Below are 57,671 nucleotides of genomic sequence, written 5' to 3' on the forward strand. Positions count from 1 at the left end.
GAGAACTGCTATTCCCGCAGAACCGATCTGGAAAGAAAGATCTGCGAGGAAGAATACAGACAATTAAGTATTCGTAAATTACGAGAAATTTATAATAGAAATCCTGAATTGAGAGGAAGGAAATTCGTCCATGTGGACTTTACCGTCCGCGAGAATAACCTGGCTCAGATCGAGAATGTGATCATCAAGGGAAATAAAAAGACCCAGGACAAGGTGATCCGAAGAGAACTTCTCTTTAAACCGGGAGATCTATTTGACTCCACTCTGGTTAACCGCTCAAGGGAAAGGATCTTTAACTTAGGTTACTTCAAGGAAGTAAACTTCAATATGAGGCCGGGCTCGGACGATACCAAGATGAACCTGGTGATTGAAGTACTGGAGCAGCCGACTGGAACTGTTTCCATGGGTGGTGGTTATGGAACTATCACAGGATTTACCATCTTTACGGAGATCGGAGAGAATAACTTGAACGGAACCGGACAAAAGGTTTCCGGTCGTTTGGAGTTCGGTCCATATCGTAGGTCATTTACTCTGTCTTGGACGGAACCTTGGATGAATGATACTCCTTGGTCTCTTTCCCTTTCCATGTTCTACTTCTCGCGGACCATATTCTTAGGTTCTACTTCTACGATCTCTATTTCGGACAGTACGACTGCGCCAACTGTAGAGAATGCGACATACGATAACAACGGTTTGGGATTGACTTTCGGTCTTGCTCACCGTCTGGGAACGAACTGGACTCACTTCCACCGTTATACTCCCGCGTTCTATTCTTATTCGAATCCGACGGCTCTCGTTTCGGATACCGTTCTTGCAAACGTAAGACGCGGTTGGCAGTTCCGTTCTCAGCTCACGAACGGTATCTCTTATGATATTCGGGATAACGTGTTTGCTCCTACTCGGGGATACGATCTTCTACTTCAGGTAGATAACGTCGGTCAGCTCTTGGGAGGAAGGTCTCACTTCGATCAGTACAGGATCCTGGGTGAATATTATCATACTTGGTTCGACTTTACCTTTGGCGGTTTGATCCGAAATAACGCGCTTAGAAGATGGAGAGTAGTGCAAGAGTTCCGATCTTCAAATACTTTCATCTTCCAAAGGGCGCCTTTTCATGGTTCTCATAGCCAGGATCCAGTGCAGAATCCATATATCTATCCTCAGGATTTACTCATCATAGGTGGTTATGAATCCTTGCGGGGTTGGTATTATAACGACGCCAAATTCCCGACAGAGTGGAGGGACGGTGCTCAGAACCGTATTCTTTTCGATACGGAGTTGCGATTCCCGATCGAGCCTAGCTTGCTTTGGCTTGTCGTCTTCTTGGACGGGGGAGCTTTGTACGAACAGGTCAACCGTTTCGTAGGAACTAAAAAAGATTACTTCGATAATTATGATAAGAATAAGGAAGCTGCCATCCAAGCAAATCCTCTGGGTTGGTACATCCAAAACAACTTCAATCCATTGAACGGACGAAAGGCTGACGTTACCTACGACGACCTGAATAACCCGGCAAGACTTGTGCTATCCGCGGATAACGTCGCATTCGATAGGATGAGATATTCTTGGGGAGTGGGTTTAAGGATCCAGATCCCCGTTCTTCCTCTACGTATTTACTTTGCGCAAAAGCTAAGACCGACCGGAAACTTCTGGGCTCCCTTTGCTCAATACGAATCGGATCATGCATTCCAGTTCGTATTCGGTATCGGGGACTACCGGTTCTAAGAAGTCTTTATGCAAGACCTTCTTCAGGGCTTGAATGGTCCGCAGGCGGCGGCGGTCTCTCGTTTAGAAGGACCGGTGCTCATTCTCGCCGGAGCGGGTTCCGGAAAAACCAGGGTGATCACTCATAGGATCGCAAATCTGATCCTGAACAAAAGAACGGATTCCATCTGCGCCTTAACATTCACAAATAAGGCCGCTGCGGAAATGCAGGAGAGGGTGAGCCATTTGGTGCCTTCTCTTCCTTTTAATGTACAGATCAAGACGTTTCACTCTCTCTGCCTTTATATTTTACGAAGAGAAACAGCTCATCTAGGTATGAGCTCGGGATTTACTGTTTACGATTCCGTATTACAAGAATCCTTAATTAAGCAGGTTATTAAGGATCTTCATGAGGATCCGAAGCAGTACAAGCCTTCTTCCTTGGTCGGGATCTTTTCTTCTTGGAAGGATTCCATGATGGATCCGGACGGGTATGTCAGAAAGGAAAACTTCTCTCACCGTTCTCAGATGATCTCCTCTATTTACGAGGAATATGAGAAGAGAAAGAAGAAGAACCAGGCCATGGATTTTGGGGACCTGATCTTACGCACGGTACAACTCTTTCAGGAATTTCCGGATGTATTAAAGAAATACCAAGATCGTTGGAATTATATCATGGTGGACGAATACCAAGATACGAATAAGACCCAATACACATTGGTCCGACTTCTTTCCGGAGAAAGAGGGAATCTATGCGTGGTTGGGGACGACGATCAGTCCATTTACTCCTGGAGAGGTGCGGATATTTCGAATATCCTGAATTTTGAAAAGGATTTCCCGAATGCATACGTAGTGAAGTTGGAAGAAAATTACAGATCCACTTCCAGGATCATCCGAGCCGCTTCCAAAGTGATCTCTAACAATAGCGATCGGAAAGAAAAGGAATTATTCACGAATAATGAAGAAGGAGAGATCATCTCACTTTCCGAATTCGAGAATGAAAGCGAAGAAGCAACTTTTGCAACCAATAAGATCGAACTAGGATATAGAAGGGGAAAAGAATATAAGGATTTTGCAATATTCTATAGGACCAACGCACAGTCCAGGTATTTTGAGGAAAAATTAAGATCGGCGGGGATCCCATATAAGATCTTCGGAGGATTTAGGTTCTTCGATAGAGCGGAGATCAAGGATATGATCGCTTATCTGAATGTGGTTGCGAACCCATTGGATTCCACATCTTTATTAAGGATTGTGAATACTCCTCCTCGTGGTATCGGCGAGGCCAGTCTGGAAAAGATCCGGGAATTCTCTCTCCAAGAGGGGATCTCTTTCTTGGAAGCGATCGGACATGCCAAACTTCCCTTGAAGAAGGCCGGCCTCGGAAAGGCAAAGGAACTCTATAATCTATTCCAGGACCTGATCGAAAAGAAAGAGAAGGGAGAACTTCCCTCCAAGATCGCCTTAGAGATCATAGAAAGAAGCGGCTGGGTAGAATACATGGAAAGAAATTCCCATGACGAGGAAGCGGTTTCCAGAGTGGAGAACGTGAGGGAATTCGTGAACTCCATCGAGGAATATGAGACAAGAGAGGATTCTCCCAGTCTCGAAGAATATTTGAATCAGATCAGCCTTCTCACTTCGGAAGAAGACACCGCCCAGCTTACGGACTATGTGCATTTGATGACTGTGCATAATGCGAAAGGATTGGAGTTTCCTACGGTATTCATTACAGGTTTGGAAGAGGGGACCTTCCCGCATTTGATGACCCTGGAAGAACCGAACGGGGAAGAAGAAGAGAGAAGACTTTTTTATGTGGCTCTGACCAGGGCTAGAGAAAAGCTATATATCAGCTATTGCAGGACTTCCCGAAAATTCGGAAAAGTAGAACCTCGGATCCCTTCTCGCTTTTTGCCGGAGATCCCGGTAGAATGTTTCGGAGAAGAAGGGCCGCTTTCCCGCAAAGGGGTCAGACGACCGGAAGGTCCTCCTACTGCCTCTGCCGGAGCCTACCAAAGCTATCAGCCGAAACCTAGAGAAACTTCCTATTCTGAGCCGGAACAATCCGGCGCACCATTAGGAGAGGAAGCCGAGATCCGGGAGGGGGACAGGGTCAAGCATGCTCAGTTTGGGGCTGGGATCGTGATTTCCGTGCAAGGAACAGGCAAGAATCGAAAGGTAAAAATCAGGTTCGGGGCCCTGGAGAAAAACTTTTTCCTTGCATATACTCCCTTAGAGAAATTATAACTGGGGGAAAAGTTCCTCCCCTTAAATACCGATACTATATTAGGAACATAGGAGAAACAATGAAACGGATCGTAATACTAGCCCTGTCTATCTGCTTGGCGAGTCCTTTGTTTGCTGGTAAGGTCAGCGGTTTAGTAGAGGAATTCAATAAGGTCGAAGAGTTCAATAAGAACAGAAAGATCTCCGACGCTTCCAAGAAAGCGACCCTTGAAAAGAACCTTCTCTCCGCAATGAAATACAGCCTTCATCGCAAATACTTGGATTATAAAGAATATACCAAGGACCTAAAAGCGGATTCCATCCAATATGAGCCGCAAAAAGGGACTTACGGTGTCTACGTAAAATACAAGACTTATATTGTATTTTATAATTACTTAATGGATCCGGAGATCTATCTCCAGACTCCGATCAATGAAGTGTTCTATTTACGTCCGGAAAATTTGGACGAGGAGCCTCATAGCGACGAGAAAGCCGGCCAACAGCCTGCCGGAAAATAGATCCATACATCGAATGCGATTTCCGGAAGAAGCGGAGACCGTTTCTAAACTTGTTCTGGAAGCAGCCGACGAGATCCTTTCCATCTATGGAACGGATTTCGACGTGATGGAGAAATCCAAAGGAGATCCCTTGACTCAGGCGGATCTCCGAGCAAACGAGATCATTGCGAACGGGATCCGAGAACTTCTCCAGGATCCTGTTTACTCCGAAGAAGAGTCCACATTCTCCCCTAAAACCAAAGCCTCTCGCGTATGGATCCTCGATCCGATAGACGGGACAAGAGAGTTCGTAGCAAAGAACCCTGAGTTCGCGATCAGTCTAGGGCTTGTTGAGAACGGAAAACTTGATTTTGGGATCGTGATGAACCCGGTCACCGGTGAGTTCTTCTGGGGAAGGGCCGGCATAGGTTCCGGATATGTAATATTAGAAACTCCTTATAAAGATCGGAAGATCAATTGGGACGACAGATCCAAGTTTTTAGAAGATGCAAAGCCGGAAGATCCGAACCAAATACTTGTATCGGTATCCGAAACGAGAGACAAGCTCTTTCAGAATATTCACTACGGAGAAAGATTCGTTTTGAAGGCTAAAGGCTCCATTGCTTATAAACTAGCCTTAGTGGCAGTGGGAAAATTCCCGATGACATTGTCCTTGCGTCCCAAGAACGATTGGGACGTGGCAGGAGGGATTGCGATCTTAAGAGCCTCCGGAGGATTGGATCTTGAGATTAAATCAGGAAAGGAATATCCTTTCTTAAGTTCCAAACTTGGGATCGGATTGATCGCCGGAAAAAAAGAGATCGTGCAGGAGTTTTGGAAGGAATTTCAAAACTCTATGCAGTCATCCGTAAGAGAACGTTGGTAAAAGGATCTTTCTTTGAAGGAAAAGAAAAATAAGGATCGAAAAATCTTTCGGATCGCAGTGGATGCTAGGCCATTATCCACTCCTGTTTCCGGAGTAGGAAAGCTTATCACATCCGTACTTAGGGGATTCGATTCGGATACCGACTTCGAATTCCTTTTGTTTTCCCATAGACCCATTCATGAAGGATATTCAGAACTATTAAAGAATTCGAATATAAGAGTCGTAATAGGAGATGGGCCTTTCGCGAAGAAGGGTGGTTTGTATTTCGCGTTTTATCTTCCCTTCCAGCTTCGAAAACATAAGATCGATCTTTTTTGGGGGACCCAGCAGGTATTTCCGTTGTTCTTGCCAAAGCAGGTCCCGGGAGTTCTGACCTATCATGATTTCGTAGCCTATCGTTTTCCGGAAACAATGAGGCCGATCGCAAGGCTACAGCAATTATTCTATCTCAGAAGAAGTATCCGAAGAGCGGACTTTGTGCTCGCGAACTCGGAATTCACCGCAAAAGAACTGCAAACGTATTATTCTTTTCCCAAGGAAAAGATAGAGATCGTATATCCGGGCTATTCCCCCAAAGAGATTGTTCATCGAAAGACTGCTCCCACAGAGAGGACAAAGAAACTTTCCAAGAGATTCTTTCTCACCGTTTCTACTCTGGAACCGAGGAAGAATTATCAAATATTATGGAAAGCATACCAGGCCTTGCAAAAAGAAAATCCAAAATTCCCAGGAATTTGGGTGCATGCAGGGAAGGCAGGTTGGGAATCCCCTGAATTTCTAGAAGAATTCAAAGAGGCCTCCCAGAAAGGGAGTTTGCATTGGATCGATTCCGCAACCGAGGAAGAGCTACAGTATCTGTATTCGAACGCAGACTTGTTCTTATTCCCATCCATCTATGAAGGATTTGGTATCCCCTTGTTGGAGGCATTGGCTTATTCGATTCCTTGTATCGTTTCCGATCTGGAAGTCTTTCGGGAGATCGGAGGGGAGTCTTGTTTCTATATTTCGCCCGATTCGAAAATGAATTGGAAGAATTCAATTTTAGAATATTATAAAAAACCTAAAAAGCTCAAAAAACCGGATCTGAAGAAATTTGAAAGGACAGTTTCTGTGAAAAAAACCAAAAAGATCTTTTTAGATCTGTTGTCCCACGAATAGAGAATTGTGTAGGAACTCCATTAAGAGTTTTTGAAGAGAGGGCCCCCGCCCTAGTTCGGGTGGGGGGAGTGGCTCGTGGGTTTACGAGATCCCGTATATCATAAAATCGTCTTCTACGCGAGCGAAAAAATTACGAGTTCCCGCGTTGTAGGAACTCTTCTTTTACGTTGTAGGAAGATTTATCCGAAGAGCCTTGCCAAAAACCCTTTTTTCTTTGCATGTAAGATCCCGGAAAAGGGGATGTCGAGGTCGGACTTCCAATGCATATGGAGCCTATTCCGATCTAATGCTTGGAAATAGACTTGGTCTTTCTCATTCGGTTTCCATTCGAATAGATCTTCCTTTCTGTTCCAGGTATCGTCGGACCACGTATTGCAAGAAAGGAGTTTCGGTTCCTTCTCCCCTAGATCTTTTAAGAGCAGGCCTTTTTTAAGATCGTAGCGAAGAGAGATCTTTGGTGCATTTGTAGGAGTAAAATTCGGATCCGGGTGAGAAGAAATGCCGAGGCCTACAAATTGTTTTCCTTCCAAATAGACTTGGAATTCCTCGAAGGTATAAAAGTAATTATAGATCCGATTCTCTTCCACTAGATAAGCTCAAATACAAATTTATTTCCGACTGACTTACAGGCAAGGTGGAAAGCAAGAAATCTAGATGCTTCGGAAATGACTTGTAGCCTCTCTTTCCTTTTGTATCCTGGGATCATGTCTTTTAGGAGAGTTTCTCTCATTCTTCTTCCGATCTGTTTTTTTTTATCAGTCTTAGGCTGCCGTACTCCGGAAGAACCATTTCTCTACCAGATCAGTTTGGAAGATTGGGAGGGTAAGACTCACTCTTTCTCAGAGGACAGGGGCAAACTCGTGATCTTGGATTTCTGGGCGAGCTGGTGCGAACCCTGCAAGAAGGCAGTCCCGGTGGTAGAGGAGTTACGACAAAGGCTCAAAGACACAAATACAGTGGTTTTCGGGGTGAATACCGAGGACGATCTGAGCATTCCCGAGATAAAAAAGGCCGCAGATGAGTTTGGGATGAAATATCCCAGCCTTTTGGACCCAAAATGGAAGCTGGTCAATGGTTTACGGATAGAAGGTCAGCCTGCCTTATTCGTTTTTAGTAAATCTGGAAAGAAACTGCATTTCCAATATGGGATTTCAGAGAGGGATCTGCCCATTTTAACCGGAAGGCTCAAAAACTGGCTCGAATCGCCTTAAAGTCTCATTTTATACATAACGACTGTTTGATAAACTCTATTCGCATCGTTCGAAAAAAAAGGATTTATCTCCCAGCATTTAGTTTTAAGTTGGAAAAGGTTCCGGTTTGCTATCTCCGGAGCTCAATTCATCTACCTCTTTTCATTCAGGAGAATTTCCATTCATGGCTGAGAATCTCGCCCAGTTGTTTCGTGAGGCAGCGGATACATTTAAGGACCGTCCGGCTTTTTATTATAAGAATGCGCAAAAGAACTATTTGCCACTCACCTATGCAGAGTTATACGAAAACGGTTTAAATCTTGCAGAAGGGTTGATCGATCTAGGCATCCAATCCAGAGACCACGTGGCTCTGATCGCAGACAATAGAATTGAATGGATTATCGCGGACTGCGGTATCATTCTTACCGGTGCAGCTGACGTTCCTCGAGGAACTGATATCACAGACTCCGAGATCGTGTACATCGTAAGCCATTCCGAAGCCGAAGTGGTCTTTATCGAGAACGATAAGATGCTGGAGAAATTCAATCGAAACAAATCTCAGCTCGGAAAAGTAAAAACCATTATTTTAATGGACAAGGACTCCAGTGCTCCTGGCGTTCTTAAGATGTACGATCTCATCGAAAAAGGAAAACAACTGAGAGCTTCCGGTTCTCGTAAAACGGAAGATAGAGTTGCGAATATCCATCCTGATGATCTATTTACTCTGATCTATACTTCCGGGACCACAGGTCTTCCAAAAGGAGTGCAGTTGAAGCATTCCAATATGATGCATCAGGTTTTGAATGTAACTCCGATGCTCAAGATCAATTCGGAAGCGAGACTTCTTTCCATTCTTCCGATCTGGCACGTATTCGAAAGGGTTGTTGAGTATGTTTGTATTAGCATTGGTGCTTCTACATATTACACAAACGTAAGGGATCTTCGCCAAGATCTGGCTACTGTGAAGCCAACCTTTATGGGTTCTGCTCCTCGTCTTTGGGAGAATATCTATAATGGGATCTACACTCGTATTAACGATCCGAGCCAAACTCCGGCGCTTCGCAGAGGGCTATTCAAACTGGCTTACTTCTTCTCCGACAAGAAGAATGCGGCGGTCCGTTTTATCACCGGCAAAGAAGTGGATTATCACGGAAGAAATCCGATCTTTTCCTTGTTTTATGGAATTCTAATGTTCTTCCAATGGATCCTGACCGGACCATTCACTCTGACTGTCCTTTCTTCCATTGCAGCTTATTATTTAGCTTCTACAGAGTTGTCTTTCCTGAGCCTGCCTCTGTATATTTTGGCGGGACTCGGAGTATTCTTCAATAGCGCGACCCTGGATAAGATCGTTCTTTCTAAGATCAGGACCGCTACCGGCGGAAAACTCAGAGCCTCCATCTCCGGAGGGGGAGCGCTTCCTCGTCACGTAGACGAATTCTTCAACAATATCGGTATCAATGTATTGGAAGGATATGGAATGACGGAAACTTCTCCCGTTCTTTCCGTAAGGACTTTCCAGAAATTGATCATCGGTTCCGTGGGTTCCATTGTACCTAAAACCCATCTTCAGATCAGAAACGATAATAATGAGGTCTTAACCGAGATCGACGCGAACGGTAAGATCGTGAAAGGAAAACTCGGACGTAAGGGAGTCGTATTCGTGAACGGTCCTCAGGTCATGAAGGGTTATTTCAAGAATGAAGAAGCGACTGCCAAGGCTCTCGTAGACGGCTGGATGAATACAGGCGACATGGGAATGATCAACTTCAAGCATACCCTGACCCTGACCGGAAGAGCAAAGGATACTGTAGTTCTGCTCGGTGGAGAGAACGTGGAGCCGGTTCCTATCGAGAATAAACTCCAAGAATCGGTTTATATTAGCCAGTGTATGATTATCGGCCAAGACCAGAAAAACCTGGGAGCGATCATCGTTCCTGATTTTGAGAAACTGGACGAGTGGGCCAAGGAGAATGGAGTCGATGCTTCCAACAAGGAGGCATTGATCGAAAATCCTAAGGTTCAGGATCTGTACAGAAAAGAGATCAAGGCTCTAAACAATTCCAAGAACGGATTTAAATCCTTCGAGCAAGTGAATCCATTCTTCTTGGTTTCCAAACCGTTCGAAGTAGGGGAAGAGCTGAACAATATGTTGAAAATGAAACGACATGTGATCGCTGAGAAATACGCGGATAAGATCAAAAAGGTCTACACTGCGGATAAATAAGATTTCTTTAATAGAGAGATTGGCCTTTGGAAGGCGATCTTTCCTGAAAAAGCCTCGGGTTTTGCGATCCGGGGCTTTTTTTTGCCCAGTGGATTTTTAGTCGGGAGCCGATATTGGAGGTATATGGCGAAAACCCTTCTTAGCAAACCTAGTATTTTCGAGCCTTACGGACATTCGGATCTGTATGCCTTGGACAATCTCTATTTTTCTCCCTTGAAAGAGAAGGAGATCTGGGACTTTTCCAGGATCCGAGAGTTTTCGCCTTTGAATCTAGGATTTATTTTTGCAAGAGCCGAGCTTGGTTCCCAAAGCGGAAGTAGCGAAATAGAGTTAAACAACCTGGGTCCGAATTTTAAAAAAGGGATCTGTTTGACGAAAGGCTGGGAGAAGGCGCCCGGGATCCGATTCGATGCATTCTTACCTCAAATACTGGGTTCCGAATTCAATTTTCATTATAAGCGATTGGAAGAAGGGACCGACCAGTTAGCGTTTTCCGAATTCTTCTTTGAGAAAGGATTCGCTCTCCAAGGAAAGTGGAAGGATCGGAACTTCCAAATTCTATTCTCCGCATCTCATTCGGAGAATAGAAATCTACCTTCGATCTTAAAAAAGGTTTCGGAGTTCAATGCAGAGCATCAGATCCGCGGGAACTTTTTCCTGCGCACCGAAAAACAGTCCTATTTGAATTTCCTGAAGCCGAAAGAATCCTTTGGACCTCTTTTCTTACAGGAGAAGAAGCTGGAGCAAGATCCGTTCCTGTTCCTGAGCCTGGATTATTCTAAAGCGGAAGAAAAAGAAGAAACGAACTCTTAAGATCTTAGATTTTGATCGGGATTGGATCGAAGAAATCTTAGACAGAGTTAACGTTTATTGGAGAGATAAGAGATCTCGTGTGGAATTAGTCCTGATTTGGAGTGGTCGTTCATTTTCTTTGAAATGCATTCGCTTATTCTAGATGTTTACTGAACAAGAATGCTTCTATCGCTTCGTAGTCCTCTTCTTCCGAAAGTTCCATAATTTTCTTTAATAAGAAATTTGCCTGCTTAAGACCGACTGATCCTAGGATCTTTCGGATGGAACCAACGAAAGGAAGTGCGACAGAGAGTTCTCTAAATCCTAACCCCAATAATAGGATCGTAAAATTCGTATCGGAGGCTAACTCTCCGCAAATACTCAAAGGCTTTTCGTACTTCCAGGCAGTCTCTACGATCTGAGAGAGTGCTCTTAGGAAAGAAATATGGAATGGATTGTACAGATTCGAAACGTTTGCGTTATTTCGATCCACTGCCATCAGATATTGGAGTAGATCGTTTGTTCCTACGGAAAAGAAATCCACTTCCTTGGCAAGCACATCCATAGAGGAAACCGCCGACGGGGTCTCTATCATCACTCCTAGTTTGATCTTCTTATTGAATTTTTCCTTCGCGGTGGAAAGTTCCCTTTTACATTCTTCTAATATTGCCTTGGTCTTTCGGATCTCTGCAACGCTTGTCACCATCGGAAGTAGGATACTCAGATTCCCATAGGCGGAGGCTTTTAAGATGGAGTTTAATTGCTCCTTGAACCAGTCCACATTTTGTAAACTATATCTGATCCCGCGATTTCCTAGGAAAGGGTTGTCCTCTTCTTCTCCGGTGGAGAATTTATCCGCACCTATATCGAAGGTCCGAATATACACTGGGTTTGGATCCATTCCTTCTGCGATCCTTTTGTAGGCCTGGAATTGCTCTTCGCCGGAGACGTTCTTATCCTGGTATTTCAAGAATAGGGATTCGGATCGAAAGAGTCCCACTCCGTCCACGTCCGCCTTCTTTGCAAGATCGCAGTCCGTATCCGATTCTAGATTACATTTTAAGCGAATGCGGATCCCGTCCTTAGTGATCGCCTTCTTCGGTTTGGAGGATTTTTCCTCGTTGATCAGAGGAGAGGAGGCTCCGTAGTACTTCACCTCTTCGATGGTTGGATTTCTGACCATCTGGCCGGTGTCGGCGTCTAGGAAAACATACTCCAAGTCGTTTACGTTTCTGTAAAATTCCTTGAGACCGACTACAGTAGGGATCCCGTAGTTCCTGGCAAGGATGGCCATATGACCTGTCTTTCCTCCCAGATCGGTTGCGATCCCTCGGATCCTGCTCTTATCCATTAGGATCATCTGAGAAGGAGTAATCTGTCTTGCGACTAGGATCACGTCTTCGGATTGGTCTGCGAGAAAGGATACCTCTTCCTTCTTATCTAAGAGATTTTCCAGGATGCGGTTGGAGATATCTTGAAAATGATCCGATCTTTCCCGGAAGAAGGGGTTGTCCAGCCTAGTAAATTTATCAGTGAGTTCATTGATCGTGTTTTGGACCGCAAGAAAAGCGTTCTCATTATACTCTTTGATCCGTACTCGGAACGAGTCTTGTAACCCAGGATCTTCTGTGATCGTGACTTGGGTCTCTAGGATCTCTTTCAGTTCCTTGTCTTCTTCTCTTGCTTTTAATTTTGTGATGATGGATTTCAGCTCAACCTTAGAGGATTCTAAGGCCTTGGAGAGTTTAGAGAGCTCATCCTGTTTTTGGGATTCATGGATATAGGCACCGTGGGCGAGATGTCTTCTCTTGGTACCGATCTTTACGCAACGACCGTAAAATCTTCCGGGAAAGGCGACTATCCCTTGGTACGTGATCCTTTTCGTGCCGTTCATCGATTTTACTGCCCGAAAGCTGTATAAACCGGGTTTTCTGAATCGACAAGTCTTTTATAAAAGGGAATAGCAGGGATCCGACGACTTTCCTTGCCCGGATCCCGAAAGGACTATACGACGGCTGCTTTTCTTTTGAAGAGAGGGATCCGGCGGCTCTTGTATTTTCCGAGTTCATTTCCTGTTTCAGAACTCATGACTAACTTAGCCATAGATACGTCCAGAGCGTGACCCGCTTTAGAAGCCAGATAATGTCCGATAATCGGTCTTCCCGCGATGGAAAGATCTCCCACTAGATCTAGGATCTTGTGTCGTACGCATTCGTTTTCGTATCTCAGGGATTCGTTCAGGTAACCGTCTTGGGTAAGAACGATTGCATTGTCCAAGGAACCTCCCATTGCCAGTCCCCGGGCTTGCAATGCTTCTACGTCTTTGAGGAAACCGAAGGTTCTTGCCGGAAGGATCTCTTTTTTGAGGATATCTCTGTCTAAATTGACTGTGATGTTCTGGCCTTTGAGGAGGGGATGAGGGAAGTCGATCGTATAGGTCACCTTCCATTCCTTGCTAGGTAGAATGACCAGATACTTATCTCCGTCCACCACCCACATTGGGTTTTTAACATAAATCGGTTCTATATTCTCTTCGAATTCGGTATAACCGGTCTCTTCGAAGGCTTCCAAAAAGGGAAGGGAGGAACCATCCATGATGGGAACCTCTACGGAGTCGATCTCTAGGATCATGTCTGTGATCCCAACGGAGAAAACGGCTGCCATCAAATGCTCTACCGTTTGGACTCTATGGAGCCCGTCCCCTAATGTGGTGGCGTTACTCGTATCTACCACATTGCTTAACTCTACTGGGATGGAAGCCTTATCTTCTCCCTTGCGATATTCGAATACAATGCCTGTCCCGACTGGTGCGGGATGTCCGATCAGATTCACTTCCTTACCGGAATGGAGCCCGATCCCCTTAATTCTAACTGTTTCTTTTAATGTTTTTCTGTGTTCCGTGAAATTCATCGGTTTCCTATCCCGGTTCTATAAAGAACCAGGGTCAGTATCTCGCTTTGCACCGAGCTTCTAATTCTCTGACTGTTTTTTCGGTCAGAAAAAATAACCCTTTAGGACTATTAAAGCAATATCCATGCCAGGTGCAGTGCAAAAAAGCGATTTTGAAAGGGAAGTACAGCCGGATTCAGGGTCGAATAGACATAATCCGAAAGAAATTTCTGTACTTCTGTCTCCTTTTTACAACAGTGTTGTTTTAGGGAGACAGAATCCTTTTTACCATGGTAACTCTTCCCCGTTCTGGTGAAAGAATCTTCCGGACCTTTCCAGGGTAAGAGAAGCTATCTGATGATACAGTCCTTCGGCAGCAGATCTAGGGGAAATTCCCTGTCTACCGGTCATTTCCGTGGCCACCATTCCCGGGTGATAGATGCCCACTCCTATCTTTTGGGGGAGAAGGTCCCGAGCCAGGCTCACTGCCCCTGCGTTCAGAGCTGCCTTGGACATTCTGTATCCGTAATATGCTCCGGAAGAATTGTCTCCCATGGATCCCATTCTACTCGTAATGAATACGATCTTTCCGTGATTCGCAATTTTGGGGAGAAGAAGCCGGGTCAGTCGGATCGGTGCGATCGCGTTCACGAGGATCTGGGTTTCCAATTCTTGGAAGTCCAAACTCTCTAGATTGTCCGGGATGAGTATTCCCGCATTATTGATGAGAATATCGATCTTGGTCCCCGAAAGGAAACTGGAAAGGGATTCGAAGCTCTGGCTTTGGGTCAGGTCCAGGCCTTCGTAGATCTTGACCTCCAATCTTCTCAAAGGTTCGGAAGCCTTTCTGCAAGCCGCAACGACTTGGTATCCTTTTTCGGCGAAGAGTGTAGAGAGTTCCAAACCGATCCCTCGATTCGCTCCTGTTATCAGAACTTGTTTCATAGGTGCAAGGAAGAAGGGTGAGATCTGTCATCGAATTCGAGTATTTCTAACCGGGAATCGGATTGACGGTTTGGAAAATATTTTCCAAAGTCTCTCGGGTATGCAATATCAGATCACTCACAAACCTTCGTTCTCCTTATTGAAACTTAGATTGGGACCGGGTCAATCGATTAAATCGGAAGCGGGAGCCATGGTGTACATGAGCTCTAAAATGCAGGTGGAAACCAAGATGGGTAGCGGTTTCTTCTCCGCACTCGCTAGAAAATTCTTAGGAGGAGAATCCTTCTTCTTCAATACGTACATCGCACCCTCGGAAGGAGGAGAGATCGGTCTTGCTCCGGATCTTCCGGGAGACATCATCGAATTGGATCTGAACGGTAGAAGTGTAATGGTCCAATCCGGATCTTACTTGGCATCCGATTCCGGGATCCAAGTAGTTTCTAAGTTCGGTGGAATTCGTTCTTTGTTCGGAGGAGAAGGATTATTCCTACTCGAAGTCTCCGGAAGCGGAAAGGCCTTCTTGAGTTCGTACGGCGCGATCGTTCCCATCCAAGTACAAGGAAATTATACCGTGGATACAGGTCATATCGTGGCCTTCGAAAATTCTCTTCAGTTCAGTGTGGGAAGAGCGGGCGGGAATTGGAAATCCACTCTGCTCGGAGGAGAAGGTCTTGTGGCAAACTTCTCCGGAAACGGAACTCTTTGGATCCAAAGTAGGGTACCTTCCAGCTTCATCAGTTGGCTTACTAGGCTTCTTCCAGTTTAATCTCCATTCATCAGGATAAAAAATGAATATTCAATTATTATACAAACCTTCTTATTCCATCGCGAAGGTCAGTCTTTCTTCCGGCGAGTCTATCAGGGCGGAAGCGGGAGCCCTTATGAGTATGAGCGCTCATGTTCAGATCCAAACCACAAAGGCGCAAAAAGGGATCTTTAAATCCTTAAAGGCTGCCTTTCTTGGTGGAGAATCCTTTTGGATGAACACGTTTACCGCACCACAGCCGGGAGAAGTGCTTCTTGCTCCCACTCTTCCGGGTGACGTGGAAAAATTGGATCTAAACGGAACGATATTTGTGCAATCCAGTTCCTTCTTGGCGGCGGATCCTACGATCGATATCGATACCAAGTTCCAAGGACTAAAAGGGTTCTTCAGTGGGGAATCCCTCTTCTTCTTAAAGCTTTCCGGAAAGGGACCTCTCGTTATTTCCAGTTACGGAGGAATCGAGGTCTTGGAGGTCGAAGGAGAATTCATCGTAGACACAGGACATATCGTAGCCTTCGAAGAAGGCTTGCAATACGAGATCACTAAGTTCGGAGGCTGGAAATCCTTCTTTCTAGGAGGAGAAGGATTCGTAGCGAAATTCAAGGGTAAGGGTAGACTTTGGATCCAATCCAGGAACGTTCCTTCTTTAGGCTCTTGGTTCCGAAACGAATTGCCTCCCAAAAAACAATAAGGTCATTTTATGAAACACGAAATATTAGCAAAACCTGATTTTCCTATTATCAAACTTACTCTAAGCGCAGGCGAATCCATCCGAGCGGAATCCGGCGCTATGGTCGCCATGTCCTCTAAAGTGAAGATGGAGACGAAGGCGCAAGGCGGGATCTTTGCCTCCGCAAAGAGAGCTCTCTTTAGTGGCGAAAGCTTCTTCCAAAATACGTTCACTGCAGAAGGTGGAGAAGGGGAATTGTTCCTGACTTCCGCCACCCAAGGAGACTTGGAACATCGCAGTCTCAAGAACGAAGAATTGATCCTCAGCAGAGGAGCATACGTCGCAGGTAGCACGGATCTCACCATAGATAGTAAATGGGGAGGCTTCAAAGGATTCTTTGCCGGAGAAGGTCTATTCTTTCTGAAAGTAAGCGGGAGCGGAGAGCTTTTCTTCTCTAGCTTTGGTGCGATCCATACTGTGGATGTGGATGGGACTTACATCGTAGACACAGGGCATATCGTAGGATTTGAACCGAGCCTGGACTATAGCATAGATAAGGTAGGAGGACTGAAGTCCCTCTTTCTATCCGGAGAAGGACTCGTCGCCAGATTTTCAGGTAAAGGAAGACTCTATGTCCAGACCAGGAACCAAAACTCATTCGCTTCCTGGGCGGATACTTGGAGAAGAGTCACCCGGTCTAGCAGCGGAGGGGGAGATTAATTTCTCCCTTGATATCCGATCACGTCCATAAAGGCGGAAACTGAAAAGACCGCCTTTCCTGGGCCCGGTTCACCATATCCCGGAGGAACTGGAAGATTATATTTTTCGAATGTAGCCTTCCAGACTGTGAGTAGTTCGCAGAAATATTCCAACGGAGGTCCCGCTTGGGTTCCGAGAGTCGTATAAGGTTCGGGGCACCAAGCTGTGAAACGAGGCATGATCCCCTTGGACATGAAGAAGTCCAAACCTTCTCCTGTGGATCGGATCGCTTCAGAGACTGTGGAGAATCCCCAAGGTTGTGAGAGTTCCACTCCCCCTACAAAATTCGGGATCACATAAGATGGTCCGAACACTTCGGCGGAATCCACAATCCTTCTGATCCAAGTATCTCTTCCGATATAGGATTCCTTTCCTGGACAGATCTTACGGAATAGTTCCGGTTCCCATACCTCGTAGTTGGGATGATAGACTTGGATGCCTACGTCCTTGAACTTCTGGCAGTCTTCCTTCTCCCAGGCTTGGGAAACGATCTTTCCCATCCATCGGCCTGGAAATCTTTCCTCAATGGCCTGTGCATATTCCAAATAGAAGTCTATTTCATTCTTCTTCTTGAGAGAAGTGATTACGGAACCACCTGTGATCGTATACACTTTTGCGATCTCATCTTCCGCATCGATCCAAGAGAGTACTTCTAAAAGATCTTCGATGTCCTTTACTCCTGTATAAGGCCTTCCTGCATTCTTCTGTTGTCTGTAATTATGATTGATATCGCAGTACGCGCATTCTTCGTCTTTTCCGAAATACTGGCAGTTGCGAAAGACCGTAAGGTAGATCAAATATCCCCATTCGATGACCGGCGCGATCTCACCCGGGATCTTTCCGGACTTGGTTTTGTGTCTGTACCAAGCTGGCTTAGGAGGATATTCCAATTTTCCTAAGAAGGTCTCCCCTAGATAAAGCCCTGGTCTTCCTTCGTCGGTTTGTCCGGCAGGGATGCGTTTTACTTTGTATGGAGAATTCGGATTATTGCGAGTAGATACTACAGTAGGAAGAAGATTGAAATATCCGCCGGTGATCTTGATCTCTTCCGGGGCCTTGGAGTCCGTTCCTTCTTTCATGTCCGCCAAAGGAATATGATCAAAGGAGAAGATGAAGTAATCCTTGGTCTTATACTCTTCTCCCACTTGGAAGGATTCCGGAAGAAAATGAATTCCTTGTCTCAGGATATCCTGTTTCAAGATGGCTTCGAAAGGAATCTGCTTATATTTCCGTTCCATTTCCTCAAGTAAGGCGATGGAAGATTCTGGGCGAAGGGTGCTAGTACTCATCTTAACGACAGACTGTTTCTGCGGGAAGTTTTGGCATCTAGTTTTTGGCTTTTTCTATCTTGACTATGGGCTGGAAACGGCTAGTTTTTAGGAGGAATGAGACGATTTGCCAGTAAATTCTTTATTTTCCCTTTCGTTTTGCTTTTCGGGACCGTTTCTTTTTCTCTTCTTTTTGCGAAGTCGAAGAAGCCTGTCGAAGTGCCTACAAAAAAGTCCGGCTCCTTCTCCGACTTGGACTTTGAGAAGGTAGGTTCCGGATACAGGGAACCTACCGATATACAATTCCGCCCGGATGAGCCGGACACGATGGTGATCCTGGAAAAGAGAGGAAAGATCTATACATTCAACCTGAGTAAACAGGAAGGAAAGATTATCGCAGATTTTACGGGCCACGTAGAGACTCGATCGGAAGAAGGCTTACTCGGTCTCGCCTTCCATCCTAGATTCCAAGAAAATCATCTATTCTATGTGAACGCAGTCTCTAAGGAAGCGGGGAAGGACCAAACCCTGATCCTGGAATTCAGATGGGACGAGAGTAAAACGATCCAATGGAAGGATCGCAAGAGAGTCTTACTTCGGGTCGATCAGCCTTACTCCAATCATAATGCCGGCCAGCTTTCCTTTGGTCCGGATGGAAAATTATATATAGGCTTTGGAGATGGAGGGGCGGGAGGAGATCCTCTCAAGAACGGGCAAAATACTTCTACCTATCTAGGGAGCATGATCCGTATCGAACCGAATCTAGAGGCAGAAGCTCCCGCTTATAAGATCCCGGAGGACAATCCGTACAAGAACAGGCCTGGTTACCTACCGGAGATTTGGGCGTATGGGCTTCGGAATCCTTGGAGATTTTCTTTTGACTCCCAAACGGGAGATCTATACGCAGCTGACGTGGGCCAAAATCTTTGGGAAGAAGTAGATCTCATTCTAAAAGGTGGGAACTACGGATGGAATATAACGGAAGGATTCCATTGTTTCTCTCCGCCGAACAACTGTTCCAAGCAGGGATTGCAAGATCCTCTCCTCGAATATGATCACGGAATTGGCCAGTCTATTACTGGCGGTTATGTGTATCGTGGGAAAAATCTTTCCTTTTTGCAAGGTTGGTACATTTTCGCGGATTTTGTTTCCGGAAAATTCTTTGCATTCGAAGTAGGGAAGGGAAAAAGACCCAAACTTAGGATCCTAAAAGAAACTCATCACCAAATTAGTACATTTGGCAGAGATCCCTCAGGTGAGCTATATTTTGCTGATTTTGGCACAGGAAATATCTTCCGTTTAGTAAAAAAAAATTGAAATATATTGAAAATCCAGGATTCATGAGTGTTAACCCAATATAGATCGGACACTGCCTCCACCGCGGTTCCAATCAATCTCGATCAAAAAGGATAGGGGTATGAATAAGATCATTTCCGTTGCATCGGCCGTCCTAATGGTCGGTCTGTTGAATGCCGGAGCTTGTAAAAAGCCTGCGGAGAACGCGGATTCCGCGAACGCAAAACAGAACCAACCATCGGCCATCGTAGTTTTTAGCGTAGGGGAAGCAAGAATCCAACACGCAGACTTAACCGAAGACAAAGCAAGTTTAGGAACCGCTTTGAAAGAAGGGGATAAGATTCAAACCAAGGCAAATGCTAAGGTGGATATCCAATTCGGCGACGGTTCCGCAGTGCGTATCGCAGAGAACTCTAGCCTAGAATTCGCTACCCTGGCTTTGAATACCCAAGGCAATACCGACACAAGATTGTCTTTAGTATCCGGTAAGGTCTTCGCTAAAGTAAATAAGGCGACCAAAGACGACCAATTTTCCGTTATTACTCCAACCGCAATCGCTGGTGTTCGCGGAACTTCCTTCGTAGTAGATCGCACTAAGAGCGACAGATCCGTCGTAAAAGTGCTCGAAGGTTCCGTAGCGGTTTCTCCAAGAGTTCGTGCTCTGGAAGGATTGTCTGCAGAACAAATTTCGTCTAACGCTGAAGTAAGAAAGATTAAGGAATCCCTTGATAAGTCGGAGATCGTTCTTGAGAAAGACGAATCTTCTATCGTAAAAGCTTCCGATAAGACTTTCGGCGAGAAAGAAGTTGCTAAACTCAATGCTTCTCTTGAGAAAGATATTCCTAAAGCGGTTACCAAAATTACCGGTTCTGGAGTTTCTAAAACAGAAGAGCAAGAGATCAGAACCATCGTCACTCTGGACAAAACGACTACCGACAAGTTAGCTAAACTGAACGTAGATCCTAAAACCGGAAAGATCGACGAGAAGACTGCCGCAGAAAACGAATCTGAGAAAAAGAAAATCGAAGAAGAGTTAGCTAAGCGTCAGGCTGACGAGCTGAAACGTTTCAAAAACGTTCTGGTTTCCGCTCCTAAAAATCTTAAGACCAAACAAGATCTCGTAAACTACTACGAAAAACTTGAAAAGATCGTACTCGTGAACAAAACTACCATGATCGGCGCGATTGTTGATCAACAAGGTAGCACGATGATCGTTCACACCGAAGACGGTATTAAGAAAATTAACCAAGACGAAGTACAAGAAGTCATCTACGACTTCCAAACTAAGTCAGATAACTAAACCGTAGGCTAATAAGCAAGATCGGTGGAAAAATCCCGAGTTCGGCGAAAGCTGGCTCGGGTTTTTCTATTTTCAGAGGTCCGATTCTTTTGAAAATGAATCAAGACTCGAGACTTGGATTGAATTGAAAAAAACGGACCGAGGGCTCGTACGGACAGTTAAGAATAACTCCCTTCCTGCCTTTCTTGTTGGATTTAGGTTTTTTTCCCTTTTGGAGAAGGATGAGAATCCGAATAGCGATTCCAGATCCTGAGGATAGAATCGGAGACTTCTTCCACGTCCAAGATCAGCACCTTGTCCTTATAATTCACCAGAAGTTTGCCTCTGCCGAATTTTTGGATCTCCGCCCATTCTACCCGAAAGCCTTGGATTAAACTCAACGTATCAAATAGAAGATCCTTGATCTCCATTTTGGAGACACTGCCTTCTTTCTTGGAAAGATAGGAGAGAATGGAGTGAAAAATGATCTTCTTCATCTCCGTGCCATCCGGTTCTTCCGGAAGGCTGTCTTTAAATCTATTTAATTTCCGTACCACGGAGTTTGCTCATCCGCGTGATAAGAACTTCTGACCAAGGGACCCGAGAATACTGTCCTGAATCCAATTGCCTTTCCGTATTCTTTCAGTTCTTTGAAAATATCCGGATGAATGTACTCGTGGACTGGAAGATGAGTCGGAGTCGGTTGTAGGTATTGACCGAGAGTTACCATCTGCACTCCGCAGCTTCGGAGATCTTTCAGGGTTTGTCTGACTTCTTCCAGAGTCTCTCCGAGTCCTAAGATCAAACCGCTTTTCGTTAAGAAACCTCGTTTTGATGCATGTTCCAAAACATTCAAGGAACGATCATACTTCTTGGCAGGAGCCACTGTAGGGAACAATCTCTCTACGGTCTCCAGGTTATGATTGAAGATGTCCGGTTTAGCGGAATAAATGATCTCTAGACTTTCCTCCTTCTCCTTAAAGTCGGGAACCAGGATCTCAATTTTACAGTCCGGGAGTCGTTCACGGATCAGCTCTATGGTTTGTTTATAATGAAACGCGGCACCATCCGTAAGATCGTCCCTGTTTACGGAAGTAATGACTATATGCTGCAAATCCAAGGACTTCGCAGACTCCGCCACTCGCAGAGGTTCCTCGGGATCTAAGGCAAAAGGTTTTCCAAAAGCGACATCGCAATAGGAACAACGTCTGGTGCAAATATCCCCCGCTAGCATATAGGTTGCGGTCCTTCGAGACCAACAATGATTTAAGTTGGGACAAGAAGCACTTTCACAGACCGTGTTCAGTTTTCCCTGTTCTACCGAGCTTCGGACTGTGGAGACAGAGTTGTCTTTCTCCCGGAAAGGAAGACGGACCTTGAGCCAATCCGGTTTTTCAGGAGCAGGTTGGTAACCGGTTGATCTGGGCTTTTTCTTGAGTGGATTCACCCTTATAGCTAAGTTGCAAGCACGGCAAGAGTCAAGTGTTTTGGGTAGCCGGAATTCCCCGGGTCCTCGAATCTGGAGATCCGGCCTTCGGGCCATTGCCGAGAGTCATTTTGAAAGGGAAATTTCCAGGAAACGTGGAACGGAAGAATGGTGAGAACGGATCCGGAATCCGGATCAATCGCTATCTGGCAGACTGTGGTTTCGGTTCCCGTAGAAAGACAGAGGAACTGATCCTCTCAGGAAAGGTCAAGGTGAACGGGGTGGTGGAGACTAGCTTAAGTGTCCGGATCTCCTCTCAAGATCGTGTCATGGTAGGGAATAAGCAGGCAATCCCGCCCGAAAAGAATGTATTTCTAGCACTGAATAAGCCAAAGGGATATCTCTGTTCTCACGGGGACAAATTCCATTCTAATACGATCTTCGAACTTCTTCCTAGTAAATTCAAACAGCTTGCGATCGCAGGCCGATTGGACTTGGACTCGAGGGGACTCCTCCTTCTTTCCGATGATGGGAGCCTGATCCAGGAGATCACTCATCCGTCGGAGGGTTCCGAAAAGGAATACAGTGTTTCTCTCGACTCGGAGATCCCCTTTGAAAAAGTAAGGGAACGTTTTCTGAAAGGATTTATGGATGAGGGAGAATTCCTAAAAGCGGAGAAGGTCTTTTCCCAAGATAGGAAACAGGAATCCGATTCTTTTCGTGTGGTCCTAAAACAGGGAAGAAAGCGCCAGATCAGAAGAATGTTCGCCGCACTCGGCGCAAGGGTCACCGACCTGCAAAGAATACGCATCGGCAAACTTACATTAGAAAAATTAAATATTGGGGAAGGTAAATTCGTTTTGCTGGACCCTAAAGCTTGGAGACCATGAATTTTACCAGTTTAGAATTTTTATTTTTTTTCTGTTTGGTTTTTCTGGTTTATTGGAATCTTCCGGATCGTTTTAAGAAACATTTCCTGGTCTTAGCTTCCGCGTTCTTCTATGCTTTCGCTTCTTGGAAGTTCTTATTCCATTTGATCAGCGTGGTCTTAGTGAATTGGATCTTGGTGCGTTTCTTTTTGGGAAGAAAATGGTTCCTATTCGTATCGATCGGGTTCAATGTCCTGAACCTGGCCTTCTTCAAGTATTTCTATTTTTTTGCGGATCTTGTAGGAACTGTTTTAGGACTTTCCTCTCTACAGAGTAAGCCTGCTCTGGATTCCATCCTTTCTAACGCCTTGCATTGGAAAGGATTCGAAGTTGTACTTCCTTTGACTGTAAGCTATTATACCTTCCAGTTGATCTCGCTGGCGGTGGATAAGAAGAAGGGGCTGATCCAAGAAGAGATCACTCTAAGTAAGATCGCCTCTTTCATTTTTCTTTTTCCTGTGATGATCGCAGGGCCAATCTTGCGATTTAACGACGTCTCTTCTCAATTCGATTCTCCCAAAATGGAAAAAGAAGATATGGTGGATGGTCTTTGGTTAGTCGTGATCGGCCTATTCAAGAAATCCGTCGTTTCCATCCTGATGTCCGGTTCTATTTTCCAAGTTTTTGCGGAACCTGCTTCTTTTTCGGGAGGAGCTCTTTTGAGTACAGTGTACTTTTTCGCGATCTATTTGTATCTGGACTTTTCCGGACTCACGGATATTGCCAGAGGAATGGGGAGATTACTCGGTTTTCAACTTCCTCAAAACTTTAAGGCTCCGTTCTTCTTTAGTAGCTTTGGCGATTTTTGGCGTCGCTGGCATTTGACCTTTTCTTTTTGGATCAGGGATTACCTGTATATCCCTCTCGGCGGTTCCCGTTCGGGCACCTTAAGGACTTGCCTGAATTATCTGATCGCTTTCGGTTTGGGGGGACTCTGGCACGGAGCCAATCTGAATTATCTGCTCTGGGGACTTTTGACCGGATTCTATCTATCTTTAGAAAGAGTCTTCGCGGATCTGAAGATCAAGCTCATTCCTGAGATCCCTTATGTAAAACGTATATTCGTATATCTTGCTATACTAAATATCTATAGTATCTCTTGGGTGCTCTTCTTTACTCCCGATTTTTCCTCCGCATTACAAGCGGTGCAAAGGATCTTTACTTGGGCGAATGGGATTGATTTCCCGAATATGGAGCCATGTATCTTTGCGTTCCTGGTCGCGGTTCTGTTCCATTCTGCGGAAGAATGGCCTGAAAAATTCAAGGCATCCTTTAAATGGAAGATCGTGCTTCTTCCTGTGGTTTGGATCTTGGTATTGCTTGCGTTACCGAATGGGAATGCTGACTTCTTTTACGGACAGTTTTAGAATCTATGAAAAAGAAATTTATCTATATTCCTTTTCTCTTCCTTCTACTCGTATTCTTCGCGGATAAGATCTTTACTTTGGACTTCTTCCAAACTTCTTTTTATCAAGAAGGAAATCCCGTATATTACGCGCAGCGAAAACATCTTTTTCAAAGAATGCGATCGGATTCTTCTCTTGGCAAAAAAGAATTGGCTTTAGCTTTTGGGGATTCTCGAGCCTATCCATATTCTTCCAAGACACTTCCTTCCGATATTGCGGAGAATTGGACCGTTTACAATTTCTCAGGACCCCAAGCAGTTCCTGCGTATGGATTCTATTGGTTCCAAAAGATCCTGGAAGCTGGGATCAAACCGAAGGTAGTTTTCTATGTGATCAGCCCGGAAGGTTTCGACGATTCCAAGGGACTTCTCTACGATCCTTTCCTTCGATTAGGGGCGGATGATCCGTTTATTGCGAAGTACTGGGGAAGGTTCTCCACGGGGGATCGTTTTGATATTATTAAGCAGAAGCTATTTAGTATTCGAAAGGTAAAACCCGGATTCAAGCTCTTTTGGAATCGTTTGACTTCCGATAAATTGAATTTGTATTCCCCCGAATCAAATCATGAAAATCTAATTTTAGAGTTAGGGAATGGAGAACAGCTAGCCTATGCAAGCGCTAGCAACAATCCTTCTAAATTGGAAAAGGACGCTCTAAGACTCAAAAGCCTGTATCTATCCGGATTTGAATTGGGGGAAACAGAGTTCTTCTTCGTAGAGGAATTCTTGAAGCTGTCCAAGGAAAATGGGATCAAGACCTATCTCATCTGGCCCAAGGTGTATCCTGGCTATAGAGTGGGCTATTACGAGTTAGGTTTAGAAAAGACCTGGTGGCCTAGGATCCAAGAGCTTGCCATGAAATACGGAGCCTCCGCCGCAGACATGAATACTCTCAGTGCTTGTGACACCTATTATGATGCGTCTCACCAAAGCGTTCTATGTATATTAGAACAATCTAAAATATTGATGGATGATTTCTACGGAAGGAAGAAGCTTCCCTGAGACTATCTTAAAGTTTTGATATAAAATTAACGTTTTTGTGGTAAACTCTTTCTGTTTTTAGTTTTGCTCCCATATCAAATAGATCGGAAAGGTTTTTTTTTTCGTATTAGTTTTTGATCTGCGAAGTTTTATAGGCAACGTCTCTCGGGCAATAGGCATGAGAGAACAAAATTCTATTCTGAGTATAAGGGAAGGAATCATGTCTGTGCAAACTTCGGATTGGGAAGCTCATTTTCGTGCTTTGGAAAAGATGTACAAAAGCGCCCCTGTGAATCAGTTCTTTTTACCTGAATTGTCTATTCCGCAAAAAGGAGAGGCAATCGTTACGATTCAGATCAGAGAAGATTTCTTTCATGCGGCGGGAGCCACTCATGGAGCGGTTTATTTTAAGGCTGCCGATGACGCGGCCTTCTTCGCCGCGAATTCGGTCGTAAAAGATAGTTTTGTACTGACTTCTAATTTTTTTCTAAATTTGCTTAGACCAATTAAGTCTGGGACAATGACTGCCAAAGGAAGAGTAGTTCAGAATGCGGCTAACCTCATCATTGCGGAGAGCTTTCTCTTTGATGATCGAGGAAGGGAAATTGGAAGAGGCAATGGTAGTTTTGCAAAGACAAAGATCTTTCTTTCCAAAGAGATGGGGTACGATCCAGATCGAAAAAGAAAGGCTTAAGGAACACCGATCTGCTCGGAATCGCTTAAGCCTCCTTATTATAAAACGGATCTGTCTTTTACAGTCTGTTTGTGATCACCATTTCAGTTTTTTGGCATCTTCTAGGAATTTCTCTAAGCCGATATCGGTTAGGGGATGCTTGAAGAGCTGCTGGTAAGCAGAGATTGGCATAGTAGCGCAGTCGGCTCCTCTCAACGCTGATTCTTTCAAATGGATCGGTCCGCGGATAGACGCTGCCAGGATCTTGGTCTCGAATCCATAATTATCATAGATCTCTCTGATCTCAGAGATGAGTTCCATTCCGTCCCAGGACGTATCGTCGACTCGTCCGATAAACGGGGAGATATAAGTCGCTCCCGCCTTCGCTGCGAGTAAGGCCTGAGGAGCGGAGAAGCAAAGGGTAACGTTAGTCGGAATTCCTTTCTCCGTCAGTTTGACTACTGTCTTCAGTCCTTCCGGAATAAGAGGCACTTTGATCACAACATTCGGAGCGATCTGTACTAACTCGTCTGCTTCTTTCAACATGTCTTCGTGTTTGGTCGCAAGCACTTCCGCACTGACCGGTCCTGCAACGATCGCACAGATCTCTTTGATCACTTCTTTGAAATTGCGACCGGATTTAGCGATAAGAGAAGGGTTGGTCGTAACTCCGTCCAAAAGTCCGTAGGACGCGATCTCTTTGATCTCGTCCACATTGGCTGTGTCCAAATATAATTCCACAAGGGGCTCCGAAAGATTTAGTGTGCCGAGTCGGGAAGGCTCGGGCTCGAGACGCCCGCCTTTCGACGGGAGAGAATCTCTCTGGATATTGGCCCTTGTTCGGGGCCACGGTCAAGGATTTCTTACGGGATCAGATCTCTTAAAGTTTTGATTTCTTCGGCGGAGAAGAACTCTTTGTATTCTTTTTCGATCTGGGCTTTTACCTTAGAACTGAAATAATCCACTCTTCTCGTGAAAGGTTGCTTCTTGTAGGCTTCCTTCCATTGCACTACGAAGCCTCCTTTGGGAGGGGCTTCTCTTTCGTCGGTCAATTCCCAGATCACCGCGCCGCCGATCTTCTTATCATCCAAGGTCTCTTTCTTAGGTTTGCCGTACTTGTTCTCTAATTTGTTCTGTACGTCTTTTCCTGGAAGGTAACGGAAGGAAACTCCTACGGAGAAAAGTTTTCCGGGTTCGATATGTTCGTCTTCGTCCGGATTCGCAGCGGGTCTTTCCGGTCTGGCTTGCTTGTCTTTTGGACGGGAATCCAAAACCAATTTTGGTGTGGAATAAAATCGGTATAAATACATGATCCCGTTTCTACGAACGAGTAAGGACTTCTCCTTATCTTCGTGGACTACTTCTATCTTTTCATCGCTTTGTGGGTTGGCTGCTAGGGAGAGAAATTTATCTCGGACCTGGGCATAAGAAGCTTCCCAGGAGACTTCGGCAAATCCATCCAGAGTCGGCTTGGAACCGTTTGCTCTAGTTCCGTCTCCCGGAAACTGAGAAAACACGGAACTCCAAGGAAGGAGTAAGGATAGGATGAATACGGAGATGGATTGCCCTTTCATAGTTTTACCTATCGGCAAAAAACCGGATTAGAATTAGGAATCTTCCTAATCTTCCTCTAAATCCTGGTCTTCTTCTTCGTCTTTGTCCAGGCGAATTCCGCCGAATTTCACCTTTCCATTCCATCTTAGGATGAGTAGCACGGAGAGAATTAGGATATTCGGTAATACGAATAGGAATGCAATCTCATGATAGAGTCCATAGACCGCTAGATTGGATGCGATCACGGAGATAAAGATCCCGCTTAACATAGGGATCTCTTGTGCAAGAAGTCGCGCTAACATAGAGCCGCTATTCGGAGAGATCCTTGCCGCCTTTAAGATCTCGGATGCTAAGAAGGAATAAAATGCCAGCACAAGTACCGGCATAATGAAAGAAAGAAAGAAGTAGTTTCCAAAGGAGTCCGTATAATGAGGGGATCCGATCAGACCTCCCATTAGGGTCCAAACATAGGAGAAGAAGGCGGAGATCCCGAAGGCAATCATCCCGTATTGGAGACTGCCTCCTATCTCAAAAATGGAAACAAGCTTAGAAGGAATGATCCTTGCCCAATCCGTCAGTTCTGTCTTTTCGAATGTGTCCTTCCCACTTAGATGGATCAGTCCGAAATAATAGTCCGCCAAGGAAAGGCTTACTAACGTGATAACTAAAAAGATCAGGTAAAGAAAGAATTCCATCTCAGTGTCTAAAATGCCTCATTCCGGTGAACACCATGATCAGTCCATGCTCGTCTGCTGCCTTGATCACTTCCTCGTCTCGGATCGAGCCGCCAGGTTGAATGATCGCCTTAGCGCCTACTTTTGCGATCGCATCGATCCCGTCCCTAAAAGGAAAGAAGGCGTCGCTTGCCACATAGGAGCCTACGACGGACAATCCCACATTCAGAGCCTTGCTTGCGCCTAACTGCACTGAATCCACTCTGGACATTTGTCCGGCCCCGATCCCGAGAGTCGCATTCTCTTCGGTATATACGATCGCATTCGACTTGATGAACTTCACAGTAGACCAAGCAAACATGAGACCACGAATATCTTCTTCCGTCGGTTGTTTCTTAGAAACCACTTTCAGGTCTTTTTCCGTGATCGTTGCATAGTCTCTATCCTGCAGAAGCATTCCATGATGGATCGGTCTTAGATCCATTTCATCCAGGGCTTCTTGGAAATTTGCGATCTCGATCAAACGCACATTCGGTTTCTTAGAGAAATATTCCAGAGCGGCAGGATCGAATTTCTGTGCGATCACTCCTTCTACGAATGTCTCTCCGATCAGAACAGCGAGTTCGCCGGTTACCGTTCCCTTGATCCCGATGATACCTCCGAATGCCGAAATAGGATCCGTTCTTTTGGCCAGACGGAACGCTTCCAGAATATCGTCCGCATAGGCGATCCCGCAAGGATTCAGGTGCTTGATGATACAAACAGTATTGTTCGGAAGAAGAGCGGAGATATGGAAGGCCGCATCGAAATCCAACATATTATTAAAAGATAATTCTTTTCCTTGGAGAGGAGAGAATTCGCTCTTGGAGAAAAGAGGCTCGTAGAAAGCGGCACTTTGGTGAGGGTTTTCTCCATAGCGCAGCTTTTGCTTCTTGGTAAAGGAAAGATTTAGGATGTCCGGAAACTTCTCCCCGGCAAGCTTATTGAACCAGGAAGAGATTGCCGTATCATAAAGTGCAGTATGGGAGAATGCCTTTCTCATAAGAAGGAAGGATGTATCCGCGTCTACGGACCCATCGTTCATCTTCATGGATTCTTCGACAGTTTTGTAGTCGTTCGGATCGGTAACTACGACTGTATGTCTGTAGTTCTTGGAAGCGGAACGGATCATGGAAGGTCCGCCAATATCGATATTCTCGATCGCCTCGTCCAATTGAACTCCAGGTTTGGAAACGGTTTGGACGAAAGGATAGAGATTCACAACGACTAGATCGATCTTAGGGATCTTCAGTTCCTCCATCTTCTTCTTGTGTTCCGGATTAGAGACCACACCCAAGAGCCCGCCGTGAACCTTTGGATGGAGAGTTTTCACTCTTCCGTCCAGGATTTCCGGAAAGCCGGTGTAGTCGTCGATTGCGATTGCTTTGATCCCGTTTTCTGTGAGGGTCTTTAGAGTTCCGCCGGTGGAAATGATTTCCACTCCTTTGGATTCCAGATACTTGGCAAAGCCGATAAGACCTGTCTTATCGCTAACTGAAACGAGGGCGCGGGTGATTTTGATCATGCTAGAGGATTGAGACCTTCCTGTCTTTTATGGAGAGCCGATCGTCGCAGAAAAGTCCAACTGCGAGAGGCAGGATTTTATGTTCCTCTTTGAGAATGGCAAGAGTCAATTCTCTTTCCGTCATCTTCTCCTCGATTTTCACAGTTCCTTGCAAAATGATGGGTCCGGAATCCACTCCCTCGTCCACGAAATGAGCGGTGCAGCCTGCGACCTTGACCCCGTATTCCAGAGCCTGTTTCTGAGCGTTCAGTCCCGTAAATGCCGGAAGAAGGGAAGGATGGATATTGATGATCCGATTCGGAAAGGCTCGGATGATCTCCGGCTTTAAGATCCTCATGTATCCGCAGGCAACGATGAGGTCGGGAGAGATCTCTATTAGAGTTCTCAAGAGTTCTGTATGATAGTCTTCTTTTTTGGGGAAGGATTTGAAGTCCAAGACCTTGGACTGGACCTTGTATTGGGAGGCGAGTTGGATTGCCTGGGCCTGCGGATTATCCGTGACTAAAAAAGCGGGGATTCCGCGGATTTTTCCCTTTCGGATACAGTTTAGGACCGCTTCAAAATTGCTCCCCCGGCCAGAAGCTAAAAAAACAAGCTTTTTTCTGTTTTTGGGAATCAGACTTGCCAAGAATTTTCGCATCCGATACGCTAAGAATTGCCAGTCCACGTTAAGGCGGTCCGGGAATTTGTCGAAGAGTATTTCAGGAGAGACACATGTCACTTGCCAGAAAATCGACGGCTTCGGTCGAACAGTACAAATCCAATGAAATTTCTACTGTAAGTCAGGGAAAGCTCATCGTAATGCTATATGAAGGAGCCATTCGCTTCTTAAACGTAGCCATCGAGAACAACACACCCCGCAAGTACGACGTGGTGAACAATCATATTCTCAAAGCACAAGAAATCATCACCGAGCTTATGCTGGCCTTGAACATGGAAAATGGGGGAGAGGTCGCAAACAATCTGCTCGGAATTTATGTTTATATCAAAAAGCGCCTTCTCGAAGCAAATATGAAGAAGGATACCGAGATCCTACAAGAGATCATCAAGTATCTGGAAGATCTAAAAGCGGCTTGGGAAGAGATCGAGAAGAAGGAAAAGGCCGCTTCCGTAGTGCAAATGCCAAGTCCAGCCTCCAGAGGCACAGGGCTCTCACTCCAAGGTTAAAAAGGCAGAGGGAGCGAAAATATGCCAATGAGTATTCTCCCTTCCAAGCATCTAAACTCCATGGAAGATAAACTCGCTTCTCTCTATCAGGGAAAGCTTTCCCTTTTGGATGAGCTGATCTCCCTGCAAAAACGCCAACTAGAGGTCCTCGGTTTCGGGGACGGGGAAGGCGCCGCCAAATTAGAATCCAAGAATTCGGACCTGGTCGAAAAGATGAGAAGTCTAGACCGTAAGATCGCGCAATTGGAGGAATCTGCTCCTCAGTCCTTGAATATCATTCGCTTATCCGACGAGATGTTCCAAAAATTGGAAGAATCCAGGGAATTGAATTCTAAGGTAGGCGATAAGATGGAAGAGATCTTACATGAGTATAGAAAGGAACTCAACCAAGTCCAAGTAAAGATCCAACTCAAGAAATTTCTAACTCATAGGAAGCAAGATTGGAAGACGGGGACCTGCTAAGTCGAGCCCTGGACTTTTACGGACTTCCCAAAAAATTCGACGCCGATCTAGTTCGCACTCGATTCAGAGAACTGTCCAGAAAATACCATCCCGATTCGGGAGAATACGAAACGGATCTCCTTTTCAAGGAGCTAGTCCAATTGAGGGATGTGCTTCTTTCTTCTTTGGAGAAGGAAAGTTTATCTTCTTCTTATAAAAGCAGAGAAGATAAGGAAGGATTTTCTTTTTATAAGTCTGCGAAGCAAAGAGCTGCTGAGGCGCTCGAAAAATATTTTCAGTTCACGGAAGGAAATCCGGTCTTTTTAAAAAGCGAAGACAATCCCGCCCTTGTAAAACTCAGAGAGGAGTTGGGTTCCGCTCGCAAGGAATTGAACGAGTTTTTGGTATCCTATCCCCAAAGTATTTGGAAAGACGATGCGGAGAAGACGGTCCAAAAACTTTCGGTTTGGTTTAAGGATTAAGGTACCTTCATCGTATTGGAAGGCATGGAGAATACATAAATATCCCGTGTGCCTGTATTCAGATCCAAACTGATAACGGAAGATCTAAGAGTGATATATTCTCCGGAAGTTAAGGTCGCTACGATCTTGCAGACCCTTTTTTGATTTTCTCCCGCCCCTGGCACCGCTAACGGTCCCGCTGTAGGACTTACTTCGATAGAATACTCAATAGGTTGGTTCGGGATCAATGCTAACGGTTTTTGGCAGGGAAAGCCGCTCGCAAAATCGGAAGGATTTCGGGAGGCATCTGCAGTCGCGCCCACATATAAAGTATACCCGCCAAAGAAGGACTCAGGGTTTCCTGCTCTTAAGCGAAGCTCGTATCCTGTTGCGATCGGAGTCACTCCTATGATCGTAGGAGGAGTAGTAATGATCCTATTCGAAGAATAATTATTGCAAGAGAGGATGAGAAGAAGGATGGAAAATATGTGAAAGATGCTAAGGCCTCTTTCCTTTAAAAAAAAGTTCATTTATCTAAGAATATAATCCGCCCAGCCGAATTTTTCGACCAATTGATCGGATACGGAAAACTGTGAAAAACGTCTCTTGTTTGTCGATCTATTTTCCGGGATCTCCCATTTCAACTCTTGGAGGAGTTTATTCCCCTTTTTGGTATTGCAGTCCCTACAAGCAGTAACCAGGTTCTCCCAAGTGTGATAATCTCTAGGTTTTCTTTCTTTAGGAATCTCTTCCCAGCGGCTTTTGGGGATCACATGGTCCAAGGTAAGTTTAGAAGAGGGAAGTTTGCGTCTACAATACACGCATTCGTGATTGTCTCGTAAGAAAATATTCTCCCTAGAAAGCTTATATTTTCTTTTCGGGACCTTGTAATAGTCTGTGAGTAGAATGATCCTGGGAGCGGTAAAACGGAGTTTTTCGGAACGGATATAGAGTTCCTGCTCATCCTTGATGAGTTCGGCCTTCTTTAAGATAAGAAGAATAATAGCGTCTTTGACCGTTCGAATCGCCACCGGAACATAGGTCGCGTTCAGCACCAACACAGGCTGGGCAAGGACGTCCATATCTAACCAGACAGTACATTGTCACGAAATTATGTCGAGTAAAACTAGGAGTTTTTCGAACGTTTCTTCCTGAGATATACAAAGGCTACTAGAGCGATTGCAAGAGCTCCTAATAGTACGAATACCGTAATCTGTCCTTGGTGGACCCAGGTCCTAAGTTGATCCAAGTTCCTTGCACCATAGTTACCAAGATATACCCAGATCGGAACGGAGATGGCTGCCGCAAATGCATCTAAGAGTAAAAAGCGGAAGAAAGAAATCCGATCCGAAGTACCTGCGGTCAGATAGATCGGCATGCGAAGTCCCGGCATGAAGCGCGCCATGAATACAACCCAGTTCCCATACTGTGAAAATCTTTCTTGGACCTTGGAAAATCGTTCCGGTGTTAAATACTTTGCTACAAAGGGAAGTTTCAGTACCTTCTCTCCGAAGATCCTTCCGAGTAAGAAAACAGAACCGTCTCCTGCGAGTACTCCTGCCATTCCTACTGCGAACATTACATGTTCGTTTGCGTATCCTAGTCCTGCCAGAACGCCTCCAGAAACCAAGGAAATATCTTCCGGTATGGGGAGTCCGAAGCCGCAGAGAAGTAGGGTAAAAAAGACCGCTAGATAAGCGAACTCATGACCGAACTTGGAAAAGAAATTTACTAAATCCGCAATATTGACTAGATCCATTCGTATTTAAAACTTAGCCTCGGAGAATTCCACCAGTGAATCTTTTCTACTGCAATTGGGAATCGAAAAAAGGGATCCGACTGGGTTTCAGATTAGAATCCGCGGCTTTTATTTTCTTCCTATATTCTTCGTATTTAGTTTGGCTTGCTTCCGACTGATTTTAATTCCATATTGGTAATCCGTGCAAAGAGATAGGAATCAGATCATTCAGGCAGAAAATTCTTTACTCGCATCCTATGCGGTACGTCAGGACGAGACCGGTGCTCGGGTCTATCCCGAGGAGGAGCATCCGTATCGGATCCCTCTGCAAAGGGACCGGGATAGAGTAGTTCATTCCAGTGCATTCAAACGATTGCAATATAAGACGCAGGTTTTTGTTTATTCCGTCGGAGAGAATTACAGAAATCGACTCACTCATACTCTAGAAGTAGCTGGAATTTCGAGGACCATGGCAACCGCTCTCGGATTGAATTCCCTTCTTGCAGAAACGATCGCTTTGGCTCACGATCTGGGCCACACTCCCTTCGGTCATGCTGGTCAGGATATGCTCTCCGACCTAATGAAGGACTTCGGAGGATTCGAGCATAATAAGCAGTCATTACGGATCGTTACCATTTTAGAAACACGTTATCCGTCCTTTCCTGGATTGAATCTATGCGAAGAGACCATCAAAGGAATGATGAAGCATGGGGCTGAATATTCCGGATCGAATTTAGGCCAAAAAAGAAAAGAAGAAGGTCCTACGCTGGAAGCGCAATGTGCGGATGTGGCCGACGAGATCGCATACACCAGCCATGATATAGACGACGGCTTGGAAATGGGTTATTTGAAATTAGGGGAACTCAAGGATCTGTCCCTTTGGTCGGATGCTGTCCGTAAGATCAAAGAAGAATACCCGGATCTAAGTGAAAAGGTATTCATTCGGTCGGTAATCCGAGAACTTACGAACGGAATGGTTTCCAATATGATCCGCACGATAGAATCCCGCATTCATGATTGGAAGATCTCCACCAGGGAAGATCTTAACCTCCATTACCAAGAAGGAAAGAGGATCGCCACCTACGAACCGGAATACGGGGAGAAAGTCAGGGAGCTAAAGTCTTTCTTATACAAGACATTGTACAGACATCCTTCCGTGGTTGTGACGAGCGATAGGGGAAGAGACATTATAGAATCCTTATTCTTTCATTTTAGAAAACAGCCTGAATCCATTCCGGAAACATATAGGCAAAGAATTGGAAGCGAGGGTTTAGAACGATGCGTTTGCGATTTTGTGGCCGGAATGACCGATCGATACGCAGAGGAAATAGCTCATAGCATCGGATTTAAGACCCAGATACATTAAGGGTCTTAAGGCTTTTGTCAGATCTGCATTTCCCAGTTTGTTCCCGTCGATTCGGAACCTAAGGGAGATCGATTTCATTGTATAGATCGAATTACTTCCGTTAAGGCTAGGATCAGATCGTCTACTTCTTCTTCCGTTGTGAATAGTCCGGTGGAGATCCGAATGGCGCGTAACGCTTCTTCTTTCGTATAACCCATGGCGAGCAGGGAAGGCGCTGCTTCTCTGGATCTGGACTTGCAGGAAGAACCTGTGGACAATGCGAATCCTTTTTCTTCCATTCCCATCATGAAGAAGTCCAGATCGTCAAATGGCAAAAGAGCAAACGTAGTGGAATGCAATCTGGGAGAAGACTCAGCGACTATCTTGGCTCCCAGGCTATTCAGACAGTTCTCTATCTTCTCTTGGAATTTTTGCAAACGTAGATCCTTCTTATCCATTTCTTGGAATTGGATCCGGGCTGCTTCGGAGAGTGCGAGTATTGCCGGTGAGTTTTCTGTTCCGGCTCTATGGCCATTCTCCTGATTTCCGCCCTGGAAGAGGCCTCCTTCCTTTAAGAACTTCGGTCGGAACCATAGAACGGAGGAGCCGAGCCCTGCTCCAATTTTATGCCCGGAGAATGTGAATCCATCTAACAGAGAGAAGGGGACTCGGATCTTCCCGAAGGATTGGATGATGTCGGAGAAGAAGGGGACCTTGTATTTCGCGCAAAGTTCGGAGATCTTTTCTATCGGCTGGAGGACTCCCGTTTCATTCCCCGCATGGATGATACATACTGGACCGGGAGCCTCTTGTAAGAAAGAATCCAGTTGAGTGAGAGAGATTAGGCCTGACTTATCCGTTTGCAGGACTTGCACTGGGATCTTTGCGCTTTCAAATGCGGAATACATTGAAGAATGCTCGAAAGGAGAAAGATACACGATCTCAGGGTGTATGGTTTTGATAAAATATGCCAAAGAATAATTGGCTTCGGTCCCGGAGGAAACGAAAACGAACCCTTTCGGGTCGCAACCGGTAAGAGAGCTTAAGGATTTTCTAGCTTCCTCTATCCTTCCTTGCCTGGCCAAGGAAAATCGAGTCGGTCCGGAAGGATTGAAGAAGTCCTCCTCATATTCCGAGAACACTTTTGTAAGTAGGCCTGGAAGCGGAGGATGAGTAGCGTTATAGTCGAAATACTTAATTCTTTTCATCGAAAATGTCGTCGGCTTCTTCGTATCTGCCTTTTCGACGAAGTACATACTGCAATAGTTTCTTTTTATCCTCGATTAAGTCTTCGTACCCGGACTTATCGCTTCGATAATTCGGATCTATGGTATAGACCTCGGTGTCGAGCGCATCTAGTTCCTTCAATGCTTGGTCGAAATTGGATTCGAATAGTAGACAACGAACTCTCATGAGCTTGGCCTGGAATCTGGTCCCAAGATCTGTGAGTTGGGACCTATAAACCGACTCGAACATTTCTCCCGACTTCTTGCGGTAGTTTGAATCCCTGTCCCCTAGTCTATAATACAAAAAGGCGGCCCGATTTAGATTGGAGTAGAATGCCTTATTCCCTTCTTCGTCAGAGGTGTCACAAGGGATCATCGCGATCGCACTCGGTCCCCAGTATTTCGCTTCTGCAGGAACGGTTCTCTTCGAACAAGAGAAGTACAATACTCTGGTATACAAGGAAACGGATTCTTCCGGAGAAAGGGAGGTCCCTTTGCCGCTCATTCGTAGCTGCAATAGTTCTAATGTCTTTAGAAGGAGCCTTTTGTATTGGTTCGTAGTAAGCTTCGTGGTCTCCGGATAATCGGAAGAAAAGATGATCGGCTCCGATTCCGATCCTGCGATCTTCTTCCAGATCAGGATCTCTTTCGGAAGATCGTCCGCGCTTTGGGTTTCTTCGTCTGCCTTGCAACTGAGATGAAAGAAGTTTAGGATCCTTTTCCACCACGGAATGACCGGAGCGGTTGTCTCTTTGATCTTTTCGAAGACTAGTTCCTCGATCTTGATGATGGATTGAAAATGGGAAAGGATCGCTTCTTCCGGACGACAAGTCGCAAAAGAGGTGATCTTGATCTTCTCTAACAGGCTTTTGCCCGCGATCTCCGGTTTATCCTTTCCTAAAGAGGCTCTTTCATTCGGAAAATTATATCCGTCGAAAGGATTGTAGTTCAGAGCTCTTTTATAATAATCCAAGGCTTCCAAAGGAATCTGATGGAATTCATCCCAGTACTCGAATGGATCGATCGGTTTTTCACCTGTGGAGAATTTTGTAGCACTCGGATCGGATAATCTCTCTATGGTCCAACCTTGGTGCTTGGCTTCCATCCAACTTGGGATGCGAAAAATATCATCCAATCCTTCTTTTCCCAAATTATATGCCCTGGAACAGGCTCTTGCCATCTGGTCCGTTCTGAGATAATGTTCTACCTGTCTAAATTCTACTTTTTCAGAGAGAAGATCGTCTCCTTTCGCTTTCAGTTTTTCGGAGAGGGAAGGATTTAGTTCGGGAGGCTCCAACCAAAGTGCGAAGGAACGTAAGAATTCGAATCTGCGGGGATAGATATAAATGGCGGCGAGGATCCAAATCAGTAAAAGGGATAAGAAGAGTTTTTTCTTTTCTCTTAGAATGCTGAACAATTTCTTTCCTTAGGCCTCAGGAAAATTCGTTAGACGAACCTGAGCCCTCACTCAGAGTGAGCGAGTGGAGATTTCGCTCTCTTTGATTCCAAACCCTATACAAGTCCGGGGATTATGAAACACGCAAGCATTATTCCAATTCTTCTGGTATCGACTCTAAGTATCGGTCCGCTCTTTGCTTCTCCCCTGGATCCAGGATCTATTCTTGTTTGTAGGGATATGGATTCGAACGGAAAGGCCAGATCTGTTTGGCCTGCGTTCTTTTATTCCCTTGGACTGGAAAGTATGAACAAGGCCCGACTCTCCGAAGGAAGAGAAAGAGCGGAATTGATCGCCGAATCCATTCGGAACTATGAAAAATATCTAAAATGCTCCGAATCCTTGGGCGTTCCTGTTTCTGCGGTTTCCCGTTGGAACAAGGCATTGGCACATTATTATATCGGACAATGGAAGGATGCCATTCTGGAGTCGGAACTCGCCGAAAAAGCGGACCCGAACTTTAAGGAATCCTATGTTCTAAAAGGGACCATTCTTCTGAACGGAGGAGAATACGATAAGGCGGCTTCTTATCTGGAAGCGAACCTGAGTAAATTCTCGGACGATCCGGATATCTATTACTTGCTGAGTTCTGCGGAGCTCGCTCTTAAGAATGACGCAAAATCGATCCTGTATTTGAGCTCTCTTAGGGATCTGATCAAACAAAAGGATTCAAATCCGAAATATCCTGAATTCGTGTATTTGTCCTTAGGAAAGACATATTTCAATCTGGGCCAAAATACAAAGGCACTCTTCTATATTTCTGGGTATCTGGAGATGAGACCGGAGAATTGGGAAGTCCGTTTTCTTCTCGCGAGGATCTTTGACCAGCTAGGAAAATTCGCCCAGGCAAAGAGACAATTGCAAAGGATCCTGCAAGAGATCCAAGGCAATTCTTCCGTAGAACTAATGCTCGGGGAAATGTATTTTATTGAAAGTCGGTCCATGGCAACTGGATACTTCGATGAATTGAAGAAGAAAGGAAAGTTGTTCAAGGATGGAGTGCTTTTCGGTCTCTATTCAGTCCTGAACTCGAATTATACGGAAGCAAGACGCATCCTTTTTCCCATGAAGGAAAAATCCCCGAGAAGACTTTCCGTTCGTTTGGGGATTCTGGAGATCCTGAAAAGGGACCCAAATATTAGTAAAAAAGAATATACTAAAGAACTAGTAGAAGTGGCCGAGATCGCGCTTCAATCCCAACTGCTCAATCTTTCCGAAACGCTCCTTTTGGAGGCGATCCAGATCACCGCTAAGGAAGGAAAGGATAAGGCACTTCTCGCGGAAGAATATGATTTTCTCGCAAGTATTTATGAGCAATCTGGTTCCGTCTTCAGATCCGTCATCTCCATCCGGAAAGCCATCGAATACGCGCAAACCAGAGAGGATTCCAGAAAATACGAATTGCATCTGGCTTATATCTTAAGAGGGAATCCTCCCGGAAAGATCCAAGAATCGGAAGACATGATCCAGAGCATCCTAAAAGAGGATCCTAAAAATCATTATGCATATTATCTTTTAGGGATCGTTCTTCTACAGTCCGAGAAATTGCAAGAAAGTAGAAAGGCGTTTAGCGAAGCGATCGAACTGGAACCTAAATCAGCGGTGTACTATTTCTATAGAGCGACTTCTCTCGAGAAACTAGGGAAGCTCAAGGAAATGGAGCTAGACTTGCGTAAATCCATGGAACTAGATCCGGATAATCCGATCGCATATAATTATCTAGGATATCATTATTCAGAGAAGGGGATCCAACTGGACGAGGCCTTGGAGTTGATCCATAAAGCGGTAGAACTTGCTCCGGATAACGAAGCCTACCAAGACAGTTTAGGTTGGATCTATTATAAGAAGGGAAGGATAGAAGAAGCACTTTTGCATTTGAATCTTGCCTACCAGATCTTGCAGGATAAAAACGATTTCGACCCGACGATCTGCGAGCATCTAGGAGATGCGTATTTTGAACGAAAGGATCTTGCGGAGACAAAAAGATTCTGGGAAAAATCGGAATCTCTTTACCAAAAGAAAGAAGACAAAGAGAGAATTCGGGAAAAATTGGGAAGGCTAAGAACGAATTCACTATCGACTAAGCCTTGATCGATCTATAAGAAGGATCTGTTTTGATAACAAACCATTTGTCGCAATTTAAGATTATTACTCTTTCCGTATTTCTATCGATCACTTTAGGAAGCTGTGCTACTACTGAGATCGAAGAGATCCCTTTTCAGTCAAAAGGGAAGATCAAATTTTGGAGTGCTAAATCCAAAGAAGGACAGAAGTATTTAGAAGGACTTCGTAAATTAGAAGAAACGAATACTTCGTATTCCGGTGAGTTCGATATCCGGATCCAAAACTTCTTTCCGAAGAAGGATCTTTTTTCCTTAAGTGGAAAGATCCTATTCGATAAGCCAACCGGAAAGATGCAGATCGAACTTACGGACAAACTGTTCGGGATCAGTGTTTCCAAGGTCTTTACTGATGGAAAGTCGATCCGACTCAAGACCGCAAGTGTGGATCGGATCCATGAACAACCGATGGACGATATCGTTCTCTCCGATCCAAATACAGGAAAGCAGACGGTAGTTCCTTTTCCTGTGATCTATTATCTTCTTTCCAATCGGAACGCGCAACTTTTTAGACCGGAATGGACATTCGTGCAACCGAATGATGGGATCGTATTCGTTCGCAAACCGGGAGAAGAATGGACCTATTATACAAAGGAGAAGGGCATCTACTCCGTGGAATGGGATTCTTCCGGCAAGAATGTAAAGGCGGTTACGAATGTACAGGGAGAGTTGGAGTTCCCACCAAAGGTAACTGTGACTCGGATCGTGTCCAGAGTGGACGGATCGGATCAGAATCGGATCGAGATCAAAATGAAGAAAATAAACCGCACGGATAGTCTGAACCAAGTAGTCTTCGGATTTTAAATAAGCAGGAAATATAAAATGATAGAGATAGAAAAAAACGGACATATACTCGAACTTTATATCAAGACGAACGAGACCAACTCTCTCGGTAGAGAATTCTTTCATAAGTTAAGAGATATCATGGACGAGGCAGAGAAGGACAGGAGCGTAAAAGCGATCCTTCTCTCCGGAAGAAACGACAAATTCTTTTCAAACGGATTCAATCCTGAGATCTTCGTGGGCAAGAGCTTAGCGGAGATCAAGGATGTTTTGCATGACGCACTTGGGGCTTGCGGAAAAGTCCTATTCTCCAGCAAACCGGTCGTATGCGCCATGAACGGGCATTCAATGGGTGTAGGCGCAGTGCTTGCGATCTTTTCCGATTATAGGATCCTTGTGGAAAAGAAAGGACGTTTAGGATTTCCCGAATCTCTGATCGGGATCAATTTCCCTTCTACCGCAGGCTATATCCTGAAAGAACTCGTAGGGATCAAGACCGCTAGGGATCTTTTGTACAGTGGCAAAGGACTGAAAGCGGACGAAGCGGTCGAAGTGGGATTGGTCGAAGAGAGCGCGACTCCGGAAGAGCTTATTCCCAAGGCCAGAAAATGGTGCGCACAATTCAAGGACATGGCCATCGAATCTGTGGTTGGGGTCAAGATCTCCCTAAGGGACTCCCAACGGTTAGTTGCAGACTCATTAGAGAAACGTGATATTGAACTTCTCGCAGCCGCGATCGCGACTGCAAACGGTCAGGAAGGAATGAGATCCATCCTAGAAAAAAGACGTCCGGTCTTTAGTTAAGAATGAAATAGCTTGCCCGGATTTAGAACTTCCTTCTGGTCCAAGACCTTCTTAAGTCCGTTCAAGCCTGCCACTCCAGTCTTGCCTAAGGCATTCTGGTACCAAGACTTATGATCGAATCCGACTCCGTGATGGTGACTGATCGGAGCCTTATGGTTCGCAAATGTATCGGAGACCTTTTTCTTCATCTTGAGCCACTGCTCTTCCGGCTTCTTCTCATCCATAGGGAATAGGATCGTATAATACAAACAAGCTCCGTCGTGATAACTGTGAGAAAGATGGCACATCGCTTTCGAGCCAGGAATAGAAGCCTCTAATGCCTCTAGTCCGGCTTGGTGCAGGTCTTCCAATCGATCGTATGTGGTAGAAGTTTCCATCGTATCCACACCCATTCCGAATTGCATGATATGATTTCTTAAGTACGGCATATTGAATCTGCCGTGGATCCAATTCTGTCCTAGTTTCTCTCCGGCATACAATGCCCCGGCTTTTTGCCAAAGTGGCTTAAGCGCTTCGAAGGAACGGGCCACATCTAAGCGAGAACCGTCCAGTCCGACTAAGACTACGCATTTTTTTCCTTCTTCGAGTCCTTTTAATTTTAAGACTGCGTTTTGGATGAGATTCTTCAGGATACGGATCGGCGTATTCTTCTTACCTAATTGGCCTAGATACTCGTAGAGCCTGGTCTCATTCGCGTCCGAAAGTCGAAGCATAGATGTCTTGATCTCAGCATGATTCGCTTTTCGGATGAAGTTTAAAGAAGAACGTATTTCCGGAAATACCAAACCGAAGTATTTGCGTGTCTCAGGGATCTTATGAAGCTTGACTGTGACTTCCGTAATGATCCCGAGTAAGCCTTCGCTTCCTGCAATGATCTGATTCCAGTCCGGGCCAATGGATGCGGCAGGGGCTCTCAGGGTTTCCACTACTCCGGAAGGACTGATTAGTTTTGCAGAAGCGATAATTTCTTCGATCTTTCCGTAGCGATTGGATTGTTGTCCGGCACTTCTTGCGGCTACCCAACCGCCCAATGTGGAATATTCGAAGGACTGAGGAAAATGTCCTAGGGTGTATCGTTTTAGGTTGAGTTCATGTTCCAGTTTAGGTCCGTAAATTCCGGCTTGGATCGTAGCGGTTAGGCTGATCGGATCTATACTTAGGATCTCCGCCATTCTAGTAGTATCCAAAGAAAGAACCGCTTTCTGGCCTTTTCCCTTGATGACCTCGAGACCGCCTACTACAGAAGATCCGCCGCCGAATGGAATGATGCTGATCTTGTTTTTAGAACAATATTCTAAAATTTTAATGATTTCCGAATCTTTTTGCGGATATACCACCGCGTCCACGAAGGACTTGAGTTTGTTCGTATGAAGCCTGAGAACATCATAATAACTTCTTCCTGCGGAGTGAAATACTCTCTCGAAACGATCCACTTTCAGATTGTTCTTCCCCACAAAGGAAGAGAGGTTCTTTAGATCGGCAGGGCTCAATTTGGATTTGGGTAAATGAATATCCTCTAAGGCAACTGCGGGAGTCTCTCGGATCGTATCCAATTGGAATTCCCTTTTTAGAAGCTCCAAGATCTGAGGCATCTGTGCCTTTCTTCCAAAATCCTGGTCGTTTGCTCCCCAAGCATTCCATCTTAGATTCGTTCTGGTATAATCGATCTTGGAATTCAGCTCGTGATAAAACATGGATGGTCTCCGAAAACTTAGAAGTGACTCCAATAAATACGAATCTTTCCTGGGAGCAACGTAAAAACGGGATCTAGGAGTTGGAAGAGTCTAACTTCTTCTTGAGCTCCGCGATCTTAGGATCACCCGGAGAGAGTAGGGAAGCTTCTTCCAGTAATTTTTTCGATCGGAAAAAATTGCCTAGTAAACGATAGATATCCGCTAGATTGATCAGGTTCTTGATATGGTTGGGTTGTCTGACTCGAAGCTTTTCCCCAAGCTCCGAAGCGGATCTTAATAGTTCCAAGTTCCTGGAACTAACATAGGCTTTTTTCCAAAGAATAGAAGTGATGAATAGGAACTCTGTTTCGGAAGGATCCCAGTCCAGGACCTTCTCCGCCCAGGAAGCGGATTCCTTGAATTTCGAGATCTTATCATACCATTTGGAAAGAAGCTTTGCAGCCTGGGGAGATTGTACTAAACCCTTGGATTGGTTTTGAGTGACGCTTTTCTCTAAGATACGGATCGCCCCTAAAAAATCCCCTTTTTGAGCCAGGGAATCCGCTTCAAAAATGGAATTCTTGTCTTCCATGAACGGATTGCGAGAAGGAACATAAGAAATAGATAATATACTTAGATCGTCGGAGAGTTTTCCTTTTCGGACCAGTGATTTGCGGATCGTCTTGATGTCTCCCCCGCTTTCTTCCACGGAATTCAAGAACTCGGTCTCATCCTCGTTGATGATCCTTTTTCCGGAGAAGTCCTCTTCTAATACTAGATCGTCCCTTCCGTCCGAACCGCAGAATACGGTATCTCCCGGCATGAGCCGGAATGTCTGGACCTGGATCTTATTTCCGAACATATCGGAGATCCCGAGTTTTCGGATATTCGATTCTAATCCTAAGAAGGTCGCCTTCCCGTCCCGATATAGGACTGGCCAAGGATGTTCTGCATTAATATAATATAATGTTCCGGAAGAATGGTCCACGATCCCGAGAATGGCGGATACGAGCATAAATCCGTCAAAAGTCTCGAATACATTTTGTAGATCCATAAATGCTTCTTTGAGCCAGCGCTCCGGAGAGCGGTTTTGGATATCCGGCGATAGCCTGGTCCTACTGATAATGGAATTGAATACGGAGCCCAGGACCAAGGCGCCTCCTGCACCCTGGATGGATTTGCCCATGGCATCTCCGTTAATGAATGCGGTGTATTCCTTCTCTTGGAGTTGGATCTTGTACGCGCTTAAGAAATCCCCTCCTAACTCGTAGTCCTTATCTTTAAATGAGAATTTCTTGTATTGATCCAGTAAGAATTCCACTTTTACGGAAGAGCTTCCTGTCTGGTCCAATTTAATAAGAGGGGAAAGAAGAAGAGCGGTTAAGAAATAATCTCCGTCCTGTTTTTCCTTCAGACTTTGGATCTGGAGCATCTTCTCTGAGATCTCCTTATTGCTTTCCAGGATCTTGAATCTACTAACAAAACTCACGAAGCGATATCTTTCCAGGATCACTGAGAAAACGAAGGTAAGCAGGTAGGCGATCCCTAGGTTTTGCATGGAATAGGATGCTTGTACTGTACTCAAATTGGGAGCATAGAATAGAGCGGAACCAATAAAGGCAATCAAGGAGAAAATTAATAAAATATAATATGATCTAAGGGGAAGCGGAACAAACACCATCGTAATGAGTGCGATCTGCAAACCCGAAACGTAATTCGGATCGTCCGCTATTCTTCCCGTAAAGAAGGAAGTACAGAGGACCAGGTAACCAAGGAATAGGTAAGCGAATTCCAATCCGTATTTACGAGTGGGGATCTTAAAGAAGGTATCTAGAAGGAACAGGCCAACGGAAACCAAACTTAGGATAGAGAATCCGATCCTAAAATAGAACAACTCCGGAAATTCAGGGTGTAATTTTTGGTCTGTGCCGAAAGCGAAACCCAACCAAACGAAAATACCCAGAATGGCACCTGGATATTGTAAGCTTCTTGCCTGTCTTTGAAGATCTTGGATGTATTCTTTTTGGAAGGAGGCTCTGTCCAGATCGGCTTGGAAAATACTCAGGAATAAATTCCATTTACTTCGCAAGCGATCGGTAAGGGAAGGTGCAAATGACATTTGTTAGATTGAACTCTGTTCGCTAAAATATTCCAAAAAGCGAAATCCGCAGAACGAGGTCTAAACGAAACTTATAATATACTAGTTTTAAGTAAACAATTTGTACATTTCTAATGTCTTGACCGACCATTGTCTTGGGGCGAGTCTGTGTATATCTATGTCCAAAATTTCTCCTAAAAATAACCAAACCTCAGCTCTTTCTTCTCAAGTATTCGATACCTTAGTGATAGGGGGAGGAATCACTGGTGCAACCACTCTTTGGGATTCAAGCTTAAGGGGATTGAAGGCCGTTCTAATTGAGAAGAATGATTTTGCTTCCGGCACGACACAAGCGACTTCTAAATTGATCCATGGAGGATTGCGCTATTTAAAGAATGCTGAATTTGGACTCGTGCGAGAATCCTTAAGAGAAAGAAGGATATTAGCAAAAATCAGTCCTAATGCCTTGAAGACCTTAGGATTTGTCATTCCTGTTTATTCTAGTGTGGAGAAATGGATCACCCATGTGGGACTTGGAATGTACGATCAGTTTTCTTACGATCGCAACAGAGAGATCAGCTCGGATTCTTGGATCCCAAAGTATAGATTCCTTTCCAAAGAAGAAACCATTTTAGAAGCCCCTTCCTTGCCTAGGGAAGGATTGAAAGGAGGATTTCTATATTACGATTATCAGAATATCAATCCGGAAAGACATACTTGCGAATTCATTTTTTCTGCGGAGAAGAAGGGCGGGCTCGCTCTGAATTATACAGAACTGATCGCTATTTCCAGACAAGGAGAGGTGTATCAGGCAATCGTAAAGGACAAGAGAAGTGGGAAATCCTATCCTCTCTTCGCAAAAACAATCGTGAATGCGGCGGGACCTTGGGCAGATTTCGTGGAGTCCCTAGCCGGAGTAGGAATGGATAAGGTGCTTGTACGTTCCAAAGGGATCCATATCGTCACAAGATCTCTCACGGTCTCCAAGACAATTGTCTTGAAGAAAAGGGACAAGACCCATATGTTTGTGATCCCTTGGAGAGGAAAAACCATTATCGGGACCACCGATACCGTTTTCTCGGATTCTCCCGATCATTTCAAGGTGACCAAATCGGATATACAAGGTCTATTAGAAGAAATTAATTATGCATACGGATATTCGGATCTGACTGAAGCGGATGTGGATTTCTATTACGGAGGAATGAGACCTCTTGTAGAAGATCCTGGCGAAAAATCGGACACGTACAATGCCTCCCGTAAAACGGAAATCCTGGATCATAAGGAGAAAGGACTTCCCGGATTCTTTACGGCATTGGGCGGGAAATACACAACGAGCAGACATTTAGCGGAGAAGATCACGGACAAACTTTGCGAGTTTCTGCCAGGCTCTTATCATTCTTGCGAAACGACTCAGGTGCCTTTGCTTACTGGGGAATTTTCGGATCATTCTTCCTTAGTGCAGTCCCTGGCAAAGAAATATCCTAAACTAGAGGGAAAGTATCTGGAAACACTTGCCTCCAGATACGGAAGCCTGGCATACGAGGTCTTAAAATTACATAAGCAAGGGGAGTCTTCCGCTACACTTTGTAACGGAGAAACGTTCAGTTTTTCGGAGATCCGTTACATTGCCTCTAAGGAGAAGATAGAGAAGGCCACCGACTTCTTCTTCCGTAGATCGGGAGTAGGGGTACCTGGAATTCCTTCGGCGGAGAATCTACAAGCTATTATGGACGAATTAGGCAAGACATTGGGTTGGAATCCGGGCAGAAAGAAAGTAGAAACTGCGGAAGTGGTCGCCCGATATAAATTCTAATTCGGGATGATCCTTAAAAGCATATGGGATCCTTTGGCCTGGATATATATTCCGTTTACTTAATATTCGGGGCCCTGTTTGCAGGGATCTGGGCAGCAGGCATTCTGTTGAGCTCCGCAAGCCTAGGAGAGAGGATACGATTCTCCTTTATTTTGATCGCTTCCTCCCTTTGGCTCCTTTCGGGGGCAGCCTTTATTTCCGGTTGGATCTTTAGGCTTCCTTTTGCGTTCGGGATCCATCTTCCTTTTGTATTTGGGATCGCTCCCGTTCTGGTACTGCACTTTCAGATCACATTGCTGAAAGAAAACGTAAGCTTACTCGAGATATTGCCTCATTTTATTCCTTCTATCTTCTGTTTTCTATTGCTGATCCCGTATTGGACAAGCGGAGAAGAATTCCAGATCCGTATTTTGGAATCATTCGGAAGATCCGGGGAACCGTATCCGTTGATCCTAGCGTTTTTGCAGATCGGTCCGAAGATCTCCCTCTTAGTGTATCTGATCCCTCTTCTGTTTACCTATAAAATGTATTTTTACAAGAGAAAGCAAGACGAGGGTGAGGAGAATGCTAGACGGCTCTTTCTTCTTTTCTTAGGGTTAGTAAGTATTCTCATTTTTGCGGGCCTACTCGGATTTCTACTCAGGAGCACTGAACTCATTCGAGGAAGCATGTATGGCCTTCCTCTTTTGATCGTCTTCGCATTTTTGGTTTCCCAAAGAGAACCGACGAGCCTCGGGATCATTGGAAAAAGCTTACGAGAGGTCCGTTATAAGAGATCTAGACTAGTCGGTACAGACGAACGCACGTTAAGAGATCGTTTAGAAGCTTTGATGAGGGAAGAGAAAATATATGCCGACGAGGACCTGACCTTAGGTCAGCTGGCCCGGGAATTGGAACTCACCAATCATCAACTTTCGGAATTCTTAAACAACCGTTTATCCATGAAATTCTCGGATTATATCAATTCTTGGAGGATCAAGGAAGCCAAAACGCTATTACTGGAAGAGACGGAAAGATCCATATTATCTATTTCCGAATCCGTCGGGTTCAATTCCAAATCTGCGTTCAACGAGGCGTTCAAAAAGTTTACGGATCATACTCCTTCGGACTACAGAAAGAACGCCAAACGTACGTAATATATAAGGTCCCAAATCCTAAACTACTACGTCCTGAGTTATATCTCCGGACGACAATCCGACAATTCGGCGTTACACTCGCTTGTGAAAACATCTGGAGCAAATGATGAGAACACTCGCCGATCTATTCCAAGGTACAAAAGAAAAATACGGGAATTCTCCGGCCTTCTTCGCAAGGGACGAAGCGGGAGAATTCCGAAAGACCACCTTTTCCGAGTTATATGAGCTTGGTTTACAACTAGGAACAGCGTTAACGGAACTGAACTTTCCTGCCGGAGCGAGAGCTGTCATACTCGGCGATAATCGTCTGGAATGGATCATTGCGGATTATGCGGTCGTACTTTCCGGAGGAGTAGACGTCCCTAGAGGAAGCGACGTGACGGACGCAGATCTGAGCCATATTATTCCTCACAGCGGATCGGAGATCGTATTCGTTGAGAACGATCTAGTCCTAAAGAAACTCTACAATAATAAGGATATATTGAAAAAAGTACATTCTATTATCCTGATGGATCCTAAGTCGAAAGGCACAGGATCCGAATATCATCTCTGGGAGCTAGTCGAAAAAGGAAAGAGATCCAGGGATAATGGGAATCGGGACATGGAGTCCAGGATCTCGCAGATCGCAGAAGAAGATCTATTCACCTTAATCTATACTTCCGGGACTACAGGAAAACCTAAAGGAGTTCCTCTTTCCCATAAGAATATCATGTCCCAGATCAATCGGGTGCCTTTACGGCTTTCTCCCGGTGAAAAGGTTCTGTCCATTCTTCCGATCTGGCATATTTTCGAAAGACAGTTCGAGATGCTTTGCATTTCGGTAGGAGCGGCGACGTATTATTCTTCCGTTCGGACTTTAAAAGAGGATATGAGGAATGTGAAGCCCACATTCATGGCCTCGGCGCCTAGGCTTTGGGAAAGCATTTATCAAGGGATCATTGCCATTGTTGCAAAATCTAGTCCCGTCAAGAGAACTCTTTTTAGGGCTGCGATCTTCTTTTCAAATACGGTCCATTCTGCAAAGCGTTGGCTGAGTTTCCAAGAACTAGATATGATCGGAAGGAGTAGCCTAAATTCCTTTTTCATAGGAATATTCGAATTCTCAAAATTAGTTCTTTCTTATGTTCCTCATCTTGTCTTGGATTTTATCGTCTTGAGAAAGATCCGGCAAGCCACCGGAGGAATGTTAAAAGGTACGATCTCCGGCGGAGGGGCTCTTCCGATCCATGTGGACAAATTCTTCTTCAATATGGGAATACCGGTGTACGAAGGATATGGGATGACGGAGACTTCTCCCACTCTTGCAGTTCGCACCTTCGACAATTGTGTTCCCGGGACGGTAGGCCCTTTGTATCCTGGAACGGATCTGAGGATCCTAGATCCCAATACGCAAACCGTCCTTTTCTCTACGGAGAAGGACGGTCCGAAAGGTTATGGTAAGAAGGGCGAGATCCATGTGAAAGGAGATCAGGTCATGTCCGGATACTATTTAGATCCGGAAAATACCCGCAAGGTGTTACAGGATTCTTGGATGAATACAGGCGACCTAGGAATGATAACCTATAACGATTGTTTGAAGATCGTAGGAAGGACCAAGGAGACCATTGTGTTACTCGGTGGAGAGAATATAGAGCCGGTCCCGATCGAGAATATGCTCACTCAGTCGGAGTTGATCCTGCAGTGTATGGTAGTAGGACAGGATAAGAAATATTTGTCCGTACTCATCGTGCCTAATCCCGAATTCTTTCCGGAATACAAAGCGGGAGCCGGTTTCTCTTCTCAAGAAGAAGAATCTAAATGCGAGTTACGGATACAAACAGAGATCCGAAATTCTATCTCTGCCACAAACGGGTTCAAATCTTTCGAGAGAGTGGTGGACTTCCGGATCCTTCCGAAACCGTTCGAACCGGGAGACGAGCTCACTGCAAAATTGTCCGTGAAGCGACATGTGGTTTCTGAAAAATATTCCGGTCTGATCGAGGATATTTATGCGGATAAAAAAGCGGAAATGGTGAATCAATAAGGGAATAAAAAAAGCCGCGGGATCTAATGCGGCTTTTTCACTTCTCTAAGATCGGTCGATCTAGAAAGTAAACGTATTGGAGAGAACCACACCCATAAAGTCTTTCACTACTTCCGCAACCTCGTCCAACTTGATAGAATCTTGGTCTACAATTCTCTGGCCTACGGTGCCTAGGATAATGCTGATCAAGAGTCTGTTCAGGTTCGGGTTTGTGATACCTAGATGCTTCGTGATGATGGTGACGTATTCCTTCATCGCCTCAGCGATCAGTTGCTTTTCTTCCTCATGATTCTTTAATCTAGACACATCGCAGATAATATAGAGAAGATTTTGGAAATAGGTCTCTCTGTCTTTGACCATGGTAAAAAGAGCTTCTACTCTTTTCTCTATGGACTGAGTATCCTCTCCTTTAGAGTAAACCTGCAGCTCTTCGATATCCTTGTTCAGGACGTATTTTACGAGTTCTTTAAATATATCTTCTTTCGTGGAGAAGTAGTGGTAGAGGGTTCCCGTGGAAACATCCAACTCCGTTGCAATTTCCCTCATAGAAACCGCCGAATACCCGCGCCTGGCCAAAATATCCACACATTTGGAGAGGATCTCGGCTTTGTACTTTTCGTGATTTACGATTTTGGGCATTTCTTGCAGTCCTGAAATGAGTTTTTTCTATTTTTAATTTTCGCTAGTTCGAACCCCTGGTCCGAACTTAGGAGTCCGGACGCTTCCTTTTTCGGGGTAAGTTAATTATTTTATTTGTTCGAAAAAAGAATGCAAGTGTTTTTTCCAATTTGGGTCCAGATGGGCCAGTATCTTCTCCTTCTGTTCCTCCGCATCATTCTTTCCCTTCTCGAAGGCGTAGTGCACCAGGTCCGGTTTAGTGTAGTCGAACCCCTGTTCTATAAATGGCGCTTCGGGGGAAAGGAGGAGACTTTCCGAAAGGAGTGATTGGGATTTTCCCACTAAGGTGGTAGGTTCGTAGAAAACCCCGATCCTAGGTAGGTCGGAAGAGAAGTCTTCCAGAAGAAGATTGTTGGTCAATCCTCCGTCTAGATAATAGTTTCCGTTAAAACTCTGGAGCGGAAGGACCGGAAAAGCAGAACAAGAGTTCATTACGATCTGGGTGGTGGTTTCATGATCGGTCAGATCTTTTTCGGTAAAGACCTTTTCCCTCCAGCCCCAAGCTTTCATTTTCTTTAATACTTCGAACGGTTCCTCGCCCTTTCTTCGCAAGGTCTCGTCCTTAAAATAAGCGTTCACGATAGAAGCGGCCTTTGCAAATAGGAGTCTCTGGATCGGTTCTCCCTTCTTATTCTTGTCTAGACTTTCCTTAGGGATCTCTACCGTGTGAATGCGGACCTTGGCCGACTTAGAAAGCAGCTTGGAAAATCGAAGACAGTAATTTACTGTCCGTCTTGCAATATTATGATGAGGGAAGGGAGCACGGATCCGAAGCAGTCGATTCCAATAGAAGTTCTTCGGATTTCGTTTGGTAAGCTCTTGGAAATAATTCGAGCTATCTACTTCGGTTTCGGAAAGCGTGCTGATCGCCATTGCGGCTCCTGCGCTCACACCCGAAACTTCTCTCACTCTGATCCCCCAGGTCCTAAGAGCGAATGCAACTCCAAGACCGTAGAATGCCTTGATGCCTCCGCCCGCGATCGCGAGTGCAATTTCTTTTTTGGTCCCGATCTCTTGCCAAGCGGTCTGTAAACCTTTTCGTAATCTAGTTTCTAACCAAGAAGAAGGGGAAGACATGATTTTACATATTGGTTGTGAATCCCAAATATGCAATTTTAATTTGCGTAAATCTAATTTCTTTCCAAGATCGTAGAATCTCCTCGGAGATGGGAGGAAGCCTTGGCTGAAGATAACGGACTAGATGATATGAATAAGGAATGGGAGAAGTTCGCTAAGATAGCTCCCAATTTAATGGTACCTCCTCCCGCTTTCAAAGAACTCTCCGGAGAATTCGTTTCCTATGTCCGAAAGAAGGAGATGACGTGCAGGTTTTCCGTAGAGCCTAGGTTCTCGAATCCGATGGGGGTCTTGCAAGGTGGGTTTCTCGCTGCCGCATTCGATAATACATTTGGTCCTCTTTGCTATCTAGCCGCGGGCAAACCTACGACTACCCTGGAATTGAGTGTAAGCTATATTCGAATGATCAAAGAGAACCAAAGGATCACTGTGAACGCAAGAGTCGTCGCCAGAGGGAACCAACATATTTATCTAGAAGGAGAAGCCTTCGACGAAGAAGGGAAACTCCTGGCGAAATCGACAACACAAGTGTTGATCCTGAGAATGCCGGGAGCTTAGCCCCAAGATCTCCTAGATCTATACAGTGCTTTGAGAAAAGATCTTTTGGGAAAGATAAGGGACTTTATTCTGCAGAGGTTTGGTTTATTCTTCTGTAGTGAGTGGCTCGGTGACTTCTTTCAAAGGGGAAGAAGTTGCCGGAGTAGGTGGGGTCACAGGAGCGGTGATCCTTTCTAGCGGGAGCTTCTTCACATGTTCCGCCATTTCCTTTAGAATATTCGCGGTGATATCCTTCATGATATCGCCGATCACTTCCGTTTCCAGGATCTCAGCCACCATTTTTCCGATATCTTCACCTAGTTTGCGAGAGACTTCCGACATGAAGGGGATCTTGGACAATTCTTCCAATAAGAACTTGGTTTGTAAGGACTCGTTTACCTTTTCGTTCAGTTGATCGTTGTGTTTAGAGATGGCCTGTTTTGCAAGTTGGCTGTAATCCAGACGAAGCATTACTTCTTCCACTCGTTCTAAAGAATGTAGAAAGACTGCATCTGCGATCGTATCCACGATCACGTCTCTAAAGCGGAATGTGATCTCTCGAGTGAGTACCTCGCTTACATTCTGACCGGAAGTGCCAAATCTATAGAATGCGATCGCGAGCTTTACTCCTCTCAACAAGAGAAAGGGTCTTAGGAAATAGAGAGGTATAATGCCTACCGCTTCGTACCAATTTGTCCTCAGATATTTCTTAATATCCTTTTTCTGTCTGAGTTTAAGCCAGAGTTCGAAACCCCAGAGAAGGATCACAAATAGATCGAATGCGAGTACATAGGCAGGAATATCTTTATGAATGAATTCCTTGTACGCGTTTACGAATAGGAGCAAGAATACGTCGAACGCGGCTAGTGTGAGTAGAAGATAGTCCCGAGTCGTACCGGGAAGCACGCTTCTCCAGTATTTAACTGCGTTTATAAATCTTCTGATCTTAGAAAGGTTTTTAGGGTTTGGATTCTCAATCGACATGAAGAATCTTCCGATCCGGTTCGGTGTTTACAAGTTTTTGCAAAACGCGCAATCTGGTCACTAGTTTTAATCGATGCATCTGGTCGTAGACGGTTTCAATCTGATTTACAAGATCCCCGAGTTGGAAGAATACATGTACGCCAATCGACTCAGGGATGCCAGGGTAGGTCTTCTTAGGATCTTAGAATCGTATTCGCAGAAATTGAAAAGCTCTAAGGTGCATGTATTCTTTGACGGAAAGAAAGAAAAGGGCAACGAGACCAGAGAAGATTCGTACGGCAAGATCCATGTCTATTTTAGTCAGGACCAAAAGGCTGACGATTTGATCAAGGATTATATCAAGTATTCTCCTAGGCCCGGAGATCTGTATGTGGTCACCTCCGACCAGGAAATTTTGGCTTTTGCAAAACGACTGGGAACAAAACCTATACTTTCCGAAGAGTTTGCCAAAAAAATAGAACTAGCCTTGGCTGAGAAACCCCAAGCGGAAGAAAAGGATCCGAAAGAGAAACTTTCTCCCGGGGAAATTCTTTATTGGAAGGAACTATTTAAGAAGGGAAAGTAAAGAGTGCTTTTTAATTCGATTTTATTCCTCGTTTTCTTTTCGATCGTATATTCCATTTATTGGATACTTCCGGAAAAGAGAAGGCAGGACTTCCTACTTCTCTCGAGCGTTGCCTTTTATATTTTAGGTTCCGCAACATTTCTAAATGGGATCGTATTCTTCTTACATTTCTTAGGGATCGTCCTATTAAATTACCTGGCTTATCTTAAGATCAGGACTTCTTCTAAACCAAAACCATGGATGATCGCTGCGGTCCTATTGAACGCGATCAATTTAGGCTTCTTCAAATACTTTTACTTTTTGAACAAGATCCTATTCGATCTGAGCGGATATCCTTTCTTTGAGGAGGTCCCTAGGATCTTGAAGATCTCTCTTCCTTTGGCTGTAAGCTTTTACAGCTTTCAGATGATAGCCGCTGCAGTGGATGCGTACCGGAAACCGGAAGGAGAGATCGTAACCTTACGGAAATATCTAGGATTTGTAATATTCTTTCCTGTGCTGATCGTTGGGCCTATACTCCGAATGAAGGATTTCTTTCCGAATTTGGAGCATTTGCAGCCGAACAAGGAGAAGCTTGTTCGTGCTTCTTATCTGATGATCGCTGGTTTGGTAAAGAAGATCCTGGTAGCAGATCCGGTTTCCGGAGTGATCGCTCCCGTATTCTCTAACCCGGGACAGTATGATAGTGTTTCCCTGATCGCGGCAGCTTTCGGCTACGCGATCCAAGTATATTGCGATTTCTCCGGACTTACGGATATGGCAAGAGCTGTCGGACTCGCGTTCGGATTCGAATTGCCTGAGAACTTCAACGCTCCTTTATTCTCTCCTTCGGGCAGAGAGCTTTGGCAGAGATGGCATATGACTCTTTCTTTTTGGCTGCGGGATTATATTTATTTTCCTTTGGGCGGAAGTAGAAAAGGAGAGTGGAGAACCTATATCAATCTCATCATCACAATGACTGTGGGAGGGATCTGGCACGGAGCGGATTATACATTCGTAGCCTGGGGATTTTACTGGGGAGTGATCCTCGCCTTTGAGAGATTCTTAGTGGGAAGGTTCGGCTGGGACGATCGGGAATCTAAGAATAAGTTCCTGACCTTCTTACGGATCCAGTTGGTTTTTGTACTCTTCTCCTTTAGTGCGATCTTATTCCGTGCAAATTCTGCGAGTAAAATGTTCCAGCATGTGATCGGCCTTGTGACTAATACCCCTAATATGATCTCTAGCTATCTAGTTTCCTTGCAATTGGGATGGATCGAAACTTCCGTCGGTCTTGTAACGGGAGCTTCACCGTTCTTATTGGAGTCCATGAAGAATATGGACAAGATCCTATATTCGTATTTGGGGTTTATCGCATTTCATTGGATCCAGACGAAAAAGGATCGCTTGCTGGCATTCGGAAAGGATAAGGACTGGCTCTTAGTAATCTCCGGACTTGCAACGATCTTTGCGATCGCACTGATCTCCGAGGATTCGGGCGCCTGTATCTATTGTCAGTTTTGAGGTAGAAGACGAATATGAAAAAAAATAGATTCTTACTTCTTCCCTTCCTGATCCTCTTTCTTGCGATCGGGATCGATCGAGTGATTACCCTCCCGATCCTTCAGCCCTATTATTCCAAGACCTTCTCTCATTTGAATTTTGAGAGCAAAGAGGATCTGTATTCCGAGCTGAAGGAATTCCTTAAGCAGGATAAATCGAAAAGAAAGAAGGCAATCGTATTCTTCGGGAATTCCAGATCTCTTCTTCTTCCTACAAAGGAATTAGAGAAGAAATACCCGGACTGGCTTCTCTATAATTTTTCGGTCCCAGGCGGATCCCCGGATTATTTCCTGTATTGGATCGAGAGATTCCGAAATGACGGGACTCGTCCCGATTTCGTGGTGCTGGATCAATCATTAGAAATTTATAATAAGACTCCGGTTCTTGCTTTGGATGAGGTACTTGTATACGGTCTGTCCACGGATTTTATTTTAAAATATTGGTCCAGGTATACCAGGGAAGAACTCTCCGTATTTATCGCGAAGCATTTATTCCACACATATAGGGATAGGCCTAAGATGTGGAGGATCATGGAGAGAACCAAAAATTCTTTCGTACTCGCCGATGCATATAAGGAAGGGGTTCGAAAAGTGCTCGAGATCCTAAAGGAGCAGAGAGGGAGTACCCCCACTGACTTAACCCGTCTCAAGAATACGGACGAGCAATTGGCAAAGGCCGCCGAGGCGGATTTCGGTTCTTATCTAGTTCCTTATACATTTCACCAAGATATGTTTGAAATGCAGGAGGATTCCATCCGTATCCTCAAGCAGTACCAAGTCCCGTACGCTACGATATGGGTACGAGTAGCTCGTCCTTATTTTGCTCTCTACGGAACCAAGAAGGTCCAAACCCCAGAGGGACTCAAGACTCCTTTGGAAATTTGGAAGCCTCGCTTAGAGAAGTTTAATCAAGAGACTGGGACCGTTTTCTGGAATATGAATGAGGACCCACAGTATGATTGCAATGAGTTTGCGGATCCGGGGCATATGTCCCCGAATTGTGGACTTCCTTTCGGCGATTTCATCTTTCGTAAATTAGAGGAAACGACCCAAGAAAAAAAGAAGAACTAGTTCGATAGGATCTCTCTAGCCTTCCATAAATGCTGAGAATAGAGAGAACGGCTACAGTCTATTTCTTTCAGGGAAGATGCAATCCCTTCTCGACTTCTTTCCTCTTTTCCGATCCGACGAGAAGTTCCACTACCTTGAGCGCGAATTCAAAAGCGGAACCGGGGCCTATGCTTGTTAAGATCTTCTCGGAAAGGACCAATCTCTCTCCAGTATAGTTCTTCTGTTCCGGCACGCTGCCTGGAAATGCGGTGAATCTTTGGTCTTTCTCCAGAATGGAATGAGTTACAAGGACATTGGGAGCGGCACAGATCGCCCCGATCCATCGATCTTCTTTCTTAAATTTTTTTAATATACTTGAGATTCTTTCGCTGGCATTCAGGTTCTTTGTTCCCAGGTTTCCTCCTGGGAGTAGGATCATATCGAATTCGGAAGGATTCACCTGAGAGAGCAGCGAGTCCGCGACCAGCCTGACCCCTCGGGAAGCGGTGACGGTACCTTCTTCTAAACTAGCGGAGACTACTTCTATTCCCGCTCTTCTTAACACATCTACGATTATGACGGCTTCCATCTCCTCCATACCATTGGCGAAGGGGACCAAGACTTTAGGCATATTTGTACCCGATTTGAATTTTGGGAGAAGAAGAATAAATCTTCTACTCTTCGTATTAAAGAGTAGAAGGAAATAAAAAGGAATGCAATAAAAAGATTAAGTTCGGTCCGATCAGAAGTTGCCTTCCTGTCTTCTGGACCAGGTCAGATTCGAATTCAGGAAGTAATTCGAAAGCATGGCGATCAGAATAGAAAGTATATCCGAAGCGAATTTTAGGGTAAACGCATTCACGACTTTAATTTCGGATAAGAAGGACTGGTATATAAAATGGAAGCTCAGTATTTGCACTAGGATCCCGAAAAGGCTCACCGAATGGAATAATGCGAATCCAAAGGGAAGTTTCCAATCGGAATAACGTCTTTCGTAGAAGGTGAAATAATTATTCAAAAGAAAATTCGAAACAATGGAAAGCTCGATCCCGAATAGAACGGAAAGAGATACCGGATCCAATATCGAGTAGCCGCTGATCAACTCGGGAAAATCCAATGCCTCTCCTAAAAGAAAGCCGAGTAGATTTACGATCACTCCAGTCGCACCTACGATACAATACAGTAGAAAAGTAGGAG

General features: G+C 45.0%; 55 protein-coding genes (2 of these 55 running past the window's edge). 31 read left to right on the forward strand and 24 right to left on the reverse strand.

The annotated features are described in order from the left end of the window. The 5 genes in view from EHO57_RS02545 to EHO57_RS02565 are tightly spaced (at most 59 nt apart) and all read left to right on the forward strand, a layout consistent with a single transcriptional unit that may run on beyond the window. A protein-coding gene (locus tag EHO57_RS02545) for a BamA/OMP85 family outer membrane protein (protein ID WP_135647191.1) crosses the window boundary here: on the forward strand, positions 1-1,725 show its 3' portion. Its footprint begins 1,173 nt before the window's first position; only the last 1,725 of its 2,898 coding nucleotides appear in the window; the start codon falls outside the window, past its left edge; the stop codon is at positions 1,723-1,725. A 9-nt stretch (positions 1,726-1,734) separates the two neighbouring features. Further along, on the forward strand, positions 1,735-3,951 hold the full coding sequence (locus EHO57_RS02550) for an ATP-dependent helicase (protein ID WP_135647192.1): 2,217 nt from the start codon (positions 1,735-1,737) through the stop codon (positions 3,949-3,951). Positions 3,952-4,010: 59 nt separating this feature from the next. Next, on the forward strand, positions 4,011-4,448 hold the full coding sequence (locus EHO57_RS02555) for an LIC11625 family surface-exposed protein (RefSeq protein ID WP_135647193.1): 438 nt from the start codon (positions 4,011-4,013) through the stop codon (positions 4,446-4,448). Between the two features lie 13 nt (positions 4,449-4,461). Beyond that, a complete protein-coding gene (locus EHO57_RS02560) occupies positions 4,462-5,313 on the forward strand; it encodes a 3'(2'),5'-bisphosphate nucleotidase CysQ family protein (RefSeq protein ID WP_135647194.1) in 852 nt (283 codons plus the stop codon). A gap of 12 nt (positions 5,314-5,325) precedes the next feature. Continuing rightward, the gene (locus EHO57_RS02565) at positions 5,326-6,471 is read left to right on the forward strand and encodes a glycosyltransferase family 4 protein (protein ID WP_135647195.1); all 1,146 of its coding nucleotides are present in this window, start codon (positions 5,326-5,328) and stop codon (positions 6,469-6,471) included. Between the two features lie 179 nt (positions 6,472-6,650). Here EHO57_RS02565 and EHO57_RS02570 read toward each other — a convergent pair whose 3' ends face one another. Next, the gene (locus EHO57_RS02570; RefSeq protein WP_135647196.1) at positions 6,651-7,058 is read right to left on the reverse strand and encodes a hypothetical protein; all 408 of its coding nucleotides are present in this window, start codon (positions 7,056-7,058) and stop codon (positions 6,651-6,653) included. A 117-nt stretch (positions 7,059-7,175) separates the two neighbouring features. Here EHO57_RS02570 and EHO57_RS02575 point away from each other — a divergent pair, with 117 nt between their 5' ends. The 3 genes from EHO57_RS02575 to EHO57_RS02585 all read left to right on the forward strand — a co-directional run bounded on the left by EHO57_RS02575 (position 7,176) and on the right by EHO57_RS02585 (position 10,701). After that, entirely contained in the window at positions 7,176-7,682 is a 507-nt protein-coding gene (locus EHO57_RS02575) for a TlpA family protein disulfide reductase (protein WP_135647197.1), read from the forward strand. A gap of 163 nt (positions 7,683-7,845) precedes the next feature. Further along, positions 7,846-9,888: an AMP-dependent synthetase/ligase gene (locus EHO57_RS02580; protein WP_135647198.1), complete on the forward strand. Its 2,043-nt coding sequence runs from the start codon at positions 7,846-7,848 to the stop codon at positions 9,886-9,888. A 123-nt stretch (positions 9,889-10,011) separates the two neighbouring features. Next, the gene (locus tag EHO57_RS02585; protein WP_135647199.1) at positions 10,012-10,701 is read left to right on the forward strand and encodes an LIC11631 family protein; all 690 of its coding nucleotides are present in this window, start codon (positions 10,012-10,014) and stop codon (positions 10,699-10,701) included. Between the two features lie 133 nt (positions 10,702-10,834). Here the strand turns inward: EHO57_RS02585 and ptsP are convergent, their stop codons facing one another. The 3 genes from ptsP to EHO57_RS02600 all read right to left on the reverse strand — a co-directional run bounded on the left by ptsP (position 10,835) and on the right by EHO57_RS02600 (position 14,514). Next, positions 10,835-12,574 (reverse strand): phosphoenolpyruvate--protein phosphotransferase, encoded by a 1,740-nt coding sequence (gene ptsP, locus EHO57_RS02590; RefSeq protein WP_135647200.1) that lies wholly within the window; start codon positions 12,572-12,574, stop codon positions 10,835-10,837. 110 nt (positions 12,575-12,684) lie between these two features. Continuing rightward, positions 12,685-13,590: a UDP-3-O-acyl-N-acetylglucosamine deacetylase gene (gene lpxC / locus EHO57_RS02595; RefSeq protein ID WP_135647201.1), complete on the reverse strand. Its 906-nt coding sequence runs from the start codon at positions 13,588-13,590 to the stop codon at positions 12,685-12,687. Positions 13,591-13,854: 264 nt separating this feature from the next. Then, on the reverse strand, positions 13,855-14,514 hold the full coding sequence (locus EHO57_RS02600; protein ID WP_135647202.1) for an SDR family oxidoreductase: 660 nt from the start codon (positions 14,512-14,514) through the stop codon (positions 13,855-13,857). 100 nt (positions 14,515-14,614) lie between these two features. On the opposite strand from EHO57_RS02600, the gene EHO57_RS02605 reads away from it, so the two are divergent. From EHO57_RS02605 to EHO57_RS02615, 3 genes are read left to right on the forward strand one after another with little or no spacing between them, the layout of a single operon-like run. Continuing rightward, the gene (locus tag EHO57_RS02605) at positions 14,615-15,280 is read left to right on the forward strand and encodes a TIGR00266 family protein (RefSeq protein WP_135647276.1); all 666 of its coding nucleotides are present in this window, start codon (positions 14,615-14,617) and stop codon (positions 15,278-15,280) included. Between the two features lie 22 nt (positions 15,281-15,302). Next, positions 15,303-15,971 (forward strand): TIGR00266 family protein, encoded by a 669-nt coding sequence (locus tag EHO57_RS02610; protein ID WP_135647203.1) that lies wholly within the window; start codon positions 15,303-15,305, stop codon positions 15,969-15,971. Positions 15,972-15,980: 9 nt separating this feature from the next. Then, positions 15,981-16,670 (forward strand): TIGR00266 family protein, encoded by a 690-nt coding sequence (locus EHO57_RS02615; RefSeq protein ID WP_135647204.1) that lies wholly within the window; start codon positions 15,981-15,983, stop codon positions 16,668-16,670. Here the strand turns inward: EHO57_RS02615 and EHO57_RS02620 are convergent. Further along, positions 16,667-17,998 carry a radical SAM protein gene (locus EHO57_RS02620; protein WP_135647205.1) on the reverse strand — a complete coding sequence of 444 codons (1,332 nt, stop codon included), beginning with the start codon at positions 17,996-17,998 and terminating at the stop codon, positions 16,667-16,669. The two genes, EHO57_RS02615 and EHO57_RS02620, sit on opposite strands and share 4 nt — an antisense overlap. 96 nt (positions 17,999-18,094) lie before the next feature. Here EHO57_RS02620 and EHO57_RS02625 point away from each other — a divergent pair, with 96 nt between their 5' ends. Together EHO57_RS02625 and EHO57_RS02630 are read left to right on the forward strand one after the other, a co-directional pair. Further along, positions 18,095-19,294: a PQQ-dependent sugar dehydrogenase gene (locus EHO57_RS02625; RefSeq protein ID WP_135647206.1), complete on the forward strand. Its 1,200-nt coding sequence runs from the start codon at positions 18,095-18,097 to the stop codon at positions 19,292-19,294. Between the two features lie 100 nt (positions 19,295-19,394). Next, positions 19,395-20,573, forward strand: coding sequence for a lipoprotein LipL45 (locus tag EHO57_RS02630; RefSeq protein WP_135647207.1), 1,179 nt, complete (start codon positions 19,395-19,397; stop codon positions 20,571-20,573). Between the two features lie 194 nt (positions 20,574-20,767). Here the strand turns inward: EHO57_RS02630 and EHO57_RS02635 are convergent, their stop codons facing one another. Further along, positions 20,768-21,109 carry a hypothetical protein gene (locus EHO57_RS02635; RefSeq protein ID WP_135647208.1) on the reverse strand — a complete coding sequence of 114 codons (342 nt, stop codon included), beginning with the start codon at positions 21,107-21,109 and terminating at the stop codon, positions 20,768-20,770. Beyond that, positions 21,094-21,999: a lipoyl synthase gene (lipA, locus tag EHO57_RS02640; RefSeq protein WP_135647209.1), complete on the reverse strand. Its 906-nt coding sequence runs from the start codon at positions 21,997-21,999 to the stop codon at positions 21,094-21,096. Before lipA ends, EHO57_RS02635 begins: the two co-directional genes overlap by 16 nt. Before the next feature lie 134 nt (positions 22,000-22,133). On the opposite strand from lipA, the gene EHO57_RS02645 reads away from it, so the two are divergent. The 4 genes from EHO57_RS02645 (at position 22,134) to EHO57_RS02660 (ending at position 25,987) form a co-directional block, all read left to right on the forward strand. Beyond that, a complete protein-coding gene (locus EHO57_RS02645; protein ID WP_135647210.1) occupies positions 22,134-22,868 on the forward strand; it encodes a pseudouridine synthase in 735 nt (244 codons plus the stop codon). Further along, positions 22,865-24,274: an MBOAT family O-acyltransferase gene (locus EHO57_RS02650; RefSeq protein ID WP_135647211.1), complete on the forward strand. Its 1,410-nt coding sequence runs from the start codon at positions 22,865-22,867 to the stop codon at positions 24,272-24,274. Before EHO57_RS02645 ends, EHO57_RS02650 begins: the two co-directional genes overlap by 4 nt. 5 nt (positions 24,275-24,279) lie before the next feature. Next, positions 24,280-25,314, forward strand: a complete 1,035-nt coding sequence (locus EHO57_RS02655; protein ID WP_135647212.1) for a DUF1574 domain-containing protein — start codon at positions 24,280-24,282, stop codon at positions 25,312-25,314. A 199-nt stretch (positions 25,315-25,513) separates the two neighbouring features. Continuing rightward, a complete protein-coding gene (locus EHO57_RS02660) occupies positions 25,514-25,987 on the forward strand; it encodes a PaaI family thioesterase (RefSeq protein ID WP_246050467.1) in 474 nt (157 codons plus the stop codon). A 75-nt stretch (positions 25,988-26,062) separates the two neighbouring features. Here the strand turns inward: EHO57_RS02660 and fsa are convergent, their stop codons facing one another. The 5 genes from fsa to purN form a co-directional block, all read right to left on the reverse strand. Further along, positions 26,063-26,707 (reverse strand): fructose-6-phosphate aldolase, encoded by a 645-nt coding sequence (gene fsa / locus EHO57_RS02665; protein ID WP_135647213.1) that lies wholly within the window; start codon positions 26,705-26,707, stop codon positions 26,063-26,065. Positions 26,708-26,829: 122 nt separating this feature from the next. Beyond that, positions 26,830-27,540, reverse strand: a complete 711-nt coding sequence (locus EHO57_RS02670; protein ID WP_135647214.1) for a hypothetical protein — start codon at positions 27,538-27,540, stop codon at positions 26,830-26,832. A 45-nt stretch (positions 27,541-27,585) separates the two neighbouring features. Further along, entirely contained in the window at positions 27,586-28,215 is a 630-nt protein-coding gene (locus EHO57_RS02675) for a hypothetical protein (RefSeq protein ID WP_135647215.1), read from the reverse strand. Between the two features lies 1 nt (position 28,216). Next, on the reverse strand, positions 28,217-29,758 hold the full coding sequence (gene purH, locus EHO57_RS02680; protein WP_135647216.1) for a bifunctional phosphoribosylaminoimidazolecarboxamide formyltransferase/IMP cyclohydrolase: 1,542 nt from the start codon (positions 29,756-29,758) through the stop codon (positions 28,217-28,219). Position 29,759: 1 nt separating this feature from the next. Continuing rightward, positions 29,760-30,386, reverse strand: coding sequence for a phosphoribosylglycinamide formyltransferase (gene purN / locus EHO57_RS02685; RefSeq protein WP_135647217.1), 627 nt, complete (start codon positions 30,384-30,386; stop codon positions 29,760-29,762). Between the two features lie 86 nt (positions 30,387-30,472). Between purN and fliS the strand changes: the two genes are divergently transcribed. Genes fliS through EHO57_RS02700 form a run of 3 tightly spaced genes read left to right on the forward strand, consistent with a single transcriptional unit; the run spans position 30,473 to position 31,848 of the window. Next, positions 30,473-30,925, forward strand: coding sequence for a flagellar export chaperone FliS (gene fliS / locus EHO57_RS02690; protein WP_135647218.1), 453 nt, complete (start codon positions 30,473-30,475; stop codon positions 30,923-30,925). Between the two features lie 27 nt (positions 30,926-30,952). Then, positions 30,953-31,387 carry a hypothetical protein gene (locus EHO57_RS02695; protein WP_135647219.1) on the forward strand — a complete coding sequence of 145 codons (435 nt, stop codon included), beginning with the start codon at positions 30,953-30,955 and terminating at the stop codon, positions 31,385-31,387. Next, positions 31,366-31,848, forward strand: coding sequence for a molecular chaperone DnaJ (locus tag EHO57_RS02700; RefSeq protein ID WP_135647220.1), 483 nt, complete (start codon positions 31,366-31,368; stop codon positions 31,846-31,848). Before EHO57_RS02695 ends, EHO57_RS02700 begins: the two co-directional genes overlap by 22 nt. On the opposite strand, the gene EHO57_RS02705 is transcribed toward EHO57_RS02700, so the two are convergent. Genes EHO57_RS02705 through EHO57_RS02715 form a run of 3 tightly spaced genes read right to left on the reverse strand, consistent with a single transcriptional unit; the run spans position 31,845 to position 33,586 of the window. After that, on the reverse strand, positions 31,845-32,357 hold the full coding sequence (locus EHO57_RS02705) for an LIC11661 family lipoprotein (RefSeq protein WP_135647221.1): 513 nt from the start codon (positions 32,355-32,357) through the stop codon (positions 31,845-31,847). The genes EHO57_RS02700 and EHO57_RS02705 overlap by 4 nt on opposite strands. Beyond that, complete coding sequence (locus tag EHO57_RS02710; protein ID WP_135647222.1) at positions 32,358-32,909, reverse strand: HNH endonuclease; 552 nt, start codon at positions 32,907-32,909, stop codon at positions 32,358-32,360. A 44-nt stretch (positions 32,910-32,953) separates the two neighbouring features. After that, positions 32,954-33,586 (reverse strand): DedA family protein, encoded by a 633-nt coding sequence (locus tag EHO57_RS02715; RefSeq protein ID WP_135647223.1) that lies wholly within the window; start codon positions 33,584-33,586, stop codon positions 32,954-32,956. A gap of 202 nt (positions 33,587-33,788) precedes the next feature. Between EHO57_RS02715 and EHO57_RS02720 the strand changes: the two genes are divergently transcribed. Beyond that, a complete protein-coding gene (locus EHO57_RS02720) occupies positions 33,789-34,931 on the forward strand; it encodes a deoxyguanosinetriphosphate triphosphohydrolase (RefSeq protein ID WP_425460764.1) in 1,143 nt (380 codons plus the stop codon). Positions 34,932-35,005: 74 nt separating this feature from the next. Here EHO57_RS02720 and EHO57_RS02725 read toward each other — a convergent pair whose 3' ends face one another. Continuing rightward, on the reverse strand, positions 35,006-36,118 hold the full coding sequence (locus EHO57_RS02725; RefSeq protein ID WP_135647225.1) for a cysteine desulfurase family protein: 1,113 nt from the start codon (positions 36,116-36,118) through the stop codon (positions 35,006-35,008). Continuing rightward, positions 36,105-37,553 carry a hypothetical protein gene (locus EHO57_RS02730; protein ID WP_135647226.1) on the reverse strand — a complete coding sequence of 483 codons (1,449 nt, stop codon included), beginning with the start codon at positions 37,551-37,553 and terminating at the stop codon, positions 36,105-36,107. The genes EHO57_RS02725 and EHO57_RS02730 overlap by 14 nt, the downstream gene beginning before the upstream one ends. Positions 37,554-37,667: 114 nt before the next feature. Here EHO57_RS02730 and EHO57_RS02735 point away from each other — a divergent pair, with 114 nt between their 5' ends. Genes EHO57_RS02735 through EHO57_RS02745 form a run of 3 tightly spaced genes read left to right on the forward strand, consistent with a single transcriptional unit; the run spans position 37,668 to position 41,299 of the window. Further along, positions 37,668-39,683: a tetratricopeptide repeat protein gene (locus EHO57_RS02735; protein WP_135647227.1), complete on the forward strand. Its 2,016-nt coding sequence runs from the start codon at positions 37,668-37,670 to the stop codon at positions 39,681-39,683. A gap of 23 nt (positions 39,684-39,706) precedes the next feature. After that, positions 39,707-40,516 (forward strand): hypothetical protein, encoded by an 810-nt coding sequence (locus EHO57_RS02740; protein WP_425460760.1) that lies wholly within the window; start codon positions 39,707-39,709, stop codon positions 40,514-40,516. Between the two features lie 18 nt (positions 40,517-40,534). Next, on the forward strand, positions 40,535-41,299 hold the full coding sequence (locus EHO57_RS02745; RefSeq protein WP_135647228.1) for an enoyl-CoA hydratase/isomerase family protein: 765 nt from the start codon (positions 40,535-40,537) through the stop codon (positions 41,297-41,299). Here the strand turns inward: EHO57_RS02745 and EHO57_RS02750 are convergent. Then, the gene (locus tag EHO57_RS02750) at positions 41,296-42,993 is read right to left on the reverse strand and encodes an FAD-binding oxidoreductase (RefSeq protein ID WP_135647229.1); all 1,698 of its coding nucleotides are present in this window, start codon (positions 42,991-42,993) and stop codon (positions 41,296-41,298) included. The two genes, EHO57_RS02745 and EHO57_RS02750, sit on opposite strands and share 4 nt — an antisense overlap. A 73-nt stretch (positions 42,994-43,066) precedes the next feature. After that, positions 43,067-45,091 carry a PP2C family protein-serine/threonine phosphatase gene (locus EHO57_RS02755; RefSeq protein ID WP_135647230.1) on the reverse strand — a complete coding sequence of 675 codons (2,025 nt, stop codon included), beginning with the start codon at positions 45,089-45,091 and terminating at the stop codon, positions 43,067-43,069. Positions 45,092-45,248: 157 nt separating this feature from the next. On the opposite strand from EHO57_RS02755, the gene EHO57_RS02760 reads away from it, so the two are divergent. The 3 genes from EHO57_RS02760 (at position 45,249) to EHO57_RS02770 (ending at position 50,042) form a co-directional block, all read left to right on the forward strand. After that, entirely contained in the window at positions 45,249-46,883 is a 1,635-nt protein-coding gene (locus EHO57_RS02760) for a glycerol-3-phosphate dehydrogenase/oxidase (protein WP_135647231.1), read from the forward strand. 23 nt (positions 46,884-46,906) lie between these two features. Beyond that, positions 46,907-48,019, forward strand: coding sequence for a helix-turn-helix domain-containing protein (locus tag EHO57_RS02765; protein ID WP_246050469.1), 1,113 nt, complete (start codon positions 46,907-46,909; stop codon positions 48,017-48,019). Between the two features lie 106 nt (positions 48,020-48,125). Next, on the forward strand, positions 48,126-50,042 hold the full coding sequence (locus EHO57_RS02770; RefSeq protein ID WP_135647280.1) for an AMP-dependent synthetase/ligase: 1,917 nt from the start codon (positions 48,126-48,128) through the stop codon (positions 50,040-50,042). A 60-nt stretch (positions 50,043-50,102) separates the two neighbouring features. On the opposite strand, the gene EHO57_RS02775 is transcribed toward EHO57_RS02770, so the two are convergent. Next, positions 50,103-50,681 carry a TetR/AcrR family transcriptional regulator gene (locus EHO57_RS02775; RefSeq protein ID WP_135647232.1) on the reverse strand — a complete coding sequence of 193 codons (579 nt, stop codon included), beginning with the start codon at positions 50,679-50,681 and terminating at the stop codon, positions 50,103-50,105. Positions 50,682-50,786: 105 nt separating this feature from the next. Beyond that, positions 50,787-51,797, reverse strand: coding sequence for a patatin-like phospholipase family protein (locus EHO57_RS02780; protein WP_135647233.1), 1,011 nt, complete (start codon positions 51,795-51,797; stop codon positions 50,787-50,789). 129 nt (positions 51,798-51,926) lie between these two features. Between EHO57_RS02780 and EHO57_RS02785 the strand changes: the two genes are divergently transcribed. Continuing rightward, positions 51,927-52,355: a PaaI family thioesterase gene (locus EHO57_RS02785; RefSeq protein ID WP_135647281.1), complete on the forward strand. Its 429-nt coding sequence runs from the start codon at positions 51,927-51,929 to the stop codon at positions 52,353-52,355. 84 nt (positions 52,356-52,439) lie between these two features. On the opposite strand, the gene EHO57_RS02790 is transcribed toward EHO57_RS02785, so the two are convergent. Then, the gene (locus EHO57_RS02790; RefSeq protein ID WP_135647234.1) at positions 52,440-53,318 is read right to left on the reverse strand and encodes a hypothetical protein; all 879 of its coding nucleotides are present in this window, start codon (positions 53,316-53,318) and stop codon (positions 52,440-52,442) included. 73 nt (positions 53,319-53,391) lie between these two features. Between EHO57_RS02790 and EHO57_RS02795 the strand changes: the two genes are divergently transcribed. Genes EHO57_RS02795 through EHO57_RS02805 form a run of 3 tightly spaced genes read left to right on the forward strand, consistent with a single transcriptional unit; the run spans position 53,392 to position 56,495 of the window. Then, the gene (locus tag EHO57_RS02795) at positions 53,392-53,883 is read left to right on the forward strand and encodes an NYN domain-containing protein (RefSeq protein ID WP_135647235.1); all 492 of its coding nucleotides are present in this window, start codon (positions 53,392-53,394) and stop codon (positions 53,881-53,883) included. A gap of 3 nt (positions 53,884-53,886) precedes the next feature. Continuing rightward, on the forward strand, positions 53,887-55,386 hold the full coding sequence (locus EHO57_RS02800; protein ID WP_135647236.1) for an MBOAT family O-acyltransferase: 1,500 nt from the start codon (positions 53,887-53,889) through the stop codon (positions 55,384-55,386). 14 nt (positions 55,387-55,400) lie between these two features. After that, the gene (locus EHO57_RS02805) at positions 55,401-56,495 is read left to right on the forward strand and encodes a DUF1574 domain-containing protein (RefSeq protein ID WP_135647237.1); all 1,095 of its coding nucleotides are present in this window, start codon (positions 55,401-55,403) and stop codon (positions 56,493-56,495) included. 67 nt (positions 56,496-56,562) lie between these two features. Here EHO57_RS02805 and EHO57_RS02810 read toward each other — a convergent pair whose 3' ends face one another. Further along, a complete protein-coding gene (locus EHO57_RS02810; RefSeq protein ID WP_135647238.1) occupies positions 56,563-57,105 on the reverse strand; it encodes a DJ-1 family glyoxalase III in 543 nt (180 codons plus the stop codon). Between the two features lie 111 nt (positions 57,106-57,216). Continuing rightward, positions 57,217-57,671 carry the final stretch of a glycosyltransferase gene (locus tag EHO57_RS02815; protein ID WP_135647239.1) on the reverse strand. 706 nt of this gene lie beyond the right edge of the window, so 455 of the gene's 1,161 nt are visible here — the last part of the coding sequence; its start codon lies off the right edge, out of view; the stop codon is at positions 57,217-57,219.

Source organism: Leptospira langatensis, assembly GCF_004770615.1.
GTDB lineage: Bacteria > Spirochaetota > Leptospiria > Leptospirales > Leptospiraceae > Leptospira_B > Leptospira_B langatensis.

Coding starts and splice junctions, on each gene's coding strand:
- EHO57_RS02710 (WP_135647222.1), bottom strand. CDS start 32,909: ATGGACGTCCTTGCCCAGCCTGTGTTGGTGCTGAACGCGACCTATGTT.
- EHO57_RS02715 (WP_135647223.1), bottom strand. CDS start 33,586: ATGGATCTAGTCAATATTGCGGATTTAGTAAATTTCTTTTCCAAGTTC.
- EHO57_RS02745 (WP_135647228.1), top strand. CDS start 40,535: ATGATAGAGATAGAAAAAAACGGACATATACTCGAACTTTATATCAAG.
- EHO57_RS02785 (WP_135647281.1), top strand. CDS start 51,927: ATGAATAAGGAATGGGAGAAGTTCGCTAAGATAGCTCCCAATTTAATG.
- EHO57_RS02575 (WP_135647197.1), top strand. CDS start 7,176: ATGTCTTTTAGGAGAGTTTCTCTCATTCTTCTTCCGATCTGTTTTTTT.
- EHO57_RS02805 (WP_135647237.1), top strand. CDS start 55,401: ATGAAAAAAAATAGATTCTTACTTCTTCCCTTCCTGATCCTCTTTCTT.
- purH (WP_135647216.1), bottom strand. CDS start 29,758: ATGATCAAAATCACCCGCGCCCTCGTTTCAGTTAGCGATAAGACAGGT.
- EHO57_RS02725 (WP_135647225.1), bottom strand. CDS start 36,118: ATGAAAAGAATTAAGTATTTCGACTATAACGCTACTCATCCTCCGCTT.
- EHO57_RS02555 (WP_135647193.1), top strand. CDS start 4,011: ATGAAACGGATCGTAATACTAGCCCTGTCTATCTGCTTGGCGAGTCCT.
- EHO57_RS02600 (WP_135647202.1), bottom strand. CDS start 14,514: ATGAAACAAGTTCTGATAACAGGAGCGAATCGAGGGATCGGTTTGGAA.
- EHO57_RS02770 (WP_135647280.1), top strand. CDS start 48,126: ATGAGAACACTCGCCGATCTATTCCAAGGTACAAAAGAAAAATACGGG.
- EHO57_RS02790 (WP_135647234.1), bottom strand. CDS start 53,318: ATGTCGATTGAGAATCCAAACCCTAAAAACCTTTCTAAGATCAGAAGA.
- EHO57_RS02630 (WP_135647207.1), top strand. CDS start 19,395: ATGAATAAGATCATTTCCGTTGCATCGGCCGTCCTAATGGTCGGTCTG.
- EHO57_RS02705 (WP_135647221.1), bottom strand. CDS start 32,357: ATGAACTTTTTTTTAAAGGAAAGAGGCCTTAGCATCTTTCACATATTT.
- EHO57_RS02810 (WP_135647238.1), bottom strand. CDS start 57,105: ATGCCTAAAGTCTTGGTCCCCTTCGCCAATGGTATGGAGGAGATGGAA.
- ptsP (WP_135647200.1), bottom strand. CDS start 12,574: ATGAACGGCACGAAAAGGATCACGTACCAAGGGATAGTCGCCTTTCCC.
- EHO57_RS02675 (WP_135647215.1), bottom strand. CDS start 28,215: ATGGAATTCTTTCTTTACCTGATCTTTTTAGTTATCACGTTAGTAAGC.
- EHO57_RS02650 (WP_135647211.1), top strand. CDS start 22,865: ATGAATTTTACCAGTTTAGAATTTTTATTTTTTTTCTGTTTGGTTTTT.
- EHO57_RS02775 (WP_135647232.1), bottom strand. CDS start 50,681: ATGCCCAAAATCGTAAATCACGAAAAGTACAAAGCCGAGATCCTCTCC.
- EHO57_RS02750 (WP_135647229.1), bottom strand. CDS start 42,993: ATGTTTTATCACGAGCTGAATTCCAAGATCGATTATACCAGAACGAAT.
- EHO57_RS02620 (WP_135647205.1), bottom strand. CDS start 17,998: ATGAGTACTAGCACCCTTCGCCCAGAATCTTCCATCGCCTTACTTGAG.
- EHO57_RS02780 (WP_135647233.1), bottom strand. CDS start 51,797: ATGTCTTCCCCTTCTTCTTGGTTAGAAACTAGATTACGAAAAGGTTTA.
- fliS (WP_135647218.1), top strand. CDS start 30,473: ATGTCACTTGCCAGAAAATCGACGGCTTCGGTCGAACAGTACAAATCC.
- EHO57_RS02655 (WP_135647212.1), top strand. CDS start 24,280: ATGAAAAAGAAATTTATCTATATTCCTTTTCTCTTCCTTCTACTCGTA.
- EHO57_RS02585 (WP_135647199.1), top strand. CDS start 10,012: ATGGCGAAAACCCTTCTTAGCAAACCTAGTATTTTCGAGCCTTACGGA.
- EHO57_RS02625 (WP_135647206.1), top strand. CDS start 18,095: ATGAGACGATTTGCCAGTAAATTCTTTATTTTCCCTTTCGTTTTGCTT.
- EHO57_RS02660 (WP_246050467.1), top strand. CDS start 25,514: ATGTCTGTGCAAACTTCGGATTGGGAAGCTCATTTTCGTGCTTTGGAA.
- EHO57_RS02670 (WP_135647214.1), bottom strand. CDS start 27,540: ATGAAAGGGCAATCCATCTCCGTATTCATCCTATCCTTACTCCTTCCT.
- EHO57_RS02610 (WP_135647203.1), top strand. CDS start 15,303: ATGAATATTCAATTATTATACAAACCTTCTTATTCCATCGCGAAGGTC.
- EHO57_RS02605 (WP_135647276.1), top strand. CDS start 14,615: ATGCAATATCAGATCACTCACAAACCTTCGTTCTCCTTATTGAAACTT.
- EHO57_RS02760 (WP_135647231.1), top strand. CDS start 45,249: ATGTCCAAAATTTCTCCTAAAAATAACCAAACCTCAGCTCTTTCTTCT.
- EHO57_RS02615 (WP_135647204.1), top strand. CDS start 15,981: ATGAAACACGAAATATTAGCAAAACCTGATTTTCCTATTATCAAACTT.
- EHO57_RS02560 (WP_135647194.1), top strand. CDS start 4,462: ATGCGATTTCCGGAAGAAGCGGAGACCGTTTCTAAACTTGTTCTGGAA.
- EHO57_RS02695 (WP_135647219.1), top strand. CDS start 30,953: ATGAGTATTCTCCCTTCCAAGCATCTAAACTCCATGGAAGATAAACTC.
- EHO57_RS02795 (WP_135647235.1), top strand. CDS start 53,392: ATGCATCTGGTCGTAGACGGTTTCAATCTGATTTACAAGATCCCCGAG.
- EHO57_RS02755 (WP_135647230.1), bottom strand. CDS start 45,091: ATGTCATTTGCACCTTCCCTTACCGATCGCTTGCGAAGTAAATGGAAT.
- lpxC (WP_135647201.1), bottom strand. CDS start 13,590: ATGAATTTCACGGAACACAGAAAAACATTAAAAGAAACAGTTAGAATT.
- EHO57_RS02735 (WP_135647227.1), top strand. CDS start 37,668: ATGAAACACGCAAGCATTATTCCAATTCTTCTGGTATCGACTCTAAGT.
- EHO57_RS02765 (WP_246050469.1), top strand. CDS start 46,907: ATGGGATCCTTTGGCCTGGATATATATTCCGTTTACTTAATATTCGGG.
- EHO57_RS02550 (WP_135647192.1), top strand. CDS start 1,735: ATGCAAGACCTTCTTCAGGGCTTGAATGGTCCGCAGGCGGCGGCGGTC.
- EHO57_RS02580 (WP_135647198.1), top strand. CDS start 7,846: ATGGCTGAGAATCTCGCCCAGTTGTTTCGTGAGGCAGCGGATACATTT.